Below are 52,922 nucleotides of genomic sequence, written 5' to 3'. Positions count from 1 at the left end.
CGCCGCCCCTTGGCCTGGTGGCGGGCCACCTTTTCGGGGTCGGCGTCCAGGCCCACCGGGCGCTCCCCCTTGGCCTCCAGGATGCGGTAGACGGCTCCCCCGGTGCGCCCCATGCCCACGATGAGCACCGTGGACCCATCCAGGCTCTCGGGTTCCTGGTCGGGGTGGCGCCCCTGGCGCTCCAGGGGAAGGAGGCGGGCCTCGAGGCGTTTGTAAAGGCTATGGCTGTACCGGGCTAGGGGTGCGGAAATCGCCATGGAAAGGGCCACCAGGAGGGCCAGGGTGGAAAGGCTATGGGGGAGAAGCCCCGCCCGTTCCAGCACGACCCCCACGATGAGGGCAAACTCCGAGTAGTTGCCCAGGTACATGCCGCTCACGAAGGCGGTGCGGGCCCGAAGCCCGAAGAGGAGAAACAGGGCGAAGAAGAGAGGGGTCTTGACCAAGGCCAGGAGGAGAAGGGACAGGACCACCCCGAGTTCCACGCCCTGTAGCCCTTCCCTGAGGCCGATATCCAGGAAAAAGGCCACCAGAAAGGCTTCCTTGAGGCTCCAAAGCCCCTTGGCCATCTCCCCTCCCTTTTCGTGGCCCGAGAGGAGGATGCCCATGATTAAGGCTCCCAGTTCCGGGGATAGCCCCATCTGGCGGAAGCCCTCGCCTCCCAGTAGGGCAAGGCCCAGGCCGAAGAGCACGAGTAGCTCGTCGTGGCCGCTTTTTTCCAGAAGCCAGGCCACGGCAAACCTGAGAAGGGGCAGGAGGAGAACCAGCCCTACCCAGGGGCTTATTTGATTCTCGCCATACAGGGTGATAAGGCCCACCGCCACCAGGTCCTGCAGGACCAGGATGCCCACGCTGAGGCGGCCATGGTACGTGGTGAGTTCCTTCTTGTCTTCGAGGACCTTCACCACAAGGACGGTGCTGGAAAAGGCCAGGGCGATGGCCAGGGGAAGGTTTCCCACGAGGAGGAAGGCGAGCAGGGCGAAAAGCAGGAGGTGGAGGCCGCCCACTCCCAGGATGCGGGGCTCGAGGAGGTCTTGAAAGCGGAGCTTTAACCCCACGGTGAAAAGGAGAAGGAGCACCCCGATCTCCGCCGCGCGGTGCAGGAATTCCGTCTCCCTTAGGCCCAAGCCGTGCAGGGCGAAGCCCGCCCCCAGATAGCCCACCAGGGGAGGAAGCCCCAGGCGGCTGGCCAAGAGGCCCAGGGTAAAGGCAGCAGCCACCCAGAGGGCTTCCATGGCTTCCAGGGTAGCAGACCAGCATGGGACAAGGGGGGTGTACCCCCCCTTGTCCCTACACCGAAAGGATTACTTCTTTTCTGCCAGGGCCTTGTCCAAGAGGGTCTTCCACTCCTCGTAGGGTAGGAAGCCCGTGCGCTTTTCCCCTGCGATGAAGAAGGTGGGGGTACCGGTGAGGCCCAGGTCCGAGGCCAGCTTCTGGTCGGCCAGGACCCCCTCGCGGTGCTTATTGGAGGAAAGGCACTGGCTAAAGGTGTTCTCGTCCAGCCCCATCTGCCCTGCCAGGTCCACCAAGTAGCGGTCCAGCACGCTCCCCTGGAGGTTTGCCCAGCTGGAGCTAGCCCGGAAGAGGACCTCGTGGTACTCGTAGTAGCGCCCTTGGTCGGCGGCGCAGGCGGCGGCCTCGCTGGCCCGGATCACGTTGGCCTGGCCGGGGAAGGGGAAGTCGCGGAAGAGGTAGCGCACCTTACCGGTGTCGATGTACTCGGCTTTAAGTCGGGGAAGGACGTTTAAAGCGTGGTTCTGGCAGTGGGGGCAGAGGTAGTTGGAAAAGTCCACCACCACCACGGGGGCGTTGGGGTCGCCCAGGGCAAAGCGGGCACCTTGGGCGGGGTCCAGCCCGGCTTTCCCCTTGGGACCCCAAAGGATCCAGCCCAAGCCGAGAAGGGCCAGGGCCACCACTACGAGAACTATAGCGCGCTGCATGGGTTTACTCTACCACGCTCCCGGTGAGAAACCCTGAGAGAGGCCCCCTTAGCCCCGGTAGGGGGACTGGCGGGCCTCGCCCTCCGGGGTGAGGTAGAAGGGGTTCGCATCGGTGGATACCATGGTTTCCGTTTCCACCGCCTCCTGGATGTCCTTGGGCAGGACGAACATGGCCTCGAGGTAGGGGGCGGAAAGGTGCCTTAAAGCCAGCTGCCGCTCCCGGATGCGGGCCTCGATGACCCCTTCGGAGAAGGCCGCGGGGTCAAAGGCATCCGAGGCCAGGAGGAAGCCAAAGTTCAGGAAGAAGCCGGGGATGTGGTTCTTGTAGCTCCGCACGTAGCGGAAAGCCTCCCGCACCGTGCGGTGCACCACGGGATGCACGCGGTGGTGGGTGAGCATGATCATCCCCGCCTGCATGCCCATGATCCCGCCCGGGTTCAGGTGGGCCTTCACCAGGCGGTAAAACTCCACCGTGTAGAGAAGCCTTGCGGGGTTGTCCTCCCCCACGGGGTCCGTGAGGTCGATGATGATGACATCGTACGTGTCCTGGGTGCGCTCCAGGTAAGCCCGGGCGTCGTCGATGATCAGGACCGTCCGGGGATCCTCGAAGGCTCCCTGGTGCCATTCGGGCATGTGGCGCTTGGCCACCTCCACCAGCTCCCCGTCGATGTCCACCATCACCGCCCGTTCCACGGTGGGGTGCTTGAGCACCTCCCTCAGGGTGGCCCCTTCCCCGCCTCCCACGATGAGCACGGTCCTGGGCTCGGGATGGGAGAGCATGGCCGGGTGGACCAGGGTTTCGTGGTAGACGTACTCGTCCCTTTCCGTGCTCTGCACGTCCTTGTCCAGGACCAGCACCTTGCCGAAGCCCTTGGTTTCAAAGAGAAAGTAGTCCTGGTACTTGGTGCGGCCGGAGGCGATCACCCTTTCCATGCGCCGCACCATGGTTTCGTAAGGGGTGATGTGCTCAAAAAAGTACATGCCGTAGTCCATAGCTTCAACCTCCTTGCTGGCCGCCAAAGGCCCGGCGCTTGATGGCGTGTTCCGTTCCCCGCCAGTAGCGGAAGGCCGATTCCTCCTTGGCCCCGAAGGCCCGGGAGAGCCCCTTCAGGACCTCCTCGGGGTCCACTCCATCCCGGTAGAAGTAGAGGTCCAGGGTGGCGGAGGCGTTGTCCTCGGGCCAGGTGTGGATCATCACCGCGGCCACCGGGCTCACCACCGCCGCCGAGAGCCCCTGGGGATGAAACTTGTACACCACCGACTGGGCCGAGCCCCTGGGTGCCCCCAGGCGCATCACCGCGTCCAGGAGGGCTGCCTCCACCATCTTGGGGTTTTCCAAGACATCCAGGTCGCAACCGTAGATTTCCGCCACCCAGCGCCCGCCCGGCACCGTTTCCACAAAGGGCCATGATAGCACACCTTTACCCGAAGAAGTCCTTGAGCTGTTCTTTGCTGATGAGGACCTCCCGGGGCTTGGAACCCTTGGAAGGGCCCACGATTCCCATGGCCTCGAGGGCATCCATCAGCTTCCCGGCCCGGGCGTGGCCGATGGAAAGGCGGCGCTGCAGGCGGCTTACGGAGCCGTAGCCCTCCTCCACCACGATCTCCGCCGCCTTCTTGAGAAGGGGATCCGAGAAGTCCACCTCGCCGGGGCCCGCGCCCTCCGGCCCCTTGGGGGGCTCAAAGTCCTGGCCGTAGGCCTCGGCGAAGCGGTCCTCGTAACTCTGGCCCCTGAGGAAGCCGGCCAGGCGCCCTACTTCCTCCTCGGAGAGGTAGGGTACCTGCAGGCGCACGGGCTTGGTGAGCCCGGGCTGGTAGAAGAGGGCATCCCCCTGGCCGATGAGCTTTTCCGCTCCCTGGGTGTCCAGGATGGTGCGGGAATCGAAGCCGCTGGACACGGCAAAGGCCAGGCGGGCGGGGATGTTCACCTTGATGAGGGAGGTGAGGATGTCCACGCTGGGCCGCTGGGTGGCCAGGATGAGGTGCATGCCCGTGGCCCGGGCCATCTGGGCCAGGCGCAGAATGGCGGATTCCACCTCCTTGGGGGCGGTCATCATCAGGTCGGCCAGCTCGTCCACCACGATGATCAGGTAGGGAAGGGTTTCCCCGCCTTCCTTTTCCATCTTGGCGTTGTACTGTTCCAGGTTCCTGGCCCCCACCCCGCTTAGGAGCCGGTAGCGCCGTTCCATGTGGGCCACCGCTCCTTGCAGGACCCCGGCGGCTTCCTCGGGGCTGGTGACCACAGGGCGCACCAGGTGGGGGATGCCCTCGTAGGGGGTGAGCTCCACCATCTTGGGGTCGATGAGGAGGAAGCGCAAGGAGGTGGGGAGGTGTTTAAAGAGGAGGCTTGCGATAAGGACGTTGATGGCCACGCTCTTGCCGCTTCCCGTGGAGCCGGCGATGAGGAGGTGGGGCATTTTGGCGAGGTCCCTCACCCAGATCTCCCCCTCGATGCTCTTGCCGAGGACCAGGGGCAGAAGGGCCTTGGCGTTTTGGAAGGCAGGGGAGAGGACCGCCTCGGAAAAGCGCACCAGCTCCCTTTTGGGGTTTGGCACCTCGAGGCCCACGGTGTTCTTCCCGGGAATAGGGGCTTCGATGCGCACCGCCCCCACCGCCAGGGCCCGGGCCAGGTCGTTTTGCAGGCTCTGGATGCGGCTAATCTTCTCCCCGGGGGCAGGCAGAAGCTCGTAGCGGATCACGGAGGGGCCGCGGGCATGGCCCACCACCTCCGCCTGCACCCCGAAGTGCTTGAGGGTGTCGGCGATGGTGCGCTTTAGCCTTTCCACCTCCTCCTCCAGGCCCCGGGCGGTTCCCTTGGGCTCCGGGGGGTCCAGGAGGTCCGGGGTGGGGAGGGCCAGGGCCGTGCTCTGGGGACGGGAGCGGGGTGGTGAAGGAGGGTCCGGCTGGACCTGGGCTGGGGAGGGTTCGGGGAAGACCAGGTCCAGGTCAAAGGGTTCCGGCTCAGGGGCAGGGGGTGGGGGAGAAACGGTGGGCGGGGGATTCCCCGTGAGGAGGGCCCTAAGCCCCTCGGCCTGGGCCTCGGGATGCCGGGAGAGGAAGGATAGCCAAGAGGAAAGCTCCTCGTAGCGCCCCTCGAGGTCCTGGACCAGACCGGAAAGCTCCTCCCAGCGGGCCTGGCGCTCTTCCCGAAGCCTTAGGCCCTGGACCAGGCCTCCCACGCTGGGCTTGGGTGCGGGAAAGGTGAGAAGGGCTTTCAAGCGGGATAAAAGGGCCTGGGCCTCGAGGTGAAGGGCTGCCCGCCGTTCCTCCAGGGCATCCCGCAGGGGACCTTCCCCCGGCACAGGGGTTTTCAAGCCTTGGAGGAGGGCTTGGAGCCGGGGTTCCAGGGGCCTTTGGTCCTCTTCCATCTGCCGCTTCAGCTCGACGGCCCGTTCCTTCAGGAACTCCCTTAAAGCCTTTTCCACCCCCGGGAGTTCCGCAGGGGAGAGGTTCTGCGCCAGGGCCTTTAGGGCGGTGTGTTCAGGGTAAAGGCGGGCGAGGAAGCCGATCCTTTGCCTGAGAAGAAGGGCTTTCAGGCGGTGGCGGATCCGGCGCACGCCCTCCACCCCCAGGTGCAGGCCGGTGAGGAGGAGGTGAAAAGGAGGTTTTCGCCGCCAGAGGTCCAGGACCAAGGAGGCCAGGATGGGGGGAAGGAGGAAGCCCAAGGCCCCTGCCTTGGCTTCCAGGAAGGAGCGCACTTCCTCGCCCATCCGGCCCGAAAGGGGTTGCCCCAGGAGGGGAAGGAGGGCGAAGGCCAGGAGGTAAAGGAAAAGAAGGTGGCGAAGAAGAGGCTTTAGGGGTTTGTTCCGGAAGAGGAAGGCCCCCAGGAGGAAAAGGCTTGGCGGAAGGAGGTAGGCGGGTAGGCCCAGCGCCTGGTAGAAGGTTTCCCGGAGGAAGGACCCGAAGGCCCCTGTGGGCAAGGGTAGAAGGGGAGCGGCGAAGAAGACCCCCGCCCCCAAGGCCACGGTACCCAGGGCCTCGAGGTCGCGGTTTCGGCTGGGCCTAGCCGGTTTCCGCTTCGCCATCGGAAGGATTATAACCTGGCGGCATGGAAGGGAAAAGGGAAGCCCGGGGCATACCTCCCCCGGGCCTGAGGTTAAGGGGCTACTTCTTCAGCTCCTTAATCACCGCCTGGGTGAGGTCGGTGTCCTCGTCGGCGTAGACCACCAGCCCCGACTGGGCCGCCACCTGGCGGCTCATGACCACGGCGAAGCCCTGGGCCTTGGCCACCTTGGCGATGGCCTGGTCCACCTCCTCCAGGATGGGCTTAAGCACCGGATTCTGCCGGTCCTGCCATTTCTTCAGGGTGTCCTGGTAGGTCTTGAGGAGGGCCTCGTAGTCCTGGCGTTCCTTGGCCGTGGCCTGTCCCGAACGGATCTTTTGGTCCAGGGGCTTGAGTTTCTCCTCCAGGGGAGCCAGCTCCTTGCGGGCCTGGGCCTGGAGGTCCTGCACCTTCTTGTAGTCGGGGTGGGCCTGCACCAGAGCATCCGCATCCACGAACCCCAGCCGGGTGGCCACGTTCTTGTTCTGGGCCAGCATGGGGGTGAGGAGGGCGCCAAGGGCCAATAGGAGGGCTGCTAGGGGAAAGCGCTTCATAGGAGAAAGCCTAAGGCCTTAGGGTGAAGGGTGCGTGAGAGAAGCCTCTCTATCGCTTTGCCCCAGGTGGGGGTACCATGCATGAAGGAGGTGGATTATGCGCACGGTGCTCTGGATGTTGGCGTTGTTGACCTTGGGCACGGGGGCTTTTGCCCAGCGGGCGGTGTCCTTCCGCCTATCCCTGCCCCCGGCGGGGCTGGGACTGGGCCTCGAGGCGCCCCTGGAGCGCAACCTGGCCTTCCGGGGATTCGTGGACCTCTTTCCCGGCGGACCCAGTTTCCTGGCGGCGGGCGAGGTGCTGTTCAAGCCCGACCTGGGCCAGTGGGATAGGGACCTCAGGGGGATACGTCCCTATTTTGGCGGGGGGCTTGCCGGCTACTTTGCCGGCCCGGGTGAGGTGGGGATTCATCTCTCCTTAGGGGTGGAGTTCCTCCTGGACGCCCGCACGGGGATCTTCCTCGACGGGGAGTATTTCTACGCCTTTGGAGGAGGACGCTTCCCGCGGACGGTGCTCGGGGCCAATCTGCGCTAGGTGAGGACCCGGCTTCCCCGTCCAGGCTTCCTGGACGGGGGACATTTTTCCTACCAACCCTGGGTAGACTGAGAACCGGAGGTGAAGCCATGCTGGTCAGGGACTGGATGACCAAGGACCCCCTCACCGTGGCCCCGGATACCCCGGTGCTGGAGGCCATCAACCTTTTGAAGAACAAGGGTTTCCGGCGCTTACCGGTGGTGAAGGACGGGAAGCTCGTTGGGCTGGTCACCGACAAGGACCTCAAGGACGCCATGCCCTCCAAGGCCACCACCCTCTCCGTGTGGGAGATGAACTACCTTCTCTCCAGGCTCACGGTGCAGGAAGTCATGGCCAAGCCCGTGATCACCGTGGAGGCCGACGCACCCCTGGAGAAGGCAGCCCTTTTGATGGAGGAGAAGAAGATCGGCGGCCTTCCGGTGATGGACGGGGAGAAACTGGTGGGCATCATCACCGTGACCGATGTCCTGAGGGCCTTTATTGAGGTGTTGGGGCTTAAGATGGGGGGCTTGCGCATCACCGTGGACATCCCGGATGTGCCCGGGGCCCTGGCCCAGATGGCCCGGGCGGTTCCCCCGGCCAACATCGTGTCCATCGCCACCGCTGCCCATTTGAACGGGTACCAGCGCCTGGTCCTGAGGGTGGTGGGGGAGGATGTGGAGGGTGTCCCTGACCGGCTTCGGGCCGCCGGGGAGCGGGTGGTGGACGTACGCCCCGGTTAGGCTCCGTTCCGGTAGGCGGGATAGGAGCCCAGGACCTTGAGGAAGGCGGCCCGCCTGAGAAGGCCCAGAAGGGCCTGGGCGGGCCCGGGGTCTTCCAGGTGGCCCTCGAGGTCCAGGTAGAAGAGGTAGCTGAAGGGCTTATCGCGCCTGGGCCGGGACTCCAGCTTGGTGAGGTTCACCCCGGCCTCGGCGAACACGGAAAGAGCCTCCAGAAGCCCTCCGGGCCGGTGGCGCACGGCGAAGACGATGCTGGTCTTGTGGGGGCCTTCCCCCTTAGGGGCTTCCTCCCGCCCAATAACGAAGAACCGGGTGTAGTTGTGGGGGTAATCCTCAATGTTTTCCGCCAGCACCTTTAGGCCGTAAAGCTCCGCGGCCCGCCGGCTGGCGATGGCCCCCACCCCGGGCTCGGGGTTCTCCGACAGGGACCGGGCTGCCCCTGCCGTATCAAAAACCGGGATGGGAGTAAGGCGCATGCGGGCCAGGAAGCCGTCGCACTGGGCCAGGGCCTGGGGGTGGCTTTTGACCGCCTTGAGGTCTTTGAGCTCGGTGCCCTCGGGAGCGAGGAGGCAGTGCTCCACCCGGTGGATGATCTCCCCCACCACGTGGAGGTCGCTTTCCAGAAGCAGGTCGTAGGTCTGGTTGATGCTGCCTGCGGTGGTGTTCTCCACGGGCACCACCCCGAGATGCGCTTCGCCTGCTTCCACCGCCTCGAAGACCTGGTGGAAGGTGGGAAAGCCTATGGGGGTGGAGCCGGGGAAGTTCCTGAGCAGGGCCTCCTCGCTATAGGCTCCTTCCGTTCCCTGGAAGGCGATCCTCATGCCCTTCATCCTACCGCTTCCCGTAGACAGGGGAAAGGCACTTCCCTTAGCATGGCCCTTGTGGCGCGGCTGCTTGTGGTGGACGATGACCCCCGCATCCGGCACCTGTTGGAGCTCCTCCTTTCCGGGGCCGGCCACCAGGTGGTGCTGGCGGATTCGGCGAAAGCCGCCCTGGAGCATCTGCGTAGGGAAACCCCGGATCTGATCCTCCTGGACATCATGATGCCGGATATGGATGGCCTCACCCTTTTGGGGCGCATCCGGGCGGTGCGCCGCCTGGCCAAGGTGCCGGTGATCATGTTCACCGGGGGTGGCAAGGAGCTGGAGGGACCCAGCCGGGCTTTGGGGGCGGATCTCTTCCTGGAGAAGCCCGTTTCCGGCCGCCGGCTTAAGGAGGTGGTGGAAAACCTTCTTGCCCGGGAAGGGTATGTGCTGCCCGGCGGGGAGCGGGTAAATAGCCTCGAGGAGGTGGGTAGCCGCTTGCGGAACGCCTTGCCCGAGGAGGCCCGCTTCAAGCTCCTTTGGCGAAAGACGGCAAGCCGCCGTGCCCTTCTGCAAAACCTTTTGGCCAAGGGCTGGACCGAGGCCCTTTTGCGGCGCATTCTTCCTGGCGAATACGACCTCTATGACCTCCTTGGCCACCTGGCCTTCGGCTGGCCTTTGGTGCCCTTGAGGGAGCGGGCAGCCCGGGTGCAGGACCCTCGCCTGGCTTCCCACCTGGAGGCCTATCTGGAGGAGAAGCGGCTACCCCTGGAGGGGAACGGCCTTCTGGAAGAGCTGGCCCAGGCCCTGTACGCTTAGGGGGTGGCCGAGCTTTTAGAGATCACCGATCCTGAGGCCTGGAACCGGATGGTTTCCAGCCTCCCCATCACCAGCGCCCTGCAGTCCTGGGGCTGGGGGGAGGTGAAGCGGCTTTCCGGCTGGGTGCCCAGGCGGCTTGCGGTCTACGGAAAGGAGGGGCTTCTGGGGGCGGCCCAGGTGCTGCTGCGCCCCCTACCCGGCGGTCTCCGCCTAGCCTATGCCCCTAGGGGACCTGCTCTTTCCCGCCTCGAGGACCTGCCCCTGGTGGCTAGGGCTCTGGCCCAGGGGGTGCGGGGTACCCACCTGGTCCTCGAGCCCGAGGCGGGATGGCCGGCGGAGGAACCTCCTCCCACCTTCCCTGGCCTCCTCCTCGAGGAATCCATCCAGCCCGCCTATTCCCTATGGCTGGACCTCACCCAAGGGGAAGAAGCCCTCCTCAAGGGGATGAAGGAGATGCACCGTCGCAATGCCCGCCTGGCTCTCAAGCGCACGGAGCTTGGCGTGGAGGGGGAGGAGGCCTTTCCCGAGTTCTTCCACCTCTTCGAGGAGACCAACCGCCGGGCCAAGCTCCTGCAGCACGCCAAGGAGTACTACCAGGCGGTGCTCAGGGAGATGAACCAGCCCTATGGGGAGGCCTTCTTGGCCGTGGCCCGTAAGGATGGGGAGGCCTTGGCGGCGGGGCTTTTTGTGGCCTTCGCCGGCAAGGTGGACTACCTTTATGGGGGAAGCAGCCGCGCCCACCCCGAGGCCAAGGCTCCCATGGGCATGCACCTGGCGGCCATCCGCCATGGGATCGGACGCGGCTACCGCATCTACGACCTCTGGGGCGTGCCCAGGACCCCGGAGGGCAGCCATGCAGAGGGGATATGGCGGTTCAAGGAGGGGTTTGGGGGTAGGCGCGTCCACTTTCCCGCCTACACCCTGCCCCTTTCCCCCCTCTACCGTCCCTTGAAGCTCCTCCTGCGCTTGCGCAAGACCTGGGTGAACCTGCGGGTGCGGGGGAACCCGCGGGATGTCCTGGGCTGAAAGGGCTTGCGGGTCTTGTCATCTTTCTCAAGGGGCCTTGGGTAAGGTGGGAAGGTGGTGCGGCTCCTCCTTCTTCTTGTTGTCGTCTTCGGTATGGTTTTTTGGTTCCTCCGGCCCCCGCCAAGGCCCTTGCCCACGGAAGGCGTGCGCCTTAAGGGGGTGGAGTTCTACCTTTTCCCCGAGGAGGAGGGGGTGGAGTGGCGGTTCACCGCCCAGGAGATGGTGGAGGAGGGAGGGGTTTTCCGCATCCAGGGGGGGCTTAAGGGGGAACGCTATGTGGAGGACCGGCTGGACCTGCGCCTTTTCGCCCCCGAGGTGGCGGTGGAGCCAGGGGATAACCTGCGGGCTCCTTTCGCCCGGGTGGAGATCCTGAAGGGATGCTTCCGCCTCCAGCTCTCCGCCCCGGGCAGGGGGGAGGTCCTCATCCGTCAGAAGGAGGGGTTTTTCGCCCCCTGGGTGCGGATTGAGGCTCCTAACCTTAGGGGAGAGGCCCAGGGCTTTCGCTCGGATTTCGGCATGGAGCGCATAGAAGCGGAAAGCCCGCGGTTTGAGTTTCCCGCGGGTGGCACCTTTGGTCCTTGTACCGTGGAAGGAGGTAGCTCATGAGAAGGTGGGTTTGGTTGTCCCTTTTGGGTTTGGCCTTAGCCGCTTCCGGCGTCCGGGTGATTCAGGTGGAAGGGGGTCGGCTTTCGGGGGACCTGCGCTACGGCCCCTGGACCTTTGAGGGGGAGGTGAGGGGCCGGGTGAAGGACCTGGAGATCCGCTCCCCCAAGGCCACCCTCACCGCTCCCAAGGGCAAGACCATGCAGGAGGCGGAAGGGGAGCGGGAGGCCCGCTTTGAGGGGGGGGTGGTGGTGCGCCGGGGCCGGGTGGAGGCCAGGGGGCCGGTTCTGGTCTACCGGGAGAAGACCGGGGAGGGAGAGCTTCTGGGCCCGGCCCGCATGCGCCAGGAGCCCAAGCCGGGGGAGGACCCGGTGGAGGTGGAGGCCAGCCGCATGACCTTCCAGGTGGACACGGACACCTCCAGCAGCGAAAACGCCCTCCTTAAGAGCGGGAACCAGGAGGGGCGGGCCGCCTTTGTCTACTACGAGGAGGAGAAGGGCCTGGCGGTGTTCACCGATTCCAAGGAGGTGGTCCTCACCCGCAAGCGCAAGGACGGGGACCTGGTGATCCGGGCCAAGGAGGTGCGAAGCCTCACCGGACCCAAAAAGCTCATCGCCACCGGGGGGGTGCGGCTCCAGGACGGGGATCTGGTCACCACGGGGGAGAGCCTCTACTACGACGATACCACCGGGGAGGCCATCGTTTTGGGCAGGCCGGCGGTGAGCGAGAACAAGAAGGAAGGGTTCAGGCTTTCCGGGAACACGCTCCAGCACAATGTGAACCGCCACCAGGTGCGGGTTTATGGCAAGGAGTTCCGCCTGCCCGTGGGGGAGTTTAGGAAGCTTGGGGAGAAGTAAGCGGGGTTTAAGGTGCTCCTCTTTCGCCCTTGCCGCCATGCCCTAAGGTTCCTCCTTGGGGTGGCCGCCCTTTGCCTCCTCGCCTTGGCCCAGGAGGTCTTCCATCCCCAGGTGGAGCTCACCCGCAAGGAGAAGAAGGTGGTGGCCTGGGTGAGCGGGGAGGAGGGAAGCCTCTTCTATGCGGACTACGGGGACCTCCTGGTGGGGGAGCTGCAAGCCCTTTCCCCCGAGAGGGTCCAGGTGGAGAGCCGAGCCTTCTTCCGGGATCTGGGAAGCGCGGTGGAGGAGGGGCTGAAGGTGGGGGAAAGGGTGGAGGTGGCCTATAACCCCGATTGGGAACAGGAGGGGCTTCCCTACCTGATGCGTTTGCGAAGGGCTGGCGAAGGGAAGGGGGAGCGTTACCTCCGCCTCGTCCTCTTTGACCCCAAGGGGGTGGAGGTGCGCCTGGGGGAGGAGGTGGAGGCCAGGGGGCCCCTGGCGGTGGTGGAGCGGGGTGGGGTGGAGGAGCTCTTCCTCTCCGGGGGAGAGGCCCGGTACCTGGAGGAGGAAGGCCGGCTGGAGCTAAGGCCAGCTCCCGGAAAGGTGGCGGTGGCCCAGGGGCAGGTGTGGGTGGAGGGGCAGAGGCTCCGCTACCAAAACGACACCGGGGAGGCCCTATTGGAGGGTCCTCTGGAAGTGCGCCGCGAAGGGGAAAAACCCCTTTCGGGCAAGGCGGGTTCCTTGCGCTATCTTCTGGATGAGGACCGGCTTTGGCTTCTCGGAGGGGTGGAGCTTACCCAGGGCGGGCGCACCACCAGGGCCGAGCGGGCGCTTCTCCGGGAAAAGGAAGGGTACGCCTTCCTGTATGGGAAGGTGGAAAGCCGGGACGAAAGGGGTGTGGTGCGGGGGGAACGGGTGCGCTACGCCCTGAAGACCGGGGAGGTGGTGGTCCTGGGCGGGGTGGCCGGGGAGTTCCGCGGCGACTAGGCGGGCACGCCCGCCATCAGAAGGCCCAGGCGCTCTTCCTTGGCTTCTTCCGGGCTGAGTTCCCCCACGATGCGTCCCTCGTACATGACCAGGATGCGGTCCGAGAGGCTGATCACCTCGGAAAGGTCGGCGGAAACCAGAAGCACCGCCAGGCCCTGGTCGCGGGCCTCCACCAGGCGCTGGTGGATAAACTCTATGGCTCCCACGTCCACGCCCCGGGTGGGCTGGGCGGCGATGAGGAGGCGGGGCCCCCGCAAAAGCTCCCTGCCCACCACGATCTTCTGCTGGTTCCCCCCGGAGAAGCGCCGGGCGGAGAGGTCCGTGGAGCGAGGGCGGACGTCAAAGGTTTCCACCAGGGTCCGGGCGTGCTGCTCCATGGCCTTTCCGTCCAGGAAGCCCAGGAAGCCCCGGAAGGGGGGGCGGTGCTGGTCCCCCAGTATGGCGTTTTCCCGCACGGAGAAGTCCAGGACCAGCCCCCGGGCAAGCCGGTCCTCGGGGATGTGGCTCACGCCCGCCTCCCGTACCTTGAGGGCCAGGTGGGGAAGAGGATGGCCCAGGTAGCGCACCGTTCCCCGGTACTTGCGCAGGCCCGCCAGGGCCTCCACCAGCTCGGTCTGGCCGTTTCCTTCCACCCCGGCGATGCCCACGATCTCCCCAGCCCGCACGAAGAAGCTCACCCCCCTTAGCCTGGGGGGCGCCTCGAGGCCCTCCACCTCCAGCACCACCTCGCCTGGCTTGGCGGGGCCCTTTTCCACCCTCAGGACCACCTCCCTTCCCACCATCATCCGGGCCAGCTCCTCCAAGGAGGTTTCCGGGGTCTTCACCGTGCCCACCACCCTTCCGTCCCGGATGACCGTGACCCGGTCGGACACGGAAAGCACCTCCTTCAGCTTGTGGCTGATGAAGATGGCGGCGTTTCCCTTGGCCACATAGGCCCTGAGGAAGCGGAAAAGCTCCTCCGCCTCCTGGGGGGTTAGGACGGCGGTGGGTTCGTCCAGGATGAGGATTTTGGCCTGGCGGTAGAGGGCTTTGAGGATCTCCACCCGTTGCTGCAAGCCCACGGGGAGGTTCTCGATGCGCTCGTCCAGGGGTACCTGGAAGCCCAGCTCCTCCATGAGGGCGGTGGCCCGCTTCCTGGCCTCGTCCAGATTGAGGTATAGAGGGCTTCCCGGCTCGAGGCCCAGGACCAGGTTCTCCAGCACGGTGAAGGGCTCCACCAGCATGAAGTGCTGGTGGACCATACCGATGCCGTGGGCGATGGCGTCCAGGGGGCTCTTGGGCCGGTAGGGCTTGCCGTCCACCCACATCTCCCCTTTGTCCGGTGGCTGCAGACCGTAGACGATCTTCATCAGGGTGGACTTCCCAGCCCCGTTTTCCCCCACCAGGGCCAAGACCTCGCCCCAGTTCAGGTCCAGGCTGATGTGGTCGTTGGCCAGGACCAGGGGAAAGCGCTTGGTGATGTCCTTGAGCACCAGGGCCTTTGCGATGGTTCCGCTAGCCTCCACGCCCGGAGTATACAAAAAGGCCGGGGGAACCCCCCGGCCTAGAGAGCCCTTCCTTTAGCGCTTTTCAGGCACCTTGAGCTGGCCCTTGATGATCTGTTGCTTCAAAACCTCCAGCTTGCTCACCACCGCAGCGGGGATCAGGGCCTTGTTGTACTCGTCCAGGGCGTAGCCCACCCCGTTGTTGGCCAGGCCGAACTCCCGCACCCCACCCTTGAAGGCCTTCTGCACCACGCTCTTGATGACCTCGTAGGTGGCCACGTCCACCCGCTTCATCATGGAGGTGAGGCCGTGGTTCAGGGTGTTGGGGTTGTTGTCGGTGTCCCCCAGGTAGTTCTGGTTGGCGTCCACCCCGATGAAGAAGAGGGGCGTGGCCTTGGTGCCGTCGGTGCCGCAGGTCTTGGTGTAGTCGGCGTACTTGGGCACCTTGGCGTAGGGGTCCGCCTTCCGCACGAAGCGGATGGCCCCGCCTTCCTTCAGGCACTTGGCCTGCTTCACGTAGTCGATGAGTCCCAGGCCCGAACCACCGGCGGCGGCGTAGATGATGTCGGCTCCCTGGCGCACCTGGCTGGCGGCGATCTCCTTGGCCTTGGCGGGGTCGTTCCAGGCGGCGGGGGTGTTGCCCACGTACCCCACCAGGACCTTGCCCTGGATCTTGTCCTCCTTGAAGGCGTACTCCGCCCCGGCCCGGAAGCCCGCCTCAAACTTGTGGATGAGGGGGATGTCCATGCCGCCGATGAAGCCCACCACCCCGGTGCGGCTCATCTTGCCGGCGATGTAGCCCACCAGGAAGCTTCCCTCGTGCTCCCGGAAGACCAGGCCCACGGCGTTGGGCAGCTTGCCTTCCCCGGGGACGGCGTCGATCACCGCAAAGTTCACCTTGGGGAACTCCTTGGCGGTGGCGGTGATGGCGGGTTCGTTGGCGAAGCCCACCCCGATCACCAGGTCAAAGCCCTCCTCGGCGAAGGTGCGGATGCCCTGGCCCACCTGGGAGGGGTCGGCGGGCTCGAAGTCGAAGAGCTTAACCCCGAAGTCCTTGGCTGCCTTCTGGGCTCCTTCCCAAGCGGACTGGTTGAAGGAGCGGTCAAACTTGCCGCCCGCATCAAAGGCGATCCCCACGCGCACCTGGGCCAGGCTCAAACCTAGGGCCAATACCGCCAAAAGGGCCACAATACGTTTCATCTGCCACCTCCTATGGCATTTCGCCGTAGGGCATTATACCCGGTTCGGTAAACTCAAGGCATGACCCTGGAAGAGGCACGCAAACGGATCAACGAGCTCCGGGACCTCATCCGCTACCACAACTACCGTTACTACGTCCTGGATGCCCCGGAGATTTCCGATGCCGAATACGACCGGCTTTTGAGGGAGCTTAAGGAGTTGGAGGAACGCTTTCCCGAGCTCAAAAGCCCGGATTCCCCCACGGAGCAAGTGGGGGCTAAGCCCCTCGAGGCCACCTTCCGCCCCATCCGCCATCCCACCCGCATGTACTCTCTGGATAACGCCTTCACCCTGGAGGAGGTCAGGACCTTTGAGGAGCGGATCGAGCGGGCCTTGGGGAGGAAGGGGCCCTTCGTGTACACGGTGGAGCACAAGGTGGATGGCCTTTCCGTGAACCTCTACTACGAGGAAGGGATTCTGGTATGGGGGGCCACCCGGGGGGACGGGGAAACAGGGGAGGAGGTCACCCAGAACCTCCTCACCATCCCCACCATTCCCCGAAGGCTTAAAGGGGTACCGGAGCGCCTCGAGGTCCGGGGCGAGGTGTACATGCCCATAGAGGCCTTCCTCCGCCTCAACGAGGAGCTGGAGGAAAAGGGAGAGAAGATCTTCAAAAACCCCAGAAACGCCGCCGCCGGCTCCCTCAGGCAGAAGGACCCCCGGATCACCGCAAGGAGGGGCCTCAGGGCCACCTTCTACGCCCTGGGCCTCGGCCTGGAGGAAAGCGGGCTCAAGACCCAGCTGGACCTCCTTCACTGGCTTAGGGAGAAGGGGTTTCCCGTGGAGCACGGCTTCGCCCGGGCAGAAGGGGCAGAGGGGGTGGAAAGGATCTACCAGGGCTGGCTGAAGGAGCGGCGAAGCCTGCCCTTTGAGGCGGATGGGGTGGTGGTGAAGCTGGATGAGCTTTCCCTCTGGCGGGAACTGGGGTACACCGCCCGGGCCCCGCGCTTTGCCATCGCCTACAAGTTCCCCGCGGAGGAGAAGGAAACCCGCCTGCTTCAGGTGGTCTTCCAGGTGGGGCGCACGGGCAGGGTGACGCCGGTGGGCATCCTGGAGCCCGTCTTCATTGAGGGAAGCGAGGTCAGCCGGGTTACCCTGCACAATGAAAGCTACATTGAGGAGCTGGACGTGCGCATCGGGGACTGGGTCCTGGTGCACAAGGCGGGGGGGGTGATCCCCGAGGTCCTCAGGGTCCTGAAGGAGAAGAGGACCGGGGAGGAGAGGCCCATTCGCTGGCCGGAAACCTGTCCCGAGTGCGGCCACCGCCTGGTCAAGGAGGGCAAGGTGCACCGCTGCCCCAATCCCTTGTGCCCGGCCAAGCGCTTTGAGGCCATCCGCCACTACGCCTCCCGCAAGGCCATGGACATCGGGGGTCTTGGGGAGAAGCTCATTGAGAAGCTCCTGGAAAAGGGCTTGGTGAAGGATGTGGCCGACCTTTACCGGCTTAAGGAGGAGGACCTGGTGGGCCTCGAACGCATGGGGAAGAAGAGCGCGGGGAACCTTCTCCGCCAGATTGAGGAGAGCCGGAGCCGGGGCCTGGAGCGGCTCCTCTATGCTCTGGGACTGCCGGGGGTGGGGGAGGTGCTGGCCCGCAACCTGGCAGCCCACTTCGGCACCATGGACCGCCTCCTCGAGGCCAGCCTGGAGGAACTCCTCCAGGTGGAGGAGGTGGGGGAACTCACCGCCCGGGGGATTTACGAAACCCTGCAGGACCCTGCCTTCCGGGACCTGATAAGGCGCCTCAAGGAGGCTGGGGTGGAGATGGAGGCCAAGGAACGGGGGGAGGAGGCTTTAAAGGGCCTTACCTTCGTCATCACCGGGGAGCTTTCCCGCCCCCGGGAGGAGGTGAAGGCCCTCTTGAGGCGCCTGGGGGCCAAGGTGACGGATTCCGTGAGCCGCAAGACCAGCTACCTGGTGGTGGGGGAGGCTCCGGGGAGCAAGCTGGAGAAGGCCCGGGCCCTGGGGGTGCCCACCTTGACGGAGGAGGAGCTGTACAGGCTCATAGAGGAGCGCACGGGGAAGCCTGTGGAAACCTTAGCTTCCTAGAGCTGGTGGCTGCGTGGGAAGATCTTTTCCAGGGCCTCCTGGAGCCTGGAACCGGACAAGCCAAGCTCTTTGAGGGCCTTTTCGTAAAGCTCCGGGGTGAGAAGCCCCTGGAGGGCCTTAATTTCCGTATGGGAGAGATGGGCTCCCTTTAATACGTGCTCCTCAAAGCTCTGCCAGGCCAGGGGCACATGGGCCTTGACTATTTCAGCAATGGCCTTGGCGTACTGCCTTATTTCCCACTGGGCATGGGGGTCCAGGCGCAGGGCCAGGAAGTGGAAAAGATTGTGGAGGTCTTGCTTCCAGTAGAACTCGGTGTAGAGGTTTAGGGGCAGGACCATGCGGGCCATCTCCCGGGCGATCCCCTTTTCCAGAAGGGTTTGGTAGGCCTGGTAGGCTTCCCGCTCCACCCCTTTGAGGAGAAGGGAGGCTTCCTCATCGGAAAGCTCCCCCTCGGAACCCTGCTTGTTCCGCCGGGCTTGTTTCCGCCACGCTTGTGGCTCGTAAAACTCCTCCTTGAGGACGGAGTAGCGACCGGAGATCTCGTTCACGCTGGCGGTGCGGTGGCGGAACCACTGGCGCACCACGAAGATGGGAGCCTTCACGTGGAACTTGAACTCCACCATCTCAAAGGGGCTGGTGTGGCGGTGGCGCATGAGGTAGTCGATAAGGGCGGCATCCTCCCGCACCGTCTTGGTGCCGGAGCCGTAGGAGACCCTGGCTGCCTGGACGATGGAGGCATCGCTTCCCATCACCTCCACCAGGCGCACGAACCCCTTGTCCAAAACCGCAATCTCCATGCCCTTGAGTCTACTTGCCCTTTGGGCCAAAGGGGTCTACCCTAAGCTCATGCGGGTCCGCACCCCCTTTGCCTACAAGTGGCGGCACGGGCGCTACAGGCCCTCTTGACCTTGGCTCTAAGGGCTTGCGGCATGTAGGATGGATAGGCTTTGTGGCGCCTGTGCGCCCATTTTCGGAGCGAGTATGTTGAGGTTGCCAGACTTTCCCCTGCCCGACCATCGAGGGCGCTTCGGTCCTTACGGAGGAAGGTACGTTCCCGAAACCTTGATCCCGGCCCTGGAGGAGGTGGAGGCCGCCTACAGGGAGGCCAAGAAGGACCCGGCATTCTTGGCGGAACTTGAGTACTACCTCAAGACCTTTGCCGGTCGGCCCACTCCCCTGTACCACGCCAGGAGGCTTTCCGAGTACTGGGGCGGGGCCCAGGTGTACCTGAAGCGGGAGGACCTTTTGCACACCGGGGCCCACAAGATCAACAACACCCTGGGCCAGGCCCTCCTGGCCCGGCGCATGGGCAAGAAGCGGGTCATCGCCGAAACCGGCGCCGGGCAGCACGGGGTTTCCGTGGCCACGGTGGCCGCTCTCTTTGGCCTGGAATGCGTGGTTTACATGGGGGAGGAGGATGTAAGGCGGCAGGCCCTGAATGTCTTCCGCATGAAGCTTCTGGGGGCGGAGGTGCGGCCCGTGGCCGCGGGAAGCCGTACCCTTAAGGACGCCACCAACGAGGCCATCCGGGACTGGCTCACCCATGTGCGCACCACCTTCTACATCCTGGGCTCGGTGGTGGGCCCCCACCCCTACCCCATGATGGTGCGGGAGTTCCAAAGCGTGATCGGGGAGGAGGTGAAGGAGCAAAGCCTCAAGCTTTTTGGCCGCTACCCCGACGCCCTCATCGCCGCCGTGGGGGGAGGGTCCAACGCCATCGGTCTCTTCGCTCCCTTTGCCTACCTTCCCGAGAGGGAGCGCCCCCGGCTCATTGGGGTGGAGGCCGCCGGGGAAGGGCTTTCCACCGGCAGGCACGCCGCCAGCATCGGGGCGGGAAAGCGGGGGGTGCTTCACGGAAGCTACATGTACCTCCTCTACGACCACGATGGCCAGATCACCCCGGCCCACTCGGTTTCCGCCGGGCTGGACTACCCTGGGGTGGGACCGGAGCACAGCTACTACGCCGACCAGGGCATCGCCGAGTACGCTGGGGTGACGGATGAGGAGGCCCTCGAGGGCTTCAAGCTCCTCGCCCGCCTCGAGGGGATCATCCCCGCCTTGGAATCCGCCCATGCCATCGCCCACGCCGCCAAGGTGGTCCCGGAGATGGACAAGGACCAGATCGTGGTCATCAACCTCTCGGGCCGGGGGGATAAGGACGTGACCGAGGTGATGCGCCTTCTGGGAGGGGAGCTATGACCACTAGGGAAGCCTTCGCTCGGGCCAAGGCCGAGGGCCGGGCCGCCTTGATCCCTTACCTCACCGCGGGCTTCCCCAGCCGGGAAGGGTTCTTGCAGGCGGTGAAGGAGGTACTGCCCTACGCCGATCTTTTGGAGATTGGCCTCCCCTACTCCGATCCCCTGGGAGACGGCCCGGTGATCCAGCGGGCCAGCGAGGAGGCCTTGAGGAAGGGGATGAGCGTCCAGGGCGTTTTGGAGCTCTTCCGGGAGGTGCGGGCCCTCACCGAAAAGCCCCTTTTCCTCATGACCTACCTGAACCCCGTGCTGGCCTGGGGGCCGGAGCGGTTCTTCAGCCTTTTCAAGCAGGCGGGGGCCACGGGCCTCATCCTGCCCGACCTTCCTCCCGATGAGGACCCTTCCCTGGTGCGCCTGGCGCAGGAGATCGGCCTGGAAACGGTATTTCTCCTGGCCCCCACCTCCACGGATCGGCGGGTGGAAACCGTGGTGGGCTACGCCACCGGGTTCATCTATGCGGTTTCCGTCACCGGGGTCACCGGGGAGCGGGAGCGCCTGCCCGACGAGGTGCGGGACCTGGTGCGGCGGATCAAGGCCAAAACCTCCTTGCCCGTGGCCGTGGGCTTTGGGGTTTCGGGGCGGGAAACCGCGGCCCAGGCGGCGGTGGCCGACGGGGTGGTGGTGGGAAGCGCCTTGGTGCGGGCCCTCGAGGGGGGTCGGCCCCTGGCCCCTCTCCTCGAGGAGATCCGCCAAGGGCTTTTGCAGAAGGAACCCGCTTAGGCCAGGGGAAGCTCGGCTTCCTCTCCCAGGATGGCCTTGGGGTCCGGATACCGCAGGATGCGGTAAAGCGGGTCGCGCTCCGCTGGCTTGAAGCCCGCGTCCACGATGTGGCGCACGATCTCCCGAACCGTGGCGTGGGTGCGCCCATGCCCTCCTGCCGCCGAGACCACGTTTTCCTCCAGCATGGTGCTGCCGAAGTCGTCGGCCCCGTAGTAAAGCGCCGCTTGGGCCACCTTGAACCCCAGGGTGGGCCAGGAAGCCTGGAGGTGGGCGAAGTTGTCCAGGGCGAGCCGGGCGATGGCCAGGGTTTTCAGGTACTCGTGAGCGGTGGCCCCGGGAGCCTTGCCCTTCAGGCGGGTGTGCTCCACCTGCAGGGTCCAAAGGGCGAAGGCGGCAAAGCCATTCTGGTACTGCTTCAGGGCCTTGTCTTGCTGGGCGCGGATGCCTAAGAGGTGAAGGGTGCGCTCCCTTGGGCCTTCCCCGAAGCCGATCACCATGCTGGCCAGGGTGTAAAGCCCCAGGGCCTGGGCGGCGTCCACGATGCGGTACCAGTCGGCGGTCTGGATGCGGGCAGGGGCGGCCTTGTGGCGCACCTCGTCCACCAGGATCTCCGCCCCGGCCCCCGGCATCCCGTCCAGGCCAGCCTCCATCAGCTTTTCCAGGATCTCCCCAGCCTTAAGCCCGGTAAGCCGTTCCAGCCCCAGGATCTCCTCGGGGCTGAAGGCATCGATGCGCAGGTCGGGGAAGCGGTTCTTGAGGTAGCGCAGGAGGTCCAGGTACCACTCCAAGGGCAGGTCTGGATTAACGCCTCCTTGCATCAGGATGCGTCTTCCCCCCACCTGGTAGAGCTCCTCCACCTTCCTGGCGATTTCCTCGTAGGTGAGGGTGTAGGCGTCCTCTTGCCGCCGGGTGCGGTAAAAGGCACAGAAGGCGCAGGCCACGGTGCAGACGTTGGTGTAGTTGATGTTGCGGTCTATCAGGAAGGTGACCACCTCGGGGTCGGTCTTCTGCAAGCGCACCTCGTGGGCGGCGGCGGCCAGCTCGGGAAGGGGCAGGTCAAAGAGGGCCATGACCTCCGCCTCGGAAAGCCTTTCTCCCGCCACGGCCTTTTCCAGCACATCCATGGGCCTTATGCTACACCCTTAGGGCTTCGCCGGTTGGAGGCTGGGCCACGGGTAAAATGGAGGCATGGAACTCAAGGTAATCCCCATCGAGAAGCCGGAAAACCTGAACGTCATCCTGGGCCAGGCCCACTTCATCAAGACGGTGGAGGACCTGCACGAGGCTTTGGTGACCGCCGTGCCGGGCATCAAGTTCGGCCTGGCCTTCTCCGAGGCCAGCGGCAAGCGCCTGGTGCGGCGCTCGGGCACCGATCCCGAGCTTACCGAGCTTGCGGTCAAGAACCTCCTCAACCTGGCGGCGGGGCACAGCTTCCTCATCGTTTTAGGGGAGGGGTTTTACCCCATCAACGTGCTTCATGCGGTGAAGGCCTGCCCGGAGGTGGTGCGCATCTATGCCGCCACCGCCAATCCCCTCAAGGTGGTGGTGGCGGAGGAAGGGGAGCAGCGGGCCATCCTGGGGGTCATGGATGGCTTTAAGCCCCTGGGGGTGGAGGACGGGGCCGAGGTGGCCTGGCGCAAGGACCTTCTCCGCCGTTTTGGCTACAAACTTTAGCGCCCCCTTATCCCGGCTTTGGGGGCTTGGGGTATGATGCCCTCATGGAGCCTGGAACTGCTGCGCCCGACTTTGCCCTGCCGGACCAGGAGGGGCGGATTCACCGGCTTTCCGATTACCGGGGGAAGTGGGTGGTTCTCTACTTCTACCCCAAGGACGACACCCCGGGTTGCACCAAGGAGGCCTGCGGCTTCCGCGACCGCATGGGGGATCTGCAGGAGCTGGGGGCCGTGGTGCTTGGGGTGTCGGCGGACGATGTCCAAAGCCACAAGCGCTTCGCCGAGAAGTACGGTTTGAACTTTCCCCTTCTCGCTGATCCCGAGCGGGAGGTCATCCTGGCCTACGGGGCTTGGGGGAAGAAGAACCTTTACGGCAAGGAGTACGAGGGGGTTTTGCGCCAGACCTTCCTGATCGATCCCGAGGGCCGGATTGCCAAAGTCTGGCGCAAGGTATCTCCGGAGGACCACGCCGAGGAGGTGGCGGAAGCCCTGCGGGCCCTGAGGGGGTCTTGAGGATGGAAAGGCCTTTGGAAAGCTACAAGAAAGAGGCGGCCCATGCGGCGGTGGCCTTTGTGCAGGATGGCATGGTGGTGGGCTTGGGCACGGGGTCCACGGCTAGGTATGCCGTCTTGGAGCTGGCCCGGCGCCTCCGGGAAGGGGAGCTTAGAGGGGTTAAAGGAGTTCCCACCTCGGAGGCCACCAAGGACCTGGCCCTGAGGGAGGGGATTCCCCTGGTGGATCTTCCTCCAGAGGGGGTGGACCTGGCCATTGACGGGGCTGACGAGATCGCTCCGGACCTCTCCCTTATCAAGGGCCTTGGCGGGGCTCTTTTGCGGGAGAAGATCGTGGAGAGCAACGCCAAGGAGTTCATCGTCATCGCCGACCACACCAAGAAGGTGTCGGTATTAGGCCGCGGGGTGGTGCCGGTGGAGATCGTGCCCTTTGGCCACCTGGCCACCCTAAGGGCCATCCGCGCCCTTGGGGGGGAGCCGGAGCTGAGGATGAACGGGGATGAGGTCTATTTCACCGACGGGGGCCACCTCATCGCCGATGTGCGCTTTGGCCCCATTGGGGATCCTTTGGGCCTCCACAAGGCTCTTTTGGAGATCCCCGGGGTGGTGGAAACGGGGATCTTTGTGGGTCTCGCCACCCGTGCCCTGGTGGCGGGACCCATGGGGGTGGAGGAGATTCTGCCATGAGCCTCGAGGAGATCGTGGCTCGCTTGCGTGCTCATAGGGACGAACTGCAGGCCCTGGGTGTGAAGGACCTCTTCTTGTTTGGGTCCTTTGTACGAAAAGAGGCCGGCCCTGGAAGCGATTTGGACGTGGCTGTTGAGCTTATAGAGCCGGTTTCCTTTGATCGCCTCATGGCTTTGAAGCTTTACCTGGAAGATCTTTTGGGTGTACCCGTGGACGTGGTTCGTTTGAGGGCGCTAAAGCCCTCCTTGCGGCGGATCGTGGAGCGGGAAGGCCTGCGTGTCGCGTGACCCCTCCTTGTTGTTGGAAGACATATTCTTGGCGTGTCAGCGGATTGTGCGCTACACGGAGGGGATGTCGTATGAGGCTGTTTTTGAGGACGAGTGAACCGTAGACGCTGTCCTCCGCAACCTCACGGTGATTGGGGAGGCCGTGAAGCGGCTTTCTGGGGGCTTTAAGCTTGCCCACCCGGAGGTGGAGTGGCGGAAGATAGCCGGTTTTCGGGATGTGGTGGTCCACGATTATTTTGGTGTAGACCTGGAATTGGTCTGGGACGTGGTGAGGAACAAGGTGCCGCAGCTTTATGCCTGGGTCGAGCGGGTTTTGCAGCAAGGTTAGGGTTGGGTGTAGAATCGGGGTTATGAAGGGCATGCCTTTGGGCTAGGGCGGGAAGGTCCTTCCCGCCCGGGGCGCATGCCCCGGTTTTTCTTGGAGGAGGGATGGAAAAGGTTTTTTACATCACTACCCCCATCTACTACGTGAACGCGGAACCCCACCTGGGCCACGCCTACACCACGGTGGTGGCGGATTTCCTGGCCCGCTGGCACCGGTTGGACGGGTACCAAACCTTCTTCCTGACCGGCACGGATGAGCACGGGGAGACCGTTTACCGGGCAGCCCAGAGGGCAGGGGAGGAACCCCAGGCCTTTGTGGACCGGGTATCCCAGCGCTTCCGCAAGGCCTGGGAGCTTTTGGGCATCGCCTACGACGATTTCATCCGCACCACCGAGGAGCGGCACAAGCGGGTGGTGCAAAGGGTGTTGCAAAGGGTCTACGAGGCCGGGGACATCTACTACGGGGAGTACGAGGGGCTTTACTGCGTAAGCTGCGAGCGCTTCTACACGGAGAAGGAGCTTCAAGGGGACCTCTGCCCTATTCACGGCCGGCCCGTGGAGAGGAGGCGGGAGGGGAACTACTTTTTCCGCATGGAGAAGTACCGGGAGTGGCTCATAGATTACCTCCAGACCCACCCGGACCTCATCCGTCCTGAAGGATACAGGAACGAGGTGCTCTCCATGCTCTCCGAGCCCATTGGGGATCTTTCCATCTCCCGGCCCAAGGCCCGGGTTCCCTGGGGGATCCCCTTACCCTGGGATGAAGCCCACGTGACCTACGTCTGGTTTGACGCCCTCCTCAACTACGTGTCCGCCCTAGGCTACCCCGATGATCCCCGCTACGCCACCTTCTGGCCGCAGGCTTGGCACCTGATCGGCAAGGACATCCTGAAGCCCCACGCGGTCTTCTGGCCCACCATGCTGAAGGCGGCAGGGATTCCCATGTACCGGCACCTGAACGTGGGAGGGTTTCTGCTGGGGCCGGATGGGCGGAAGATGAGCAAGACCCTGGGGAACGTGGTGGATCCCTTTGCCCTCACGGAGAAGTATGGCCGGGATGCGGTGCGGTACTACCTTTTGCGGGAGATTCCCTATGGCCAGGATACGCCCGTGAGCGAGGAGGCCCTGAGGGCCAGGTACGAGGCGGATTTGGCCGATGACCTGGGCAATCTTCTCCAGCGTACCCGAGCCATGCTCTTCCGCTTTGCCGACGGGCGCATCCCCGAGCCGGTTCCCGGGGAGGAGCTGGAGGAGGGAACGCGGCTTGCGGGGCGTCTAAGAGGGCTGGTGCGGGACCTCCGCTTCCACGTGGCCCTCGAGGAGGTCATGGCCTATGTGAAGGCCCTGAACCGCTACATTAACGAGAAGCGTCCCTGGGAGCTATTCAAGGAGGACCCGAGGGAGGCTAGGGCGGTGCTTTACCGGGTGGTGGAGGGCCTCAGGATCGCCTCCATCCTCCTTACCCCGGCCATGCCGGACAAGATGGCCGAGCTGCGCCGGGCTTTGGGCTTGAGGGAGGAGGTGCGCCTCGAGGAGGCGGAGCGCTGGGGTCTGGCGGAACCCCTTCCCCTTCCCCAGGAGGCGGGGGTTCTCTTTCCCAAGGAGGCTCCCAGGGAGGAGGCCAGGGGCTCCGGGGAGGGCAAAATGGAGGATAGCGCAGAGGATCGCTCCATCAGCATAGAGGACTTCGCCAAGGTGGAGCTGAGGGTGGCGGAAGTGGTGGCGGCGGAGAAACACCCCAACGCCGACAGGCTTCTGGTGCTTAGGCTTTCCCTGGGGAACGAGGAGCGCACCGTGGTTTCCGGCATCGCCCGCTGGTACCGCCCCGAGGAGCTCGTGGGGAAGAAGGTGGTGCTGGTGGCCAACCTGAAACCCGCCAAGCTCCGGGGCGTGGAGAGCCAGGGAATGATCCTGGCGGCTTCGGAAGGGGATAAGCTCACCCTGGTCACCGTGGAGGGAGATATCCCCCCGGGGGCGGTGGTGAAATAGCCCTTGGCGCAAGAGGGGTGTAAGGGAAGGAATCACCTGAGCCCCCACCCTGGCGAAGCGAGGGTGGGGTGGTTAAAAGGGGCCGGGAAAACCCGGCCCCTTTAGCCTTCCTCCCAGGCTAACGGGTGGCGTTAAGCTCCTGCAAAGCCCGCTTGAGGATGGCGTCCTGCTCCAGGTCCAAGACCGCCTGCCCCCGGTCCTCGGGAAGAGGCCGCTGGCGCTGGGGTTCGGCGTAGGTGAACTTGCCCTCGGCATCGGCCTTCACTTTCACGGTCTTGCCGTTTAGGGTTACGCTGACCTCGGCCCCCGGCGGTGCCCCGGCCCCTTGCAGGGAGAAGGGAGTGGGGAAGCGGGTGTCCTTCACCTCGATGTCGGGCTTCAGGCCCTCCTTGTTGATGGCCCGGCGCTTGGGGGTGAGCCACTCGAAGGTGACCAGGGTGAGCTCGCCCCCGTTGGCCAGGGTGTAGGGGGTCTGGCCCACGCCCTTGCCGAAGGTCTTCTCCCCGATGACCTTGGCCCGGCCGTAGTCCTGGAGGGCCCCGGCCACGATCTCGCTGGCGGAGGCCGAGTTCCCGTTCACCAGGACCACCATGGGGCCATCCCATAAAGGCTTCCCCGAGGCCTCGCACCAGACCCGGGTGAGGTTTTTGGTGCGGGTGTAGACGATGGGCCCTTCCTTCAGGAAGGCGCTGGCCACGGCGCAGCCCTGGTCCAGGAGGCCTCCGCCGTTATCCCTAAGGTCAAAGATGAGCTTCTTTATGCCCTGGGCCTTAAGCTCGTCTATGGCCCGCTTCAGCTGGTCCTCCACCTTGAAGTTGGCAAAGGTTTCCAAGGCGATGTAGCCGATGTCCCCGATCCTGCCCGTGGAAACCGAGATGATCTCCACCTTTTCCCGGATGAGCTCAAAGACCAGGGGGGCGGGGGTGCCTTCCCGACGAACCTTGATGGTGACCTTGGTGCCCTCTCGGCCGCGGATTCTGGCCACCACTTCCTGGAGGGGCAGGCCAGTCACATCCTCCCCGTCCACCTCGAGGATCACATCCCCGGCCCGCATCCCGGCCCGCTGGGCGGGAAGGCCCTTCATCACCCCTTCGATTTTGGCCCCCGTGCCGTCGGGGTTGGCGGGGGAAAGGGTGGCCCCGATGCCGAAGAACTCCCCCCTGAGGTCCTCCTGCCGGAGGCTTGCCCGCTGGGGCGGGGAGTAGCTGGTGAAGGGGTCCTTCAAGGCGGAGACCATGCCTCCGATGGCCCCTTCCAGGAGGGCGTTGAGCTTTTCCCGGGGCAGGGGTTCCAGGTAGTCCTGCTGGATCCTCTGGTAGACCTCCAGGAGGGCCTGGCCGTTGGGGTTTTGCAGGAGGTTTTCCGCCTGGGGACGAGGAAGCTGGGCGTATACCAGGGCCAGGACCACCCCGAGCCCTGCGATGAGCCATGCGCGTTTTTTCATCTCTTCCCTCACCTAGCTTCCACTATATATAGCGCCTTTCCATGAGAAGAACGTCTGGCCTGCCTTCCGTATAGTAGGGGCATGATCGCCTTCCACCGGGTGGGCCTGGAGTACCCCCGCACGGGGACCAAGGCGCTTTACAACGTGAGCCTCGAGGTGAAGAAGGGGGAGTTCGTCTACGTGGTGGGCCACTCGGGGGCGGGGAAGTCCACCCTGCTGGCCCTTATCCTCCGCCGCCTTCTTCCCACCCAGGGGGCGGTGTACTTTGCCGGGCAGAACCTCAAGTTCCTCAGGGGGGACCAGGTGGCCCTGCACCGCCGCCGGATCGGCATGGTCTTCCAGGACCACCGCCTTCTTTCCGACATGACGGTGGAGGAGAACCTGGCCTTTGTGCTCAGGGTGCAGGGGATTCCTCCCAGGGAGTGGGGGGAGCGGATCGCCACCGCCCTTCGCCGGGTGGGGCTTGCCCACAAGAAAAGGGCCTTTCCCGAGGAGCTTTCCGTGGGGGAGGCCCAACGGGTGGCCATCGCCCGGGCCTTGCTTCTGGACCCCCCCGTGATCCTGGCGGACGAGCCCACGGGGAACCTGGACCTGGATAACGCCCTCCAGGTACTGGATATCCTCAAGGCTGCTCATCAGCGGGGGGCCACGGTGGTGGTGGCCACCCACAGCCGGGAGCTTCTGGAGGCCTATCCGGCGCGGGTGGTGGTCCTGAAGGCCGGGCAGGTGGTGCGGGACGAACGTCCTGGGGAAGGTGGTAGCATAAGGGTAAGGGAAAGCCCTGACCGGGGCGGAAAGGAGGGCGCATGAACGTCTACAAACTCATCGGTCGCAACCTGGAGATCACCGACGCCATCCGGGACTACGTGGAGCGGAAGCTTTCCCGCCTGGACCGCTACCAGAACGGGGAGCTCATGGCCAAGGTGGTTCTCTCCCTGGCGGGTAGCAATCACGTGGCCCGCAAGGCCAAGGCCGAGGTGCAGGTGGACCTCCCCGGGGGGCTCATCAGGGTGGAGGAGGAGGATCCCGACCTTTACGCGGCCATCGACCGCATGGTGGACCGCCTGGAAACCCAGCTCAAGCGCTTCAAGGAGCGCCGTTTTATCGGTAAGCGCCACTCGTACCAGGGGCCTCCGCCCCCCGAGGTGCAGGACCTCGAGGCCCTGCGCAAGCCCGAGGAGGAAGAGGGTCCCAAAATCGTCCGGGTCAAGCGCTTCGAGATGAAGCCCATGGACCCCGAGGAAGCGGCCTTCCAGATGGAGGCTTTGGGCCACGACTTCTTCGTGTTCCGCAACGCCAAGACCGACGAGATCAACGTGATCTATCGCCGTAAGGACGGCAACTACGGGCTTATCGAGCCCGCATAGCCTTCAAGGCCCTTAATAGTAGGCGGAGGGATCCACGAAGCGGGTCTCTCCGCCTATGCGTACCGCCACCCTGAACTCCAGCTCCTCCGGGCGGATGAGAAGGCCTCCCCCCGTGTAGCCGAGGAGCTGGCCCCGCTCTACCCTTTGCCCTTCCTGCACCAGGGGTTCTTGCAGGTTGGTGTAGACGGTGGAGAGGGTTTCCGTGTGCACCAGCATCACCGTGTAGCCCAGGTTGGGCAGGTAGAGGATTCCGGCCACGTACCCTTCGGCGGCTGCCTGTACGGGGCTTCCCGGGGCTGGGCCCTGGATGACCTGGAAAGGTCCTTCCTGCCCGTAGGGCACCAGGATCCTGCCCCCGGGCACGGGGAAGGCCAGCCGGCCCACGGTGGCGGGTAAGGGAGGAGGGGGCACCACCACGCTGGCTTCCCGGGGTGCCGGCTGGGCCGCGGCCTGGTGGCGCTCGGCTTCCCGCCTGCGCCGTTCCTCCTCCTGCCTTCGCCGCTCCTCCTCCTGGCGCTTGAGCTCCAGGAGGCGTTGTCTCTCCGCCAGGACCCGGGCCTGGAGCTGGGCCAGCTCCGCTTGCAGGCGTTGCCTTTCCTGCAGAGCCTCCCGCAGGAGGGCTCGTTTGCCCTGGGCTTCCCGCTCCAGGCTGGAGAGGGTAGCCTCCAGCTCCTTCTTCTGCCCCTCGAGGGCCCTTTGGGTTTCCCCGAGAGCCTTTTCCTTGGCGGTGAGGTCGGCGAGGAGAAGGCTTAAGCGCTCCCGTTCTTCCCTTAGGGCCTTCAGGGTGGCCTGAAGGGTGCGAACCAGGTCCGCATCCCGCTTTGAGATGTACCCCACCCAGCGGGCCCGGACCGCCAGGTCGGTGAAGGACTGGGCCCTGAGGAGGGGTAGGTAGCGGCCCGCCTTTTCCCGGTGGAGGCTTCGCATCAGGGCCTGGAGCCGTTCCTTGAGGCTATCCAGGTCCTTTTCCAGCTGGGCGATGCGCCCTTCCGTCCGGCGTATCTCCTCTTTCAGCTGGGCGATCTGCCGGCTTAAGGCGGTGCGCTCCCTCTCCAGTCGGGTGATTTCTCCTTCCAGACGGGCCTTCTCCTTAAGCAGGTTCTCCACCCGGGTGGAGAGGCGGGAAAGCTCCTGGTTCAGGATCCGGATCCGCCTTTGGCTTTGCTCCTCGAGGGCCTTGGCCCGGTTCAGCTGGCCTTCCAGGTTGCGCACGGTGCGCTCCTGGGAGGGCACGTTCTGGCCCAGGGCCCATGGAAGAAGGGCTTGGCACAAAAGCAAGAAGAGGAGAAGCCAGCTGGGGCGCATCCTAGACTTCCCTCAGGTAGGCCCGGGTGGCCATGAAGGCTCCCCCGGCCCCTAGAACCACTGCCAGGGCCAGGACCATGAGGCCCGTCTGCCAGAGGTCCTTGACCCCCAGCACGGGAAGGAAGGGAAGTAGCCCCTGGAGGGCCTGCGCCAGGCCCCGGTAGAGGAGGGTACCGAAGCCCACCGCCAGAAGGCTTGCCCCAAGGGTGAGGAGGATTCCTTCCACCACAAAAGGAGCCTGGATAAACCGCCGGGTGGCCCCCACCAGGAGCATGATGCCCAGGGCTTCCTTGCGGCTTTCTAAGGATAGGCGGATGGAGCCCATGACGCTGAAGAAGGTGTTGAGGAGAAGGAGGCCCACCAGGACCCCCATGGCCAGCCGGCTTCCGGATAGCACCTGGACCAGCCTTTCCGTAAGCTCCCCCCCGTACTCCACCCCTTCTACCCCTGGAAGCCTCCGTAGCCTTTCCGCCACCTTGCGCACCGCCTCCGGATCCTTAAGCCTCAGGCGCAGGGTGTCGGGCAAGGGGTTTTCCACCAGGTCCTTGGCCTCGGCCAGGTAGGGGTAGTCCAGGACCAGCTGGGCCAGGGCCTCCTCCTTGCCTTGGAGCCGCACCTCACCCACTTCCGGCCAGCCCTGGATCTCGGTGAGGAGGGCTTCCACGTTGGCTTCCTTTTGCAGGAAGGCCGCCACTTCCAGTTCCCGCTCCAGGGTATGCACCACCCGCTCCAGGTTCCAAAGGACAAGGCCGAGGAAGTAAAGCAGGGCGAAGGATACGAGGGCGGTGAAGAAGGTGGCGAGGCTGGCCGTGGGGTGGCGGAGGATCTGCCGCAGGCCCTCGTGCAGGGCGTACATGCCTTACATCTTACGCCCCTGGCTTGAGAAAAGGCTTGGACGAGGGCATGGCTGGAAAAGTGCTCCCTGGCCTGCCCTTTTCGCCCGGGCTGCTACCCTAAAGGGTATGAGGCCTTTTCTACTGGGTCTGGCCCTGGGAGGGTTTCTTGGGGTGGGGGTGGCCTGGATGGGGCGGTTACCCGGGAGCGGGTCCTTGCAGGGAGTCCCCGTCTCCTGGGTTTTGGGGTCCATACCTGTCCAGCAACTTCCTTCCCCAGGCGGGGAGGGATGCGAACCCCAGGTTTACCTCTTCCTGAGCGGGGAGTTTTTCCGCATGCTCCCGGTGCCTGGGGGTGAGCCCCAGGAGCTTTTCCCGGTGGAGCCCGTTCCTAACCCCTTTGGCGGGTCCTAGGCGGGGGAAAGGTAACGCCGTAAGGCCACCCCTAAGAGGGCCAAAAACCCTCCCAGGACCCCCAGGAGGCCAGCGGCTTCTCCGGGCATGACCTCGAGGCGAACCGAGCGGGCGAGCTTCCGGTAGAGGTCGGAAAGCTCCTTTTCCGAGGCCACCAGGTAATACCGTCCCGCGGTGAACTCCGCCAGGGCCCAGAGGAGTTCCTCGTCCACCTCAAAGGCTCCCGGGAAGAAGCCGAAGGCGCTCACCGGGTCCTCGGGGCCCGGGATCCATCCGGGCACCCCCACCCCCACGGCGTAGATGCGCACCCCCATGCGGGAGGCTTCGGCCGCCGCCTCCAAGGGGTCTTTCCCCGTTCGGTTCCTGCCGTCGGTCAGGAGGAGGATCTCCCCTTCGCCCCCGGCCTCGCGGATGTTGCGCAGGGCTTCCAGGATTCCCTCCCCGATGGCCGTGGAGCGGCCGAACTCCAGGCTGTCCAGGCTTTCCCGCAGGAGCCTGCGGTCGGTGGTGGGGGGGTGGATGGTCTGGGCGTGGCCGCTGAAGGCCACAAGCCCTATCCTTAAGGCCCTCGGTGCCTCGCGGAGGAAGACCCGGGCGGCTTCCTTGGCCGCCTCGAGGCGGCTTGGCTTCAGGTCGGCCGCCATCATGCTCCGGCTTACGTCCATGACCAGGATCACCACGTTCCGGCTCGCCTGGCCGGGCAGGGGCAGGAGGGGGCGGGTGGCTGCCAGGACCAGGAGGAGGAGCCCCAGGAGAAAGAGGGCCGGGGGCAGCCAGGGAAGCACGCCCCGGGACTCCCGAGCCGCTTGCTGGAGCAGGGGGACCAAGGGATGGGGCAGGCGGGCCTTGGGGCGCCTTGGATAAAGGCCCAGGAGCAGGAAGGCCAAAAGGAGGAGAAGGCTTAAAGCCTCGGGGGCCTGCAGGCTCACGGCCACCTCCCTTCCCGGGCGAGGTTCAGGTAAGCGCCGAAGGAAAAGGTGAGAAGCCCCGCCACCACCAGGGCCTGGGTGAGGTCTAGGGTCTGGGTCCGCCACACCCGGTAGGGGCGGAGGGCCCGGTAGAGGGGTTGGAAATCCTCGCCGAGCACCTGGCCCCCGGTGGCCTGGGCCAGGCGCAGGAGGCTTGTGGGGTTGGTGGGCACGAAGTAAAGCCCCTCCCCGATGCGGCTCACCGCCCCCCTGGGGTCGCCCAGGGGACGCACGAAGACGGGGAGGCCTGCCCGGGAGAGTTCTTTAGCCGCCTCGAGGGGATCGCCCCCTGCGTTGGCCGCTCCGTCGGAAAGAAGGAGGATGGCGGCGGGGGGTTTCGCCTGGGGAAGATCCCCCTCTGGTCCCTTGGGCCGCAGGATCCGCCGGGCCTGGAGGAGGCCCTGGCCCAAAGGGGTGGCCCCCCCGGGTTTGAGGCCTTGCAGGGCCTTGAGGAGGGCCTGGCGGTCCCGGGTAGGGGAGAGGACCAGGACCGCCTGGGGTCCGAAGCTCACCAGCCCTACCTTGACCGAGGGATCGAGGCCGCGAAGGAAGCTTTGCGCCAGGGCCTTGGCCCGCTCCAGGCGGGTGGGGGCCTCGTCGTCCGCGGCCATGGAGTGGCTGGTGTCCACCACCAGCAGGGCCTGGGTCAGGTTCTCCCGCCAGGGAAGGCTGGCCTCGAGGCGGCCTGCCGCCAGGAGGAGGAAAAGAGGGGCCAGGAGGAAGGGAAGGGGTAGGGGCTTAGGTCCAGGGAGGAAGGCCGGGTCCAAGGCGGAGAGAAGCCGCCTCCGCCCGGCCCGCTCCAAAAGCCAGAGGAGAAGCCCTCCTGCGCCCAGGAGGAGAAGGCCTAGGAGGAAGCCCTCGGGGCTTTTGAAGGCCACCTGCGCCTCCTTTCCACGAAGCCGAGGAGGAGGGGAAGCAGGTCCATCTCCGTGGAGGCCACCAGGAGATCGGCACCCGCCTTGAGGATCTCCCGCATCCTGGCGGCCCTGAGGGCCTCCGCCCGGAGGCGGTAGGCTTCCCGCACCCTTGGGTCCAGGGTGTTCACCTCCACCTGGGTCCCGGTTTCCGGGTCCACGAAGGAGAGCACCCCTGCCCGGGGCAGGGCCCGTTCCAAGGGGTCCTCCACCAAGACTCCCACCAGGTCGTGCCGGGCGGCCAGGCGGGAAAAGGGAGCGGAAAAGGTGTCCAGGAAGTCCGAGAAGACGAAAACCAGGCTCCGGCGCCTGGCCACCCGCTCCAGAAGCCCCAAGGCTTCCCCTAGGGAAAGCGCCTTCCCGCCCTTGAGGGCCTCCCGGGCCAGGAGGAGGGCCTGGGCCTTCCCTCCTCGAGGGGGCAGGAGGCCCGAGGGCAGGATAGCCCCCACCCGGTTCCCGTGGCGGAGAGCGATATAGGCCACGCTCAGGGCCAGCTCCAGGGCCAGGGTGTACTTTTCCCGCCTCCTAGAGCCAAAGCGCATGGAGGGGCTTCCATCCAGGAGGAGCCACAGGGTGAGCTCCCGCTCCTCGCGAAAGCGGCGCACGTGAAGTTCCCCGGTCCGGGCTGTGGCGGGCCAGTCGATGCGTTCGGCCTCGTCCCCAGGGGCATAGGGGCTGATCTCCGCCAGCTCCAGGCTCTTGCCGTAGAACACCCCCCGGTAGTCCCCGAAGAGGAGTCCGTCCAGGGGACGTACCACCTTAAGCTCCAGGCGGGCCAAGAGGGCTTCGGGCGTCTCCATAGGGGTCGTGAAGGGGCACGAAGGGCGGGGGGAGGCGGTTGAGGATGGCTTCCAGCACGTTCTCCACCCGTACGCCCTCCGCCAGGGCCTGGTAGGAGAGGATCACCCGGTGGCGCAGGGCGTCCAGGTACAGGTCCCGCACATCCTCCGGCAGGGCGTGGGCCCGCCCCCGGACCAGGGCCAGGGCCTTGGCCCCCTGAACCAGGGCCAAGGAGGCCCGAGGGCTTGCCCCATAGGCCACGAAGGGCTTCAGGTCCTTAAGCCCCGCCCTTTCCAGATCCCGGGTGGCCTGGACCAGGGCCACGGCGTGCTCGGCCACCTTGGGATGGACGTAGACGCGGTCGGCCAGGCGGGAAAGCTCCAAAACCTCCTCCAGGGAAAGCACCTGGGCCACCTGGATCTCCTCCCCCGTGGTCATGCGCCCCACGATGAGGAGCTCCTCGTGGAAGGCAGGGTAGCCCACCACCACCTTGAGAAGGAAGCGGTCCAGCTGGGCTTCCGGCAGGGGATAGGTGCCCTCGCTTTCTATGGGGTTTTGCGTGGCCAGCACCAGGAAGGGCTTGGGCAGGGGGTAGGTTTCCTTGCCCAGGGTCACCTGGCGCTCCTGCATGGCCTCGAGGAGGGCCGACTGCACCTTGGCCGGGGCCCGGTTGATCTCGTCCGCCAGAAGGAGGTGGGCGAAGATGGGACCGAGCTCGGTCTTGAACTCCCCTTCCTTGGGGTTGTAGATGCGGGTTCCCAGGAGGTCGGCGGGCACCAGATCGGGAGTGAACTGGATTCTTTTGAAGTTTCCCCCGACCGCCTGGGCCAGGGTCTTCACCGCCAGGGTCTTGGCCAACCCCGGCACCCCCTCGATCAGGAGATGGCCCCGGGCGAGAAGGGCCACCAGCATCCTCTCCAGGAGGTGGTCCTGGCCCACGATGACCCGCTTGACCTCCTTCAGGAGGGCCCGAAGCCTTTCCCCTGCCGCCAAGAAGGGTTCCTCTTCCCAGGCCATGCCCACCCCCTAAGGGTTTCCCAGGAGTATAGCCCCCCAGACCAGGGGATACTCCCCTTCAGGACACATTTGGCCGGAATAGGGCCTTGCCCTTGGCGGAGAGGGCTTTTTGCCAGTCGGTAAGAGGGAAGATGCCCCCGATGAGGGCCTCGAGGCCCACCAGCTCGGGAAGGAGTCCCACCGCCTGGGCAAACTCCTCGGGGCTATAGGTGTAGCTTCCCACCAGGCCCACCTCCTTGAACCAGAAGGGGGAGAGGTCGGCCCAGTCCAGCCCAGGGGCCCCCAGGAGGAGCACCCGGCCTCCTTCCTGGGCCAGGGTAAGGGCCTGGCGGAAACCTGACCCGCTTCCCGAGGCCTCGAGGACCGCCTCGTACCCACCCCGGTACCCTTCAAAGAGGAGGTAGCGGTAGCGCTTGGCCCGCTCCAGCAGGGCCTCTTTGGCGCTTCCAAAGACCCCCTCCGCCCCGAAGGCCAAAGCCCGCTCCGCCTGGTGGGGGTACTTGGCCACCGCGTAGACCTTTCCGGAAAACCCCAGGGCCCTAAGGGCCTTGAGGGCCAGAAGGCCCAGGGTACCCATGCCCAGGATCAGAACCTCCTTGGGCCAGGGGTTCAGCTTCTTAAGGCCCCGCACCACCACCGCCAGGGGTTCGGCGAGCACGGCCCGTTCCTCGGGGACGTGGGCTGGGATGGGGTAAAGCCGCTCGGGCCGGGCCAGGATCCACTCTCCCCAGCCCCCGGGCAGGTCCCGGTTGTAGCCCAGCATCCCTGGGGCCAGGGATCCTTCCGCCACGTTCTGGCATAGGCCTTCCTCGCCCTCCTGGCACTTTGGGCAGGGGGGAAGGCCGCGGTCGGCGCAGGTGAGGAGAGGGTTTACCGCCACCAGGCTTCCCTCCACCTCCCCCAGGATCTCGTGGCCAAGGACGGCGGGAAAGGAGAAAAAGGGGCTGATGGATGGGGGGCTTTTCCCGTAGAGAAGGGCCAGGTCCGAGCCGCAAACCCCGCTTAGCCTGACCCTCACCCGTACGAAGCCTTGCCGTTCGGGAAGGGGAAGTTGGGTGAGGCTTAGGGGTAGAAGGCCCTTGGGAAATCGCTTGCCCAGGACCCTGGCGGCGAAGAAGCGGGGAAGGGAAGGGGTGTAGAGGAGGGCCTTCATGACATGGGCACGGTGCGGATGAGCTTACCCTCTATCCGCTCCATGATCTCGTCCAGGCTGCGCCCGGTGATGGTGAGGCCGTGGTTTTTCAAGCCCACCACCGCCCGGGTGGGGTCAGGGGCTTGGCGCACCTTTTCCGCCACCGCCTGGGCCAGCTCGTAGGTGCCGCAAGGGTAGTTGAAGGGGGTGGCGGGAACCCCTTCCATCCAGGCGTGCACGTGCAGGATGGCCCCGACCCCGGGGTGTGCCCGGTAGATCATCCAGTGCTCGATGGCATCCACGCTGACCCGCCTGGGTTCCACGTGGGGGGGCACGGAGAGGAGGATGGCGTTTTGCTCAGGGTCGTAGTCCTTCACCATGAGGATGTCCCGGCCGATCTCCTTCAGGTTGGCCTTGTCCACCCCGCTTGCGGACATCCAGAAGCGGCGCTCGTCCTTGCGCACGGAGAGGTTTCCATAGGAAAGACCCCCGATACCGTAAAGCCGTTTGACATGCCGCAGGTCCTCGGGGGGCAGGATCTCCTCGATGGGGAAGGGAGCAGGAAGGAGGTCCCACTCCTTGAGTTTCTTCCCTGCCCGGTACATGCTTTCCGTAAGCTCGTCCCCTTGCCAGAGCTCGGGCTCGAGGTCCGTGTGGAAGATGTTGTTGATGACCAGGCGGCTACAGGCGATGGGCTTAAGGCGCCCGGCCACCCTCTCGTAAAACCCCTCCCCGTTGGGCTCGTCGTAGTGCCCGAGCTCCAGGGTGAGGAACTTGACCCCCTGGTGGGGCACATAGGCCAGAAGCACGTTGGAAAGAGCCCGAACCAAGTAGGGGTAGAGGGCCTGGAGGGGGTTTTCGGGGAAGGCGGGAAGCTCCAGCACCGAGGCCACGAAGGTGGCCTGGGCCCGCCGGCGATAGGGGCGTGGGTTTTCCAGGGAGATGGCGTTCAGCACCAAGTTTGGGGCCTCGGCCTGAGGGTTGTGGCGAAACCCCTGAGCCTCCAGGGCTTTCCCCAGTCCTTCCAGAAAAGCCCGGACGTTAGGAGAAGGCTCACCGTGGATCATGTACTCCCACATATGCCCTCCTTGCTCTGGTCCTTAGCCTACCCCATACTGGTCCTATGGCGGAAGCCTTAGGGGGTAGCCGGGCCCTGGTCCCCGGACTGAGGGTGGGGCATTTCACCGACCTCGAGGCCCTCACCGGCTCCACCGTGGTCCTGGTGGAGGAGGGAGCGGTGGGAGCGGTGGACGTGCGGGGGGCGGCTCCCGGTACGCGGGAAACCGACCTCCTGTCCCCGGAGAACACCGTGGAGAAAGTGCAGGCCATCCTGCTTACCGGGGGAAGCGCCTTCGGCCTAAGGGCGGCGGATGGGGTCGTGCGTTACCTGGCGGAAAGGGGAAAGGGCTTCCCCACCCCAGGGGGTGTGGTGCCCATCGTGCCCGCAGCGGTCCTCTACGACCTGGGCCGGGGGAGGATCCACCGCCCGCCCGGGGTGGAGGCAGGGTACCAGGCAGCCTTGGCCGCAGGGGAAAGGGTGGAGGAGGGTAGCGTGGGGGCGGGCACGGGGGCGGTGGCGGGGGGAGTCAAGGGCGGGGTGGGCCTGGCGGGGTACCTTCTGGAGGAAGGCCACCGGGTCATGGCCTTGGTGGCGGTCAACAGCCTGGGCCGGCCCTTTGACCCCCAGACGGGGAGGCTTTACGGGGAGGCTCTCCTTGCAGAGGAGGAAAGGGCCCTTCTGCCGGACCGCTCCCGCTACCAGGGGGGGCCTGAGGACTACCGCTACCCTTTCCTTTTGGGCCAGAACACCACCCTGGCGGTGGTGGCCACGGATGCGCCCCTTAGCAAGGCCCAGGCCAGGAGGCTTGCCATCATGGCCCAGGACGGGATTGCCCGGGCCATTCGCCCGGCCCATACGCCCCTGGATGGGGACCTGGTCTTCGCCCTGGCCCTGGGGGAGGGGAAGGGGGTGGACCCCTACATCCTCTTGCGCCTCGGGGCCTACGCCGCCGACGCCGTAACCCGGGCGATCCTTCGGGCGGTGCTCCTTTCGGGGAGTGCGCCGGGGATTCCCGCTTACCGGGACCTCATGGGCTGATCACCTTCCGGGAAAGGGAGCGAGCTCCACCTCCACCTGGAGGACCTCCCCGCCCCGGCGCACACTAAGGCGGATCCTGTCCCCTACCTGGTGGCGGCGCACCTCCCGCAGGAGGTCCTCGAAGCTGTTCACCTTGACCCCGTTGACCTCGAGGATCACATCCGGCACCCCTCCCGTTTCCAGGCCCCTTAGCCCTGCCCGGTGGGCGGCCCCGCCCGGGACCACCTCGCCCACCAGCACCCCACCCGGGGGCAGGCCCAGCTCCCGGGCCAGCTCCGGGGTTAAGCCCCTTGGACCCCTCAGGCCCAGGTAGGGCCAGTAGCTTCGCTTACCCCCTTCCATCTCCGCCAGGACCTGGTCCCGGCCGAGGAACGGGGTGAAGAAACTCCGGAAACCCTCCTCCGTTTGGCCGATGGCCACCGCCACCCCCACCACCTTGCCCTCGAGGTCCAGCACGGGTCCTCCCGAATCCCCGGGGGAAAGGGGGAGGCTGGTTCCCACCAGGCCCTGGGGAAGAAAAGGCGAGGGGTCCACGAAAAGCCGGGTGATGCGCCCATACCGGGGGGCGATGAACTGGTTGTGCCCGTTGCCGATGTGGAGGAGGGCTTCCCCCACCCTAGGGGTCCGGGAAAGCTCCAAGGGGAGGACCCTTGGGGCCTGGGCCCCGGTGCGGAGCACCGCCAGGTCAAAGGGCTCGTGGAACCCCAGGACCTGGGCTTGGGCCTCCACCCCCGTGGCCAGGCGCAGGCGGAAGGGGCCCCCTTCCGCCACCACGTGGTAGGCCGTGAGGAGGAGGCGTGGGGCGTAGAAGAAAGCCGTTCCCCTTCCCCCCTCCCCGTCCCGGACCTGGACCACCCCGGGGTGGGCCTGGGCGTAAACGGCCTGGAGGGCCTCGGGGCTCGCCTGGACGGGTTCTACCCAGAGGGTCCCCTTGGGGCCGGAAAGCCAAAGGGCGAGGCTCAGGCCCAGGGGCAGGAGCCAAAGCCAAGGTTTAACCCGACCCATGCCCCATTCTCCCCCCTATCCCCATTTTCCTCCTCCTTTGAGCTCCAGAGTGTGATGCCGGGCAAGGAGCCTATTCCCGGGAGCGGTCCTCAGCGGTGCAGGTGGAGGTTGGCCTGAGGGAAAAACCTTTGATCCGGGTCATGGACGAGGGGAAGGCGAGGGGGCAGGCTGGGGCTTGGAGGTGCTTATGCCCCACGTGATCTGTGAGCCCTGTATCGGCGTGAAGGACCGGTCTTGCCAGGAGGTCTGCCCCGTGGAGTGCATCTACGACGCCGGGGAGCAGCTTTACATCCACCCCGACGAGTGCATTGACTGCGGGGCCTGCGTGCCCGCTTGCCCGGTGAACGCCATCTACCCCGAGGAGGACGTCCCGGAGCAGTGGAAGGTTTACATAGAGAAGAACCGCACCTGGGCCCAGACCCTGCCCAACGTGCACGTCCTCGAGGGGGGGCAATGACCGCGCCGCCCCGCCTGGTGGTGGAGGTAAGGCAGGAGGTTCCCCTGCAGTGCTCCCCGGTCAAGGGAGTGTGCCGCCTCGAGGACCTCAAGGTGAAACCCCTCCATCGCCTGGACAACCGCGGCACGCCCTGCGCCCTGGGGTTCATCCGGGCCACCGAGGTCATGGAGGCCCTGCCCTCGGGGGCGGTCTTGGAACTCCTTTCCAAAAATGTTTACGCCCCCTACGAGGTCCCTGCCTGGGCGGGCAAGTACGGCTACCGCATCCTGAAGCAGGAGCAGCGGGGGATTTTCCCTTTCCGCTACTACCGCTTCCTGGTGGAGAAGCCATGAGGGTGGAACTCCGCATCCTCAGGCGAGCGCCGGGCAGAGGACCCTACTGGCAGGCCTTCTCCCTGGAGACGGAGGGCCGGGAGCGGGTCTTGGACCTGCTTCTCAGGGTCAAGGCCGAGGTGGACGGGACTTTGGCCTTCCGCTACTCCTGCGGGCACGGGGTCTGCGGCTCGGACGCCATGACCATCAACGGCCGAAACCGCCTCGCCTGCAAGACCCTGGTGAAGGACCTGGGGCGGATCCTCACCGTGGAGCCGCTGCGGGCGCTCCCCGCCCGGAAGGATCTCATCGTGGACCTCGAGCCCTTCTTTGCCGCCTACCGGGCGGTGCGGCCCTACCTCATCAACGACGAGCCCCCGCCCGAGCGGGAGAGGCTCCAGAGCCCTGAGGAGCGGGCGCGTTACGAGGAGGGGACCCAGTGCATTCTCTGCGCCGCCTGCACCTCCAGCTGTCCCGTCTACTGGGTGAACGGGCACTACATCGGCCCGGCGGCCATCGTGCAGGCCCACCGCTTCCTCTTTGACTCCCGCGACCGAGGGGCCGAGGAGCGGCTTTCCAGTTGGCTCGGCGGGCGAAACGGGGTGTGGCGGTGCCGCAACGCCCACAACTGCACCGAGGCCTGCCCGCGGGGCATTGACGTGAACCGGCTCATCACCGAGGTCAAGCGGAGGATCCTGGAGGAGGCCTTCTGACCCCCCGGGGGCTACGGCCGGATTAAAGTGCGGGAGCAGGCATGGGCGGGGCTTGGCCAGAGGTGGTGATCCTGGGCGGGGGCTTCGCAGGGCTTGCCGCCGCCCGGGTTCTGGAAAGGGCGCGGGTTCCCTACCTCTTGCTGGACGCCCGGAACCACCACCTGTTCCAGCCCCTCCTTTACCAGGTGGCCACCGGCTTCCTGGAGGGGCCGGCCGTGGCCTACCCCTTGCGGGCCTTGCTGCGCCGGGGCCGGTTTCTCCTCGGCCGGGTGGAGCGGGTGGACCTCGAGGGGAAAAGGCTCTTCCTGGAGGGCGGGGATGCGCTTCCCTACCGCTTCCTTGTTGTGGCCACGGGAAGCCTTCCCAGCGACCTGGGGGTACCGGGGGTGAGGGAGCATGCCCTCTTCCTCAAGACCCTGGGCCAGGCCCTAAGGGTCCGGTACCGCCTCCTCGAGGCCCTGGAAAAAGCGGCCCGCAGGGGGCGCCCCCTGGACCTCCTCGTGGTGGGGGGCGGGCCCACGGGCGTGGAGCTCGCCGGGGCGCTGTCGGAGTTCTTGCGCTACGCCCTGCCCAGAGACTTCCCCGAGGTGCCCGCGGGGGCCGTCACCCTGCTGGAGGCGGGGCCCCGGCTCCTTCCCGCCTTCCGGCCGGCCCTCGGCCGGTATGCGGAGGGGGCCTTGGCCCAACTTGGCGTGAGGGTGCGCTTGGGGGCCCAGGTGGCCGAGGTGGGGGAGGGATGGGTAAGGCTTTCCGGGGGCGAGCGGCTTAAAGGGGACCTCGTCCTCTGGGCAGTGGGGGTGCGGGGGAACCCCCTTCCTGGGCTTCCTGCGGACGCTCGGGGCCGGGTGCCCACGGACCCCTGTCTGCGGCTTGTCGGTTATCCCGAGGTGTACGTGGTGGGGGACCTCAACGGGCTGGGCTTCCCCCAGCTCGCACCCGTGGCCCTGCAACAGGGGCGGTGGGCGGCGCGAAACCTCCTCCGGGCGTTAAGGGAGCAGGACCCCCTCCCCTTCCGCTACCGCGACCGGGGGCAGCTTGCGGTTATCGGCCGCAATCGGGCGGTGGCGGAGCTTTGGGGCCTCGGGGTGGCCGGGCTTCCCGCCTGGCTCCTCTGGGCTTTCGTGCACCTGAGGGAGCTCGTGGGCTTCCGCAACCGCCTTCTGGTCTTCCTGGACTGGGCCTACACCTATCTTTTCCGGGAACCTGGGGTGCGGATCCTCCCCGACTAGGTCCTTAGCTCCGCCTCGCTGTGGGCTTGGAGGGCGATCTTGAGGCGTTCCACCACCCCATCCACGGGCCGGCCTTCCCGGAGGGAGCTTTGGAGCTCTCCCAGAAGTTCCAGGAGAAGCCGGTGCTCCAGGAGCCGATCCCGACGGTTTCCCGGACTCAGGGTGGGGTAGTAGAGGGCCTCCTCCAGGGCGATGTGGGCCTGGAGCCTCTGAACCAGGGCCTCGGCTGCTCCTTGGGAGGGCAGGGCCTCCAGAAGCGCTTCAAGCTCCTTGTGGTCCCGGGCGAGCTCACTTGGCGGAAGCCCCAAGGTGATCCAGAGGATACGCCCGCCTTCTGGGGCCTCCAGGTGGAGCTGGCCAGTCCGGACCCTCACGGTCCGGCCCGGCTGGAGGCGGAGGGAGCGCCCCCAGAACCGCACGACGATAACCCCCTTGAGAACTGCCAGGAGAGCGTCTTCGCTCCGCTCCACCTTCAGGGTCTGCTTTCTCCCCCGGCTTAGGTCCAGGCACCGGACCTGACCCCCTGGCCTCACTAGCCCTTTGCCTTCAAAGGGGTAAATCATCTTGCCTCCTTTCCTTTAGGCGGGGGGGCCGCCCAGGCCTCCAGCCTTCACCTACCCTCCCTCCCCGTCTATGACCCAGGTCAAGGCGGGCCCAGAGGGCCTTGCCCGATGGCCGAGCCCTTCCCCGGACGGTGCCGTGCGGCCAGACGAGGGTGCAGCCCGCTGGCCGCAGGGAGCGCGGCGCCATGGGGGTGGCCCCCCGGGGACCGGGGCTAGGTTTGGCCTAGTGCCAGAGGAGAAGCATCCCCAAGAGGAGAAACCCCAGACCGGGCCAGGGATAGGGCCGCTTCAGGAGGAGGTGGAGGAGGCCTACCCCCAGGAGGGCCAGGAGGGGGTGGGGGGAGAGCCTTCCCACCAAGGCCAGGTAGACCAGGCCCAGGAGGACGTTCAGGTCGTAGAGGCCAAGGAGCGCCCGGGCCAGGCGGGGTACCTCCCGCCGCCAGAGGAGGTAGAAGCCCATTGGGAAGGCCAGGAACACAAGGGGTAGGCCCAGCACCCGGTGAAGGGCGGGCACGCCAAGAAGGGCCGTGGGGAGGCCCTGGAGGGTGTAGCCCAAGGCAGTGGCCAAAACGATGAGGAGGCCGAAACCCATCTGGGTCCAGCCTACCACCCGGGCAGGGACGGGGGGCCGGAAGAGGGTGAAGCTTCCAAAGGAGGCGAGGAGGAGGAGGGCGAGGAGCGTAAGGAGGGGAAGGAGGCCCTTTAGGAAGAGGAGGAAGGCCAAGAGGGCGCTACCCCCGAGGGCGAGGAGGGCGGGATAGACCTTGGGGCTTTGGCCCCGGGCCCTGAGGACCTGGGTTCTGGCGTAGTAGAGGGCGGCCACATCCCTTAGGGCCAGGGCCAGGAAGCTTCCCAGGGCCACCTCCAGGGGGAGCCCGCCCGCCAAGACCCCGGCGGGGGCGAAGGCCGCCATGAAGAGGGCGGCCGCAATCTCGGGGAAAAGGTCCCGGGAGCGGTTTTGGGCATCCATGTAGGCCATGTAGGCCCCCAGGGGGAAGGCCAGGGCGAGGGGGTAGAGAAAGGGCCCTTTAGCGGTTAGGGCGGTGAGGAGGAGGCCCAAGAGGGCAAAACCGAGGTATATCCCACCCACCCTCAGGGCCAGCTCGGTCCTCGGGTAGCGCTTTCCCCGCCTCAGGTCCTGGTAAGCGAGCTTCAAAGGGTGCCGCGCCAGGAAACCGAAGAGCCCTAGGAGAAAGAGGCCTAGGGTATGGGGGCCAGGGGAGAGGAGGAGGGCGAGGAGGAGAGGCTCGAGGGTGAACCCCCAGCCCCCGTGCTCCGTGGGGAGGGCTACCGACTTTAGGGAAACGCTTGGGGTCGTGCGCATACGCACCTCGCTAGGGTTAAGGAAGCGTGGGACGGGGCTTTTTAGCCCCACAAGATTTCCAGCGCCAAGAGGGCAAAGAGGAGGCCTGCGGCCAAGGAGAGGGTGGCGAAGGCTCCCCAGATGCCCGTTCCCAGGCCAAGCCCCCAGGCCAGGGCCATGCCCAGCAGGCCCAGGTTGGCCAGGCCCACCTGGAAAAGGGCGAGCCCGGGCCTGCGGAAGACCACGCCGCGGAAACGGGGCAGGGCGTGGTAGGCCACGCCGTAGATCATAAGGCTCACGAAGCCTAGAAGGTGCATGTGGGCGTGGGCGGGGCGCCAATTGTAGGGTAGGACACCCAGGCCGAGCAGAAGCCCCACCAGGTTGGCGGCTATAAACCAGAAGAGGGCCGTGGTGAGGGCAAGCCGGCTTGCCAGGATCATGGCCTGGGGGTGATGATGCCAAGGACCAGAAACCGACCTTCTCCGGCCTTGGCCCCGTGAGGTTCGCCTGGCGCGCAGGCGAGGAGGGTTCCGGGGCTTGCTGGGATCGTTTTCTCCCCGGCCCACAGGGTGCCCTCCCCCTCGAGGCAAAGCAGGTGAACCCGGGGTTCCCCTTTACCCCGGACCTCCTGCCCCTTTTGCAGGCTGAAGAGGATCAGGCGCACTTCCGGGTGATCGGCCAGGAGTTCCACCCCTCGGACCTGGCCGTAGCGGGCCTTCTCCAGGAGGTTCATCCTTCCCTTCCCAAAAAGGCCAGGAGGGCCTTCAATACCTCTTCGGGGTCCTTGCCTGCTTGGCGGGCGGCTTCCTCCAGGGAATCGGCTCCGCCACAGCAGGTATCTATGCCCATCTCGTTTAGCAAGCTCACCGCTTCCGGGTGGCGTTGCAAGACCCTGTTTACCGTGGTCTTTAAGGTGAGTTCCACCATACCCCCCTAAGCTTGGCACCCAAGGGGTTGAATTGCCATGACCTGGGTCAAGCGGTCTTGGAAGCCTCGGGCAGGAGATCCTTTAGGGTCAGGCCCTCGAGGGCTTTGCGGATTTCCTGGTTCATGCGCACCAGGTTTGGCTTGAGGTAGCAGAATCCCCGCCTCTCCTCTGTGGGGCAGCGCTTTAAGGTGGCGCAAAGGTCCAGGGCCACAGGTCCAGAGAGGCTTTCCATCACCTTAAGCAGGGTGATCCCCTCTGGGGGAGCTTTGAGCCACACCCCTCCTGCTCGGCCCATGCGGCTTTCCACCAAGCCCGCTTTGGCCAGCTTGGAGAGGACCTTGGCCATAAAGGCAGGAGGGGCCTTGAGCTTGGCGGCGATCTCCGCGGCGCTAAGCCCAGGCTCTTCCGCTAGAAGCAGAAGCGCATGAAGGGCGTAGGATTCCTCGCGTCTTAAGAGGCTTCGCACGGGCATACCTACATGGTAACCCCCTGAGGGATTGGCCCCCAGGGGGTGGGAAGAGGAGCACTACCTCCCACCGATGAACCAGGCCCGGGAGAGGAACCAGTGGTTATAAAGGTAGTAAACCAGGAAGAGGGCCAGGAAGAGGAGGGCCAGGAGGTAGACCCCTTTGGGGGTGGCGTGGCCTTCCTCTACCTTCACCTGGTAGGTTTTCTGGATTTCCTCGTCGGCCAAGGGTTTGCCCCGAAGCAGGGTGCCCACCGCCAAGAGCACGAAGAGAAGCCCGCCCAAAAGGGCCAGGGTTCCCCCGATGCCCATGGCGGCAAGCCAGGTGGCCATCTCTGGGGGGTACTGGAAGGCGAAGGGGCTTCCCCCGAACTGGAAGGCGTCCCCAGAGCGCCGAGGAAGTCCATAAACTACCCCCAGGCGCAACATGGCTAGGGAGAGGAGGCCCATGCCCAGCCCGAAGAGCCAGGGCTGCCAGGCGGCAAGCCGAGGCCAGATGAGCTTGCGGCGGAAGATGAGGGGCAGAAGGTAGTAGGTGAGGCCCATGAAGGCCAGGCTTGTTCCTGCCACCACCGTGCCCTTGAAGTGGCCCACCACCGCTAAGGTGTTGTGCCACTTGAGGTTCTGGTCGTAGGAGCCCATGGTGACCCCGCTCATCCCTCCCAGGAAACCGAAGAGGATGACGGAAAGCACCAGGGCGGAGAAGCCAGGGTTGCCCCAAGGGGTCTTGGCCAGCCAGCCGAAAAGCCCTTTGTTGAACCCCTTGAGCCTGAGGCCCCGCTCAATGGCCGCGGGCACCGAGAAGGCGTGGATCAAGCTTCCCAGGACGGCCACATGGATGAGGTAGCCGGTGTTCACCCAGGTCCAGCTGCTGGAAAGAGCCCCGGTGGGCTCGGTGAGGAGGTGGTGGGCGGAGCCCAGGTTGATGCCCAGGAGGTAGAGGAGGAAGGCGACCCGGGAGAGCCTCTCGCTGGGGGTGGTACCTCCCACGGTGAAAAGGGCCAGGAGGTACCAGACGGTAACCATGGCGGCCAGGTTCACCTGTTGGGCTCCGTGGCCAAAGCCCCAGTAGGTGTGCCGGAACCAGAGGGGGTCCACCTTGATTAGGCCTAAAGACCAGAGGAAGGTGGGGATAAAGGCGATGGCCCCGGAGAGGAGGGTAGTGGTGGCCAAGATGGCGGCGGTGAGGGCTCCGAAAGCCCCCAGGGGCATGGTGGCCCCGGAGGCCCTGGCTGGGCGCCTTGGAAAGAGGCTGTACGGCCTTTCCGCACTTCTGGCCCTGGGCCTTTTCCTCTTTTATGGGGCAAGCCGCCTTACGGGTTTTCCCCTCCCCACGCCTTACGGCTGGGCCTGGGAGGGAAGGGAAGATGTGGATGTGCTGGGGGGCTTCCTGGCCCTATGGGAGGTCCTGGTTTTTTGGGCCTTTCTCCGGCGCTAAGGTGGGTACCTGTTTCCAGATGAAATAGATGCCGTAGGCGATGAGGAGGAGCAGGGCCATCTGGCCTAGGATGTGGGGTAGGCCATAGATGCTTATGCCCGCTGCCCCCAAGGCCAAGGCCGTGGCCAAGACCTTGGTTCTTCTGGGGATCCCCCGGCCTTCCCGGTAGTTTTTCACCAAGGGGCCCACCTGGGGCAGGGAGAGAAGCCAGGCCTCGAGGCGGGGATGGCTTCGCGAGAAGAGGTAGGCCGCTATCAGGAAAAAGGGGGTGGAGGGGAGGATGGGAAGGAGGGCCCCCAAGAAGCCCAGCCCCGTGAAGAGCAGTCCTAAACCCAAAAAGGTCAGCCTCATGACTTGAGGATATCCCCGTCCGTACCGGGATTGCTTTGATCGAGGTCAAGGGTGGGGAAGGAGTTCGGCGCGCGTTCCCTATCTTGGGACATTTGTCACAAGGACACCTGTCCTTGGGGAGTGATGCTAAAACACGGATGGAAAGGTCCGAGTAAGGACCTGGGAGGTGAAGGATGCGAAAGGTGTTAGGCGTACTGGCGGGGTTGGTTTTAGGGGTTCCAGGCGTGGCGGCGGAAAGGCACTTTGCCCTCGAGGCCCGCTCCAGCATCTTCGAGGTGGATCAAGGGGTTTACCTCAGGGGCTTCTCCTTCAACGATATGAGCCCTGGGCCCATGCTGGTGGTGGAGGAGGGGGATACCGTACACATCACCCTTCGGAATCTGGATAACGTTACCCACGGTCTTTCCATCCATGCCGCCAACACCCAGACCTCGAGGTTCCTGGGCAACGTCCAGCCAGGGGAAACCCGGGAGTTCAGCTTCACCGCGGACTTTCCGGGGGTCTTCATGTACCACTGCGCCCCTGGGGGCCACGGCATCATGGCCCACACCATGGGTGGCCAGTTTGGGATGATCGTGGTGGAGCCAAAAGAGAAGTACCGGATGGAGCGGGAGCTCGGCCGGGGGCCGGACCTCAAGCTCTACATAATCCAGAGTGAGGCTTACGCTTCAGGGCGGGATTTCTACGATGGGAAGGCCCTTTACGTGATGTTCAATGGCAGGAACTTCCGTTACGTGGATGAACCCATACCCGTGCGTCCCGGGGATTATCTACGCATCTACTTCCTGAACGTGGGGCCCAACCTTACCAGCACGTTCCACGTGGTGGGCGGGGTTTTTGAGTACATGTACTACCAGGGTAATCCGAAAAACCTCGTGGTGGGCGCCCAGACGGCTTTGGCGGGACCGAGCGATTCCTGGGTCATCGAATGGCGAGTTCCGCCCGTGGAGGGGGATTACGCTTTGGTAACCCATGTCTTCGGTACCGCCATCAAGGGGGCTTTGGGGATCCTGCGGGCCAAGAAGGATGCGCCCCGGATTCCTGAGGTGCGGGCGGAAGGAGTGCCCGGGGTCAAGGAAATTCCCGCCAGCGCCAAGCGGGTGGTCGATCCCTATGGGCTTGCTTCTCCTAGCCACGAGCACACCGTACGGGTGCCCTTGGATCCTGCCCTGGCTCAGCCAGTCGCGGTTGGGGCAAAGGCTTTAGAACCCCTTCCCGTCACCGTGCAGATGGTGGGCAACTCCTTCTACCCCAAGGTCCTGGAGATCCCCGTGGGCACCACGGTGGAGTTCGTCAATGAAGACGTCTTTGACCTGCTGGAAGGGGAACGCACGGGCCGGCATGATGCGGTGGTGATCGAGGTGCAGGGGCCTGAGCCCTTTGTGACCCCCAAGCTGGGCCACGCAGAACGGTACCGCATCACCTTCACCAAGCCAGGGGAGTACGTGTACATCTGCAGCATCCACCCGTACATGAAGGGGATCATCCGTGTCTACGAGCCCTTGAGCCAGCGGGCCGATTCCCAATGACCCGGGGTGCTGACCCGTGACTGCTGACCGATGACGAGAGGTGTCCCCAGGGAATCCCCCCGGGGACATTTGCCCTTGACCTAGGTCATGGAAACTCCGCCGGCTTAATCCGAGTTTGTGAGCTGGAGGTGAAAGGAGGTTAAGGTATGGAGATCGGCTGGATAGAAACCACCATCGGGGCGCTTTTTGCCACAGTGGTCCTTACCCTGTGGCTTTCCCGGGGATCCGGATGGCTCGAGCCCCGCTTCTGGCGAAATGCGGCTGTGGTGAGCTCCCTGATCATGACCGGGATCCTGGTGTATCTGACCATTGACTCCTTGAACCAGATCCGGGAGGGTTCGGCCCGGGTGCCGGCCTACACCGTGATCAACAAGGCTATAGGGCTCAAGCGGGATTACGAGAAGCGGCGGGACATCCCGGTCGTCGGGGAGGAGGTGGGGTTTTTCGGCAAGGTTTGGAGCGAGGAGGAGGCCTACACCTTGGTCAACAAGGGCAAGATGACCTTGCAGAGCCGCAACTGCATGGACTGCCACACCCTTCTGGGTAACGGGGCCTACTTCGCTCCCGACCTCACCCGCGCCTGGTTGGACCCCAAATGGGAAACCATGGTTAAGGGCATGACCGGCAAGGCCACCAAGGAGGAGGCCATGGCGGAATGGCTTCAACACCCTGACCGCTATCCCACCTTCGTTCGCCGTATGCCCAACCTGGGCTTGAGCGAGGAGGAGGCCAAGGCCTTGGTGGCCTTCTTGAAGTGGATGTCGGCCATCGATACCAACGGTTTCCCGGACCGCTTCGCCGGGGTGCAGTAGGAGGTGTCCCATGACCCAGGCTTTACCCCAAGGTAAGCTTTACGAGTCTCAGAAGCTGGCCCTTTGGTACTTCTGGGTGGCCTTGGCCCTGTTTGGGGCCCAGGTCCTTTTCGGTTTGCTGGCGGCTTGGCAGTACCTGGATCCCAATTTTCTCTACGGCAAGCTTAACTTCATGACCAACCGGATGCTCCACGTCAACGCCATGATCGTCTGGCTTCTTTTGGGCTTCATGGGCGGAGTGTACTGGTTTTTGCCCATGGAGCTGGGGCGGGAGGTGGTGGGCATCCGGCTTGCCCGCTTCGCCTTCTTCACCCTTATCGCGGCAGTGGGCATCGTGGTTTTGGTTTACCTCCTGGTCCAGTATGGGCCGGGTAACGCCTTTACCCTGTGGTTCATCACCGAGGGGCGGGAGTACATAGAAGCCCCCCGCTGGGCCGATTTCGGCATCGTGGCGGTGATGGCCATCTTCCTTTACAACGTGGTAGCTACAGCCCTTAAGGCCCAGCGCATTACCGGGGTGGTGGCGGTGTTGATGTTTGACCTGGTGGCCCTGGCCGGGCTCTATATGGCGGGCATGCACTACACCCCCAACATCTCCATGGACCAGTACTTCTGGTGGTGGGTGGTGCACCTTTGGGTGGAGGCCACCTGGGAGGTATTGGTGGGCTCCATCATGGCCATGGCCCTCATGCACCTTCTGGGAACTCCGAGGCGCATTGTGGAAACCTGGCTCTACCTCGAGGTGGCCCTGGTCTTCGGCACCGGGATCCTGGGTCTGGGGCACCACTACTTCTGGATCGGCACCCCGGAGTACTGGCTGGGCCTGGGGGGGTTCTTTAGCGCCTTGGAGCCCATTCCCCTGGTGGCCATGGTGGTTCATGCGGTCTACGATGCCGGGATGCACCGCATGCAGACCGTGAACCAGCCCGCCCTCTTTTGGGCCATCGCCCAGGCCTTCGGCAACTTCATCGGCGCCGGGGTATGGGGATTCATGCAGACCCTGCCCCAGATCAACCTTTACTCCCATGGCACCCAGCTGGCTGCGTCCCACGGCCACCTGGCCTTCTTCGGAGCCTACGTTACCGCCATTCTCACGGTGATCTACATGGCCCTGCACCAGGTGAGGCGGCCTGATTTGCCCCGCTTTGACTCCAGGCTGTGGAAGTGGGCTTTTGTGCTGATGATCATCGGCATCTTCGGCATGTCTGCGGCCATGACCATCGCCGGCTTCACCCAGACCATGGTGGAACGGGCCATTGGTGGTAGCACCTGGCAGGCCTATATCGATGCCCAGCAACACCCCTGGTTCCAAAACGGTATGGTCTGGCGCTTCGCCTTTGGGGTTTTCTTCTTGGTGAGTTACCTGGTCCTCCTTTGGGACCTGGTCACCATTGGCAAGGGCGAGGCCAAGGCGGCCAAGGGGGTGGGGGCCCATGACTAGCGAGGCGGTGCGGGACCTGATGCTCTATGGGATGCTCATGGTTTCCGCCGCAGGGTTCTACGCCATGTTCTACGCTCTGGGGCGGATGCTGGGGAGGCCTTCCATCGTTACCTTCTCCTACCTCTTCGCCGCCTTGCAGGCCCTGGGGGCTTTGGGCATGATTCTGCCGCCCTACTTGGATCCCTTCTGGAAGTACTTGATCGCCTTTAGCTCGGCGGTATACCTCTTCATCCCCCAGGGGATGTGGTGGGTGGTGACCACCTTCCACGAAAAAGAGCACGCCCATTAGCCCTTCCTTCCCCCGGCCGGACCCCGCACGGGGTCCGGCTTTTTCCAGTTTAGGTGGGGAGATTTGTAGGGACTTTAGCCATAGGACATCTGTACTACTCGGATATGTCTATCCTAGTTGATGGAGGTGAAAGCTGTGAAAAGAACGTTAGGTTTATTAGGATCTCTGCTGCTGGCCGCTTTGGCCTTGGCCCAGGCTCCTGCTCCCTTAAGCCCGGCGGAGAAGGAGGAAGCAGCCAAAATCTACTTTGACCGCTGCGCTGGGTGCCATGGGGTGTTGCGGAAGGGAGCGACGGGTCCCGCCCTTGACCCTAAGAAGATGGCGGAAAAGGGGGTGGAGTACCTGAAGGCGGTGATCTTCGGCGGCCTTCCTGGGGGCATGCCCGATTGGGGGCGGCAGGGGATTCTTAAGGAAAAGGACATCGAGCTCGTTGCCCGCTTCCTTTTGGAGCAGCCCCCAGCGCCTCCAGTTCCCACCTTTGAGGAGATCAAAAAGACCTGGAAGGTGCACGTGCCCCCGGAGAAGCGGCCCACCAAACCTCTCCATAACCGCAACTGGCAGAACTTCTTCGGCCAGGTGCTCCGGGATACGGGCCAGGTGGCCATCATCGACGGGGATAAGAAGGAGTTGGTGAGCATCGTGCCCACGGGCTTTGCCACCCACATCTTGCGCTCCTCAGCCACGGGCCGGTACTTCATGGCCATCGGCCGGGACGGGAAGGCGAGCCTGATAGACCTCTGGATGAACCCGCCCCAGGTGGTGGCGGAGTCCAAGCCCTGCCTGGATGCCCGGTCCATTGAGTCCAGCAAGTTCAAGGGCTACGAGGATAAGTATGCGGTGGTGGGGTGCTACTGGCCGCCTACCATGGTGGTTCTGGATGGCCTCACCCTCGAGCCCCTCAAGATGGTCTCCACCATCTCCTACGCTAAGGGGGCCGGGGAACTGGTGATGGAAGCCCGGGTGGCCGCCATCGTGGCGAGCCACTTTAACCCCGAGTGGATCGTAAACCTCAAGGAGTCGGGCCAGACCTGGCTGGTGGACTACTCCAATCTGCACAAGAAAGGCCGGCCCCTGCCCATCACCATGATCGACACCAATCTCTTTCTGCACGATGGGGGCTGGGCTCTGAAGCGCTACTTCATCGTGGCGGCCAACGCGTTGAACAAGCTGATCGTAATAGATACCAAGACCCGGGAGTTCGCAGCCGAGGTGGAGGCGGGGGTCAGGCCCCACCCGGGCCGGGGTTCCAACTGGGAGCATCCCACTTACGGGCCGGTTTGGGCCACCGGGAACATCGGTAGCCCCGAGGTGACCGTGGTGGGTGTGGATCCCGAAAAGCATCCCCAGTACGCCTGGAAGGTGGTCAAGCGGATCACCCTGCCCTATACCGGCAACCTCTTCATCAAGACCCACCCCAATAGCCCCTGGGTCATCGTGGACTTCCCCATGAGCCCGAGTCCCCAGGCGGCTGCCAGCCTCTGCGCCATAGACAAGCGCAAGCTGGAGGTGGCCAAGTGCTGGGAGGTGCCGGGAGCCCAGGAGCTGAAGGCCCGCATGGTGCATCCCGAGTTCAATAAGGGTGGGACCGAGATCTGGGTTTCCGCCTGGGGCTCTAAGGACACCCCTACCTTCATCGTGGTCTACGATGCCCTTACCCTCAAGGAAAAGGCCCGCATCACCGGGGACTGGGTGCGCACCCCTACGGGGAAGTTCAACGTGTACAACACCGCTTACGACATCT

At 65.0% G+C, this 52,922-nt stretch carries 58 protein-coding genes and 1 pseudogene (1 of these 59 running past the window's edge); 30 read left to right on the top strand and 29 right to left on the bottom strand.

Annotation, left to right across the window (positions count from 1 at the left end; genetic code table 11):
• The 6 genes from TNMX_RS05795 to TNMX_RS05770 all read right to left on the bottom strand — a co-directional run.
• Positions 1 to 1,232 carry the 5' portion of a cation:proton antiporter family protein gene (locus TNMX_RS05795; protein ID WP_038030296.1) on the bottom strand. It extends 304 nt beyond the left edge of the window, so the window shows 1,232 of its 1,536 coding nt (coding positions 1-1,232); its start codon is at positions 1,230 to 1,232; its stop codon lies beyond the left edge, outside the window.
• A 69-nt stretch (positions 1,233 to 1,301) separates the two neighbouring features.
• Positions 1,302 to 1,937, bottom strand: a complete 636-nt coding sequence (locus TNMX_RS05790; protein ID WP_038030294.1) for a DsbA family protein — start codon at positions 1,935 to 1,937, stop codon at positions 1,302 to 1,304.
• Positions 1,938 to 1,985: 48 nt separating this feature from the next.
• Positions 1,986 to 2,930, bottom strand: coding sequence for a polyamine aminopropyltransferase (speE, locus tag TNMX_RS05785; RefSeq protein ID WP_038030292.1), 945 nt, complete (start codon positions 2,928 to 2,930; stop codon positions 1,986 to 1,988).
• 4 nt (positions 2,931 to 2,934) lie between these two features.
• Complete coding sequence (gene speD / locus TNMX_RS05780; RefSeq protein WP_038030290.1) at positions 2,935 to 3,336, bottom strand: S-adenosylmethionine decarboxylase; 402 nt, start codon at positions 3,334 to 3,336, stop codon at positions 2,935 to 2,937.
• Positions 3,337 to 3,358: 22 nt separating this feature from the next.
• On the bottom strand, positions 3,359 to 5,962 hold the full coding sequence (locus TNMX_RS05775) for a DNA translocase FtsK (protein WP_038030288.1): 2,604 nt from the start codon (positions 5,960 to 5,962) through the stop codon (positions 3,359 to 3,361).
• Positions 5,963 to 6,041: 79 nt separating this feature from the next.
• Positions 6,042 to 6,533: an OmpH family outer membrane protein gene (locus TNMX_RS05770; RefSeq protein ID WP_015717686.1), complete on the bottom strand. Its 492-nt coding sequence runs from the start codon at positions 6,531 to 6,533 to the stop codon at positions 6,042 to 6,044.
• A 97-nt stretch (positions 6,534 to 6,630) separates the two neighbouring features.
• Here TNMX_RS05770 and TNMX_RS05765 point away from each other — a divergent pair, with 97 nt between their 5' ends.
• Together TNMX_RS05765 and TNMX_RS05760 are read left to right on the top strand one after the other, a co-directional pair.
• Positions 6,631 to 7,065 carry a hypothetical protein gene (locus TNMX_RS05765; RefSeq protein ID WP_015717685.1) on the top strand — a complete coding sequence of 145 codons (435 nt, stop codon included), beginning with the start codon at positions 6,631 to 6,633 and terminating at the stop codon, positions 7,063 to 7,065.
• 89 nt (positions 7,066 to 7,154) lie between these two features.
• A complete protein-coding gene (locus tag TNMX_RS05760; protein WP_015717684.1) occupies positions 7,155 to 7,787 on the top strand; it encodes a CBS and ACT domain-containing protein in 633 nt (210 codons plus the stop codon).
• Here TNMX_RS05760 and pheA read toward each other — a convergent pair.
• Positions 7,784 to 8,605, bottom strand: a complete 822-nt coding sequence (gene pheA / locus TNMX_RS05755) for a prephenate dehydratase (protein WP_038030286.1) — start codon at positions 8,603 to 8,605, stop codon at positions 7,784 to 7,786. The genes TNMX_RS05760 and pheA overlap by 4 nt on opposite strands.
• A gap of 51 nt (positions 8,606 to 8,656) precedes the next feature.
• On the opposite strand from pheA, the gene TNMX_RS05750 reads away from it, so the two are divergent.
• From TNMX_RS05750 to TNMX_RS05730, 5 genes are read left to right on the top strand one after another with little or no spacing between them, the layout of a single operon-like run.
• Complete coding sequence (locus TNMX_RS05750) at positions 8,657 to 9,406, top strand: response regulator (RefSeq protein WP_015717682.1); 750 nt, start codon at positions 8,657 to 8,659, stop codon at positions 9,404 to 9,406.
• 3 nt (positions 9,407 to 9,409) lie between these two features.
• Entirely contained in the window at positions 9,410 to 10,432 is a 1,023-nt protein-coding gene (locus TNMX_RS05745; RefSeq protein ID WP_015717681.1) for a peptidoglycan bridge formation glycyltransferase FemA/FemB family protein, read from the top strand.
• Positions 10,433 to 10,486: 54 nt separating this feature from the next.
• Positions 10,487 to 11,038, top strand: coding sequence for a hypothetical protein (locus TNMX_RS05740; protein WP_015717680.1), 552 nt, complete (start codon positions 10,487 to 10,489; stop codon positions 11,036 to 11,038).
• Positions 11,035 to 11,892, top strand: coding sequence for an LptA/OstA family protein (locus TNMX_RS05735; protein WP_038030284.1), 858 nt, complete (start codon positions 11,035 to 11,037; stop codon positions 11,890 to 11,892). Before TNMX_RS05740 ends, TNMX_RS05735 begins: the two co-directional genes overlap by 4 nt.
• Positions 11,893 to 11,904: 12 nt before the next feature.
• Entirely contained in the window at positions 11,905 to 12,858 is a 954-nt protein-coding gene (locus TNMX_RS05730; RefSeq protein ID WP_015717678.1) for a hypothetical protein, read from the top strand.
• Here the strand turns inward: TNMX_RS05730 and TNMX_RS05725 are convergent.
• Both TNMX_RS05725 and TNMX_RS05720 read right to left on the bottom strand, forming a co-directional pair.
• Positions 12,855 to 14,345 (bottom strand): ABC transporter ATP-binding protein, encoded by a 1,491-nt coding sequence (locus tag TNMX_RS05725; RefSeq protein WP_038030318.1) that lies wholly within the window; start codon positions 14,343 to 14,345, stop codon positions 12,855 to 12,857. The two genes, TNMX_RS05730 and TNMX_RS05725, sit on opposite strands and share 4 nt — an antisense overlap.
• Before the next feature lie 72 nt (positions 14,346 to 14,417).
• Positions 14,418 to 15,542 (bottom strand): BMP family protein, encoded by a 1,125-nt coding sequence (locus tag TNMX_RS05720; RefSeq protein WP_015717676.1) that lies wholly within the window; start codon positions 15,540 to 15,542, stop codon positions 14,418 to 14,420.
• Positions 15,543 to 15,602: 60 nt separating this feature from the next.
• Between TNMX_RS05720 and ligA the strand changes: the two genes are divergently transcribed.
• The gene (gene ligA, locus TNMX_RS05715) at positions 15,603 to 17,627 is read left to right on the top strand and encodes an NAD-dependent DNA ligase LigA (RefSeq protein WP_015717675.1); all 2,025 of its coding nucleotides are present in this window, start codon (positions 15,603 to 15,605) and stop codon (positions 17,625 to 17,627) included.
• Here ligA and thyX read toward each other — a convergent pair.
• Positions 17,624 to 18,424: an FAD-dependent thymidylate synthase gene (gene thyX, locus TNMX_RS05710; protein WP_015717674.1), complete on the bottom strand. Its 801-nt coding sequence runs from the start codon at positions 18,422 to 18,424 to the stop codon at positions 17,624 to 17,626. The two genes, ligA and thyX, sit on opposite strands and share 4 nt — an antisense overlap.
• A gap of 184 nt (positions 18,425 to 18,608) precedes the next feature.
• On the opposite strand from thyX, the gene trpB reads away from it, so the two are divergent.
• Both trpB and trpA read left to right on the top strand, forming a co-directional pair.
• Positions 18,609 to 19,826, top strand: coding sequence for a tryptophan synthase subunit beta (gene trpB / locus TNMX_RS05705; RefSeq protein WP_038030282.1), 1,218 nt, complete (start codon positions 18,609 to 18,611; stop codon positions 19,824 to 19,826).
• Positions 19,823 to 20,602 (top strand): tryptophan synthase subunit alpha, encoded by a 780-nt coding sequence (gene trpA / locus TNMX_RS05700; protein WP_015717671.1) that lies wholly within the window; start codon positions 19,823 to 19,825, stop codon positions 20,600 to 20,602. The genes trpB and trpA overlap by 4 nt, the downstream gene beginning before the upstream one ends.
• Here the strand turns inward: trpA and mqnC are convergent.
• Positions 20,599 to 21,726, bottom strand: a complete 1,128-nt coding sequence (gene mqnC / locus TNMX_RS05695; RefSeq protein ID WP_015717670.1) for a cyclic dehypoxanthinyl futalosine synthase — start codon at positions 21,724 to 21,726, stop codon at positions 20,599 to 20,601. The two genes, trpA and mqnC, sit on opposite strands and share 4 nt — an antisense overlap.
• 64 nt (positions 21,727 to 21,790) lie before the next feature.
• Between mqnC and TNMX_RS05690 the strand changes: the two genes are divergently transcribed.
• From TNMX_RS05690 to metG, 6 genes and pseudogenes are all read left to right on the top strand, one after another.
• Complete coding sequence (locus tag TNMX_RS05690) at positions 21,791 to 22,276, top strand: adenosine-specific kinase (RefSeq protein WP_015717669.1); 486 nt, start codon at positions 21,791 to 21,793, stop codon at positions 22,274 to 22,276.
• Positions 22,277 to 22,320: 44 nt separating this feature from the next.
• Entirely contained in the window at positions 22,321 to 22,788 is a 468-nt protein-coding gene (gene bcp / locus TNMX_RS05685) for a thioredoxin-dependent thiol peroxidase (protein ID WP_038030280.1), read from the top strand.
• A gap of 2 nt (positions 22,789 to 22,790) precedes the next feature.
• A complete protein-coding gene (gene rpiA, locus TNMX_RS05680; RefSeq protein ID WP_038030278.1) occupies positions 22,791 to 23,474 on the top strand; it encodes a ribose-5-phosphate isomerase RpiA in 684 nt (227 codons plus the stop codon).
• A complete protein-coding gene (locus TNMX_RS05675) occupies positions 23,471 to 23,761 on the top strand; it encodes a nucleotidyltransferase family protein (protein WP_038030276.1) in 291 nt (96 codons plus the stop codon). The genes rpiA and TNMX_RS05675 overlap by 4 nt, the downstream gene beginning before the upstream one ends.
• A gap of 109 nt (positions 23,762 to 23,870) precedes the next feature.
• A pseudogene (locus TNMX_RS13085) lies at positions 23,871 to 24,089 on the top strand (DUF86 domain-containing protein); the annotation flags it as partial.
• Between the two features lie 101 nt (positions 24,090 to 24,190).
• Entirely contained in the window at positions 24,191 to 26,074 is a 1,884-nt protein-coding gene (gene metG / locus TNMX_RS05665) for a methionine--tRNA ligase (protein WP_038030274.1), read from the top strand.
• A gap of 118 nt (positions 26,075 to 26,192) precedes the next feature.
• Here metG and TNMX_RS05660 read toward each other — a convergent pair whose 3' ends face one another.
• Complete coding sequence (locus TNMX_RS05660) at positions 26,193 to 27,518, bottom strand: S41 family peptidase (RefSeq protein WP_038030272.1); 1,326 nt, start codon at positions 27,516 to 27,518, stop codon at positions 26,193 to 26,195.
• Positions 27,519 to 27,599: 81 nt separating this feature from the next.
• Between TNMX_RS05660 and ftsE the strand changes: the two genes are divergently transcribed.
• Both ftsE and hpf read left to right on the top strand, forming a co-directional pair.
• Positions 27,600 to 28,328: a cell division ATP-binding protein FtsE gene (gene ftsE / locus TNMX_RS05655; RefSeq protein ID WP_038030270.1), complete on the top strand. Its 729-nt coding sequence runs from the start codon at positions 27,600 to 27,602 to the stop codon at positions 28,326 to 28,328.
• Positions 28,325 to 28,885 carry a ribosome hibernation-promoting factor, HPF/YfiA family gene (hpf, locus tag TNMX_RS05650; protein WP_019551503.1) on the top strand — a complete coding sequence of 187 codons (561 nt, stop codon included), beginning with the start codon at positions 28,325 to 28,327 and terminating at the stop codon, positions 28,883 to 28,885. The genes ftsE and hpf overlap by 4 nt, the downstream gene beginning before the upstream one ends.
• Before the next feature lie 12 nt (positions 28,886 to 28,897).
• Here the strand turns inward: hpf and TNMX_RS05645 are convergent, their stop codons facing one another.
• Both TNMX_RS05645 and TNMX_RS05640 read right to left on the bottom strand, forming a co-directional pair.
• A complete protein-coding gene (locus TNMX_RS05645) occupies positions 28,898 to 30,190 on the bottom strand; it encodes a murein hydrolase activator EnvC (RefSeq protein ID WP_038030268.1) in 1,293 nt (430 codons plus the stop codon).
• Position 30,191: 1 nt separating this feature from the next.
• On the bottom strand, positions 30,192 to 31,046 hold the full coding sequence (locus TNMX_RS05640; protein ID WP_038030266.1) for an ABC transporter permease: 855 nt from the start codon (positions 31,044 to 31,046) through the stop codon (positions 30,192 to 30,194).
• Positions 31,047 to 31,152: 106 nt separating this feature from the next.
• Here TNMX_RS05640 and TNMX_RS05635 point away from each other — a divergent pair, with 106 nt between their 5' ends.
• Positions 31,153 to 31,437, top strand: coding sequence for a hypothetical protein (locus tag TNMX_RS05635; protein WP_038030316.1), 285 nt, complete (start codon positions 31,153 to 31,155; stop codon positions 31,435 to 31,437).
• Here TNMX_RS05635 and TNMX_RS05630 read toward each other — a convergent pair.
• Genes TNMX_RS05630 through TNMX_RS05605 form a run of 6 tightly spaced genes read right to left on the bottom strand, consistent with a single transcriptional unit; the run spans position 31,434 to position 37,327 of the window.
• Positions 31,434 to 32,366: a VWA domain-containing protein gene (locus TNMX_RS05630; RefSeq protein ID WP_038030313.1), complete on the bottom strand. Its 933-nt coding sequence runs from the start codon at positions 32,364 to 32,366 to the stop codon at positions 31,434 to 31,436. The two genes, TNMX_RS05635 and TNMX_RS05630, sit on opposite strands and share 4 nt — an antisense overlap.
• Positions 32,363 to 33,283 (bottom strand): VWA domain-containing protein, encoded by a 921-nt coding sequence (locus tag TNMX_RS05625; protein ID WP_038030264.1) that lies wholly within the window; start codon positions 33,281 to 33,283, stop codon positions 32,363 to 32,365. Before TNMX_RS05625 ends, TNMX_RS05630 begins: the two co-directional genes overlap by 4 nt.
• Positions 33,250 to 34,119 (bottom strand): DUF58 domain-containing protein, encoded by an 870-nt coding sequence (locus tag TNMX_RS05620; protein ID WP_038030262.1) that lies wholly within the window; start codon positions 34,117 to 34,119, stop codon positions 33,250 to 33,252. The genes TNMX_RS05625 and TNMX_RS05620 overlap by 34 nt, the downstream gene beginning before the upstream one ends.
• A complete protein-coding gene (locus TNMX_RS05615) occupies positions 34,079 to 35,116 on the bottom strand; it encodes a MoxR family ATPase (RefSeq protein ID WP_038030260.1) in 1,038 nt (345 codons plus the stop codon). Before TNMX_RS05615 ends, TNMX_RS05620 begins: the two co-directional genes overlap by 41 nt.
• A 58-nt stretch (positions 35,117 to 35,174) precedes the next feature.
• Positions 35,175 to 36,269, bottom strand: a complete 1,095-nt coding sequence (locus TNMX_RS05610) for a zinc-binding dehydrogenase (RefSeq protein ID WP_038030258.1) — start codon at positions 36,267 to 36,269, stop codon at positions 35,175 to 35,177.
• Entirely contained in the window at positions 36,266 to 37,327 is a 1,062-nt protein-coding gene (locus TNMX_RS05605) for a class II aldolase/adducin family protein (protein WP_038030256.1), read from the bottom strand. The genes TNMX_RS05610 and TNMX_RS05605 overlap by 4 nt, the downstream gene beginning before the upstream one ends.
• Before the next feature lie 44 nt (positions 37,328 to 37,371).
• Here TNMX_RS05605 and TNMX_RS05600 point away from each other — a divergent pair, with 44 nt between their 5' ends.
• Positions 37,372 to 38,346 (top strand): P1 family peptidase, encoded by a 975-nt coding sequence (locus tag TNMX_RS05600; protein WP_038030254.1) that lies wholly within the window; start codon positions 37,372 to 37,374, stop codon positions 38,344 to 38,346.
• On the opposite strand, the gene TNMX_RS05595 is transcribed toward TNMX_RS05600, so the two are convergent.
• Entirely contained in the window at positions 38,347 to 39,351 is a 1,005-nt protein-coding gene (locus TNMX_RS05595) for a S1C family serine protease (protein WP_038030252.1), read from the bottom strand.
• Positions 39,352 to 39,538: 187 nt separating this feature from the next.
• On the opposite strand from TNMX_RS05595, the gene TNMX_RS05590 reads away from it, so the two are divergent.
• From TNMX_RS05590 to TNMX_RS05575, 4 genes are read left to right on the top strand one after another with little or no spacing between them, the layout of a single operon-like run.
• On the top strand, positions 39,539 to 39,808 hold the full coding sequence (locus tag TNMX_RS05590; protein WP_038030250.1) for a ferredoxin family protein: 270 nt from the start codon (positions 39,539 to 39,541) through the stop codon (positions 39,806 to 39,808).
• Entirely contained in the window at positions 39,805 to 40,140 is a 336-nt protein-coding gene (locus tag TNMX_RS05585; protein WP_015717653.1) for a sulfurtransferase TusA family protein, read from the top strand. The genes TNMX_RS05590 and TNMX_RS05585 overlap by 4 nt, the downstream gene beginning before the upstream one ends.
• Positions 40,137 to 40,832 (top strand): succinate dehydrogenase iron-sulfur subunit, encoded by a 696-nt coding sequence (locus TNMX_RS05580; protein WP_015717652.1) that lies wholly within the window; start codon positions 40,137 to 40,139, stop codon positions 40,830 to 40,832. The genes TNMX_RS05585 and TNMX_RS05580 overlap by 4 nt, the downstream gene beginning before the upstream one ends.
• Positions 40,833 to 40,873: 41 nt before the next feature.
• On the top strand, positions 40,874 to 42,061 hold the full coding sequence (locus TNMX_RS05575; RefSeq protein ID WP_015717651.1) for an NAD(P)/FAD-dependent oxidoreductase: 1,188 nt from the start codon (positions 40,874 to 40,876) through the stop codon (positions 42,059 to 42,061).
• On the opposite strand, the gene TNMX_RS05570 is transcribed toward TNMX_RS05575, so the two are convergent.
• The 7 genes from TNMX_RS05570 to TNMX_RS05540 all read right to left on the bottom strand — a co-directional run bounded on the left by TNMX_RS05570 (position 42,058) and on the right by TNMX_RS05540 (position 46,533).
• On the bottom strand, positions 42,058 to 42,624 hold the full coding sequence (locus tag TNMX_RS05570) for a hemerythrin domain-containing protein (RefSeq protein WP_015717650.1): 567 nt from the start codon (positions 42,622 to 42,624) through the stop codon (positions 42,058 to 42,060). The genes TNMX_RS05575 and TNMX_RS05570 overlap by 4 nt on opposite strands.
• A 223-nt stretch (positions 42,625 to 42,847) precedes the next feature.
• Entirely contained in the window at positions 42,848 to 43,948 is a 1,101-nt protein-coding gene (locus TNMX_RS05565; RefSeq protein WP_015717649.1) for a YwiC-like family protein, read from the bottom strand.
• Between the two features lie 41 nt (positions 43,949 to 43,989).
• Positions 43,990 to 44,367: a hypothetical protein gene (locus TNMX_RS05560; RefSeq protein WP_015717648.1), complete on the bottom strand. Its 378-nt coding sequence runs from the start codon at positions 44,365 to 44,367 to the stop codon at positions 43,990 to 43,992.
• Positions 44,364 to 44,660, bottom strand: coding sequence for a cupin domain-containing protein (locus tag TNMX_RS05555; protein WP_015717647.1), 297 nt, complete (start codon positions 44,658 to 44,660; stop codon positions 44,364 to 44,366). The genes TNMX_RS05560 and TNMX_RS05555 overlap by 4 nt, the downstream gene beginning before the upstream one ends.
• The gene (locus tag TNMX_RS05550; RefSeq protein ID WP_015717646.1) at positions 44,657 to 44,854 is read right to left on the bottom strand and encodes a DUF542 domain-containing protein; all 198 of its coding nucleotides are present in this window, start codon (positions 44,852 to 44,854) and stop codon (positions 44,657 to 44,659) included. Before TNMX_RS05550 ends, TNMX_RS05555 begins: the two co-directional genes overlap by 4 nt.
• 47 nt (positions 44,855 to 44,901) lie before the next feature.
• Positions 44,902 to 45,327 (bottom strand): Rrf2 family transcriptional regulator, encoded by a 426-nt coding sequence (locus tag TNMX_RS05545; RefSeq protein WP_038030247.1) that lies wholly within the window; start codon positions 45,325 to 45,327, stop codon positions 44,902 to 44,904.
• 54 nt (positions 45,328 to 45,381) lie between these two features.
• Complete coding sequence (locus TNMX_RS05540; RefSeq protein ID WP_015717644.1) at positions 45,382 to 46,533, bottom strand: cbb3-type cytochrome c oxidase subunit I; 1,152 nt, start codon at positions 46,531 to 46,533, stop codon at positions 45,382 to 45,384.
• On the opposite strand from TNMX_RS05540, the gene TNMX_RS05535 reads away from it, so the two are divergent.
• Positions 46,487 to 46,759 carry a hypothetical protein gene (locus TNMX_RS05535; RefSeq protein ID WP_172640109.1) on the top strand — a complete coding sequence of 91 codons (273 nt, stop codon included), beginning with the start codon at positions 46,487 to 46,489 and terminating at the stop codon, positions 46,757 to 46,759. The two genes, TNMX_RS05540 and TNMX_RS05535, sit on opposite strands and share 47 nt — an antisense overlap.
• On the opposite strand, the gene TNMX_RS05530 is transcribed toward TNMX_RS05535, so the two are convergent.
• A complete protein-coding gene (locus TNMX_RS05530) occupies positions 46,718 to 47,110 on the bottom strand; it encodes a YbaN family protein (protein ID WP_038030243.1) in 393 nt (130 codons plus the stop codon). The two genes, TNMX_RS05535 and TNMX_RS05530, sit on opposite strands and share 42 nt — an antisense overlap.
• A gap of 173 nt (positions 47,111 to 47,283) precedes the next feature.
• Here TNMX_RS05530 and TNMX_RS05525 point away from each other — a divergent pair, with 173 nt between their 5' ends.
• The 5 genes from TNMX_RS05525 to TNMX_RS05505 form a co-directional block, all read left to right on the top strand.
• A complete protein-coding gene (locus TNMX_RS05525; protein WP_038030241.1) occupies positions 47,284 to 48,639 on the top strand; it encodes a multicopper oxidase domain-containing protein in 1,356 nt (451 codons plus the stop codon).
• A gap of 146 nt (positions 48,640 to 48,785) precedes the next feature.
• A complete protein-coding gene (locus tag TNMX_RS05520) occupies positions 48,786 to 49,451 on the top strand; it encodes a cytochrome c (protein WP_038030240.1) in 666 nt (221 codons plus the stop codon).
• Positions 49,452 to 49,461: 10 nt separating this feature from the next.
• Entirely contained in the window at positions 49,462 to 50,892 is a 1,431-nt protein-coding gene (locus TNMX_RS05515; protein ID WP_015717639.1) for a cbb3-type cytochrome c oxidase subunit I, read from the top strand.
• The gene (locus TNMX_RS05510) at positions 50,885 to 51,181 is read left to right on the top strand and encodes a hypothetical protein (protein WP_015717638.1); all 297 of its coding nucleotides are present in this window, start codon (positions 50,885 to 50,887) and stop codon (positions 51,179 to 51,181) included. The genes TNMX_RS05515 and TNMX_RS05510 overlap by 8 nt, the downstream gene beginning before the upstream one ends.
• Before the next feature lie 135 nt (positions 51,182 to 51,316).
• Positions 51,317 to 52,922, top strand: a 1,606-nt coding sequence (locus TNMX_RS05505; protein ID WP_038030307.1) for a nitrite reductase, incomplete at its 3' end; no start/stop codon positions are given.

This window comes from Thermus sp. NMX2.A1 (genome assembly GCF_000511705.1).
In the GTDB taxonomy this organism is placed as follows: domain Bacteria; phylum Deinococcota; class Deinococci; order Deinococcales; family Thermaceae; genus Thermus; species Thermus scotoductus.
This window is presented reverse-complemented; position numbering and strand designations above follow the sequence as displayed.

What these genes read in the sequence shown, in the direction of transcription:
- TNMX_RS05760 (WP_015717684.1), top strand. Translation starts at nt 7,155, where the DNA reads ATGCTGGTCAGGGACTGGATGACCAAGGACCCCCTCACCGTGGCCCCG.
- ftsE (WP_038030270.1), top strand. Translation starts at nt 27,600, where the DNA reads ATGATCGCCTTCCACCGGGTGGGCCTGGAGTACCCCCGCACGGGGACC.
- bcp (WP_038030280.1), top strand. Translation starts at nt 22,321, where the DNA reads ATGGAGCCTGGAACTGCTGCGCCCGACTTTGCCCTGCCGGACCAGGAG.
- rpiA (WP_038030278.1), top strand. Translation starts at nt 22,791, where the DNA reads ATGGAAAGGCCTTTGGAAAGCTACAAGAAAGAGGCGGCCCATGCGGCG.
- TNMX_RS05750 (WP_015717682.1), top strand. Translation starts at nt 8,657, where the DNA reads ATGGCCCTTGTGGCGCGGCTGCTTGTGGTGGACGATGACCCCCGCATC.
- TNMX_RS05790 (WP_038030294.1), bottom strand. Translation starts at nt 1,937, where the DNA reads ATGCAGCGCGCTATAGTTCTCGTAGTGGTGGCCCTGGCCCTTCTCGGC.
- TNMX_RS05530 (WP_038030243.1), bottom strand. Translation starts at nt 47,110, where the DNA reads ATGAGGCTGACCTTTTTGGGTTTAGGACTGCTCTTCACGGGGCTGGGC.
- ligA (WP_015717675.1), top strand. Translation starts at nt 15,603, where the DNA reads ATGACCCTGGAAGAGGCACGCAAACGGATCAACGAGCTCCGGGACCTC.
- TNMX_RS05775 (WP_038030288.1), bottom strand. Translation starts at nt 5,962, where the DNA reads ATGGCGAAGCGGAAACCGGCTAGGCCCAGCCGAAACCGCGACCTCGAG.
- TNMX_RS05645 (WP_038030268.1), bottom strand. Translation starts at nt 30,190, where the DNA reads ATGCGCCCCAGCTGGCTTCTCCTCTTCTTGCTTTTGTGCCAAGCCCTT.
- TNMX_RS05600 (WP_038030254.1), top strand. Translation starts at nt 37,372, where the DNA reads ATGGCGGAAGCCTTAGGGGGTAGCCGGGCCCTGGTCCCCGGACTGAGG.
- TNMX_RS05515 (WP_015717639.1), top strand. Translation starts at nt 49,462, where the DNA reads ATGACCCAGGCTTTACCCCAAGGTAAGCTTTACGAGTCTCAGAAGCTG.
- TNMX_RS05560 (WP_015717648.1), bottom strand. Translation starts at nt 44,367, where the DNA reads ATGATCCTGGCAAGCCGGCTTGCCCTCACCACGGCCCTCTTCTGGTTT.
- metG (WP_038030274.1), top strand. Translation starts at nt 24,191, where the DNA reads ATGGAAAAGGTTTTTTACATCACTACCCCCATCTACTACGTGAACGCG.
- TNMX_RS05555 (WP_015717647.1), bottom strand. Translation starts at nt 44,660, where the DNA reads ATGAACCTCCTGGAGAAGGCCCGCTACGGCCAGGTCCGAGGGGTGGAA.
- TNMX_RS05620 (WP_038030262.1), bottom strand. Translation starts at nt 34,119, where the DNA reads ATGGAGACGCCCGAAGCCCTCTTGGCCCGCCTGGAGCTTAAGGTGGTA.
- TNMX_RS05770 (WP_015717686.1), bottom strand. Translation starts at nt 6,533, where the DNA reads ATGAAGCGCTTTCCCCTAGCAGCCCTCCTATTGGCCCTTGGCGCCCTC.
- TNMX_RS05735 (WP_038030284.1), top strand. Translation starts at nt 11,035, where the DNA reads ATGAGAAGGTGGGTTTGGTTGTCCCTTTTGGGTTTGGCCTTAGCCGCT.
- TNMX_RS05615 (WP_038030260.1), bottom strand. Translation starts at nt 35,116, where the DNA reads ATGGCCTGGGAAGAGGAACCCTTCTTGGCGGCAGGGGAAAGGCTTCGG.
- TNMX_RS05550 (WP_015717646.1), bottom strand. Translation starts at nt 44,854, where the DNA reads ATGGTGGAACTCACCTTAAAGACCACGGTAAACAGGGTCTTGCAACGC.
- trpA (WP_015717671.1), top strand. Translation starts at nt 19,823, where the DNA reads ATGACCACTAGGGAAGCCTTCGCTCGGGCCAAGGCCGAGGGCCGGGCC.
- speE (WP_038030292.1), bottom strand. Translation starts at nt 2,930, where the DNA reads ATGGACTACGGCATGTACTTTTTTGAGCACATCACCCCTTACGAAACC.
- TNMX_RS05605 (WP_038030256.1), bottom strand. Translation starts at nt 37,327, where the DNA reads ATGTGGGAGTACATGATCCACGGTGAGCCTTCTCCTAACGTCCGGGCT.
- TNMX_RS05525 (WP_038030241.1), top strand. Translation starts at nt 47,284, where the DNA reads ATGCGAAAGGTGTTAGGCGTACTGGCGGGGTTGGTTTTAGGGGTTCCA.
- TNMX_RS05660 (WP_038030272.1), bottom strand. Translation starts at nt 27,518, where the DNA reads ATGAAAAAACGCGCATGGCTCATCGCAGGGCTCGGGGTGGTCCTGGCC.
- mqnC (WP_015717670.1), bottom strand. Translation starts at nt 21,726, where the DNA reads ATGGATGTGCTGGAAAAGGCCGTGGCGGGAGAAAGGCTTTCCGAGGCG.
- TNMX_RS05590 (WP_038030250.1), top strand. Translation starts at nt 39,539, where the DNA reads ATGCCCCACGTGATCTGTGAGCCCTGTATCGGCGTGAAGGACCGGTCT.
- TNMX_RS05585 (WP_015717653.1), top strand. Translation starts at nt 39,805, where the DNA reads ATGACCGCGCCGCCCCGCCTGGTGGTGGAGGTAAGGCAGGAGGTTCCC.
- thyX (WP_015717674.1), bottom strand. Translation starts at nt 18,424, where the DNA reads ATGGAGATTGCGGTTTTGGACAAGGGGTTCGTGCGCCTGGTGGAGGTG.
- TNMX_RS05675 (WP_038030276.1), top strand. Translation starts at nt 23,471, where the DNA reads ATGAGCCTCGAGGAGATCGTGGCTCGCTTGCGTGCTCATAGGGACGAA.
- TNMX_RS05635 (WP_038030316.1), top strand. Translation starts at nt 31,153, where the DNA reads ATGAGGCCTTTTCTACTGGGTCTGGCCCTGGGAGGGTTTCTTGGGGTG.
- TNMX_RS05580 (WP_015717652.1), top strand. Translation starts at nt 40,137, where the DNA reads ATGAGGGTGGAACTCCGCATCCTCAGGCGAGCGCCGGGCAGAGGACCC.
- TNMX_RS05540 (WP_015717644.1), bottom strand. Translation starts at nt 46,533, where the DNA reads ATGCCCCTGGGGGCTTTCGGAGCCCTCACCGCCGCCATCTTGGCCACC.
- TNMX_RS05690 (WP_015717669.1), top strand. Translation starts at nt 21,791, where the DNA reads ATGGAACTCAAGGTAATCCCCATCGAGAAGCCGGAAAACCTGAACGTC.
- trpB (WP_038030282.1), top strand. Translation starts at nt 18,609, where the DNA reads ATGTTGAGGTTGCCAGACTTTCCCCTGCCCGACCATCGAGGGCGCTTC.
- TNMX_RS05610 (WP_038030258.1), bottom strand. Translation starts at nt 36,269, where the DNA reads ATGAAGGCCCTCCTCTACACCCCTTCCCTTCCCCGCTTCTTCGCCGCC.
- TNMX_RS05510 (WP_015717638.1), top strand. Translation starts at nt 50,885, where the DNA reads ATGACTAGCGAGGCGGTGCGGGACCTGATGCTCTATGGGATGCTCATG.
- TNMX_RS05570 (WP_015717650.1), bottom strand. Translation starts at nt 42,624, where the DNA reads ATGATTTACCCCTTTGAAGGCAAAGGGCTAGTGAGGCCAGGGGGTCAG.
- TNMX_RS05545 (WP_038030247.1), bottom strand. Translation starts at nt 45,327, where the DNA reads ATGCCCGTGCGAAGCCTCTTAAGACGCGAGGAATCCTACGCCCTTCAT.
- TNMX_RS05520 (WP_038030240.1), top strand. Translation starts at nt 48,786, where the DNA reads ATGGAGATCGGCTGGATAGAAACCACCATCGGGGCGCTTTTTGCCACA.
- TNMX_RS05575 (WP_015717651.1), top strand. Translation starts at nt 40,874, where the DNA reads ATGGGCGGGGCTTGGCCAGAGGTGGTGATCCTGGGCGGGGGCTTCGCA.
- TNMX_RS05565 (WP_015717649.1), bottom strand. Translation starts at nt 43,948, where the DNA reads ATGCGCACGACCCCAAGCGTTTCCCTAAAGTCGGTAGCCCTCCCCACG.
- TNMX_RS05640 (WP_038030266.1), bottom strand. Translation starts at nt 31,046, where the DNA reads ATGTACGCCCTGCACGAGGGCCTGCGGCAGATCCTCCGCCACCCCACG.
- TNMX_RS05720 (WP_015717676.1), bottom strand. Translation starts at nt 15,542, where the DNA reads ATGAAACGTATTGTGGCCCTTTTGGCGGTATTGGCCCTAGGTTTGAGC.
- pheA (WP_038030286.1), bottom strand. Translation starts at nt 8,605, where the DNA reads ATGAGGATCGCCTTCCAGGGAACGGAAGGAGCCTATAGCGAGGAGGCC.
- TNMX_RS05765 (WP_015717685.1), top strand. Translation starts at nt 6,631, where the DNA reads ATGCGCACGGTGCTCTGGATGTTGGCGTTGTTGACCTTGGGCACGGGG.
- hpf (WP_019551503.1), top strand. Translation starts at nt 28,325, where the DNA reads ATGAACGTCTACAAACTCATCGGTCGCAACCTGGAGATCACCGACGCC.
- TNMX_RS05595 (WP_038030252.1), bottom strand. Translation starts at nt 39,351, where the DNA reads ATGGGTCGGGTTAAACCTTGGCTTTGGCTCCTGCCCCTGGGCCTGAGC.